Raw genomic sequence first — 57671 nt, forward strand, 5'->3', positions numbered from 1 at the left:
TTTATATCTACTGAAGGATTCGATTATCACTATGGAAAACATCATCAAACGTATGTAAACAACCTTAACCATTTAATAACAAACACGAAATGGGAAGATGAATGTTTAGAGAACATTATCACAGGTACACAAGCAGAAGGAGAAGTAGCCATATTTAACAATGCTGCACAACATTTTAATCACTCTTTTTTTTGGAAATCTATTACTCCTAATCAAGGTGGTCAGCCTAGTGAAGAGCTACTAGATATGATAGGTAAGTACTTCGGATCTCTAGAAGAGCTAAAAACTCAATTCATTGACAAAGCGACTAAATTATTTGGAAGTGGATGGGTATGGTTAGTACTAACTCCAGAAAACAAACTGGAACTAATGAGTCTAAAAGATGCTGACACACCAATAGTTTATGGAAACAAGCCATTACTTACTATAGATGTATGGGAACATGCGTATTATATAGACCATAGAAATGCAAGGCCTAGCTTTATCCAATTATTTTGGAATGCAATCAACTGGGAATTTGTCAATAAAAATTTAGTAAAATGAGTATAGAATGTATTATGCACATAGAGAAAAGCTGTCAACTAAAGCAAGAACTTGCTAATGAGCAGCTCCAAAAAGGAAATAATGGTTTAGCTATTAACTACTATATCGAAGCCATAAGTCGATTAGAAGTATTATGTGCTTCTTATAAAGCATATCTAAAAACAGGTCCTAAACTCTATCTACAATACATAGATATATCTATGAGGTTAGTCACCTTATATAGGAAAGAACAGGAGACTGACAAGTATAAAAAACTAGTCTCTAAGCTTAACAATTATATTGACAATGTCAAAGAGCTTATAAGCAAAGATCATGAAATGTCAATTACACTAGCTAACTTCAAACTGAAGCTTAATAATATTTAAAACTAAAAGAGATTATTCCATTAATTAGTAAAGCCATAATTCTAAATTGACAAGAATAAAAAACTCTTTTTAAACAAAAAAGGTCTACATTAAATGTAGACCTTTTTCTTTTGGTTGATGTTAAATCAACTATTCTATTGGATTTATGCTTCTCCTTTAGTGCCAAACTTTATAGCTGATAATTCACCAGTAGCTTCAACATCAACTATACTTCCATTACTACCTTCATAGCGCTGGATATTTTCTTGTAAAGCAGTCATTAATCTCTTCGCGTGTTGAGGCGTCAAAATAATTCTAGACTTTACTTTACCCTTTGGCATTCCAGGCATTATGGTAACAAAATCAACCACAAATTCAGTATTAGAATGATTGATAATCGCTAAATTAGAATACACTCCTTCTGCTGTTGCCTCGTCTAATTCAAGGCTAAATTGATCTTGTTCTTTTTCCATAATACTAGAAGTTTAAATCTGTTTCTTTATTTGCAAATCCTTCATCATCTGAAGTACTAACAAGGATACTTTCGTACTCTCTCATACCTGTACCTGCAGGGATTCTGTGACCTACAATAACGTTTTCTTTTAATCCGTTTAATCCATCTACTTTACCTGCTACAGCAGCTTCGTTTAACACTTTCGTTGTTTCCTGGAACGACGCAGCAGAAATAAATGATTTCGTTTGTAAAGACGCACGAGTAATACCTTGTAACATTGGAGTACCAGTAGCAGGCATAACATCACGACTAACTACTAAGTTCTTATCCTCACGTTTCAATAATGAGTTCTCGTCACGTAATTCACGCATAGTAATAATCTGTCCTTCTTTCAAATTATCAGACTCACCTGCATCAACTACAACCTTCATTCCATATAATCTATCATTCTCAGCGATGAAGTCAGCAGCATGTGCTAATTGATCTTCTAAGAATAAAGTATCTCCTGGATCTTCGATTTTAACTTTACGCATCATTTGACGGATAACTACCTCAAAGTGTTTATCACTAATCTTAACCCCTTGTAGACGATAAACCTCTTGAATCTCGTTTACTAAGTACTGTTGAACAGCAGAAGGTCCTTGGATTCTTAAGATATCGTCTGGAGTGATAGCTCCATCAGAAAGTGGCATACCAGCTTTCACGTAATCATTCTCTTGAACTAAAATTTGATTAGATAACTTAACTAAGTATTTTCTAACATCTCCAGTTTTAGACTCAACAACGATCTCTCTGTTACCTCTCTTAACTTTACCGAACGATACAACACCATCAATTTCTGAAACTACTGCAGGGTTTGAAGGATTACGAGCTTCTAACAACTCAGTAATTCTTGGAAGACCTCCAGTAATATCCCCAGCTTTAGATGTATGACGAGGAATCTTAACTAAAACTTTACCAGCTTTAATCTTATCGCCATCATTTACCATTAGGTGAGAACCTACAGGTAAGTTGTATGAACGAATTAACTCACCATCTTTACCATAGATTAATAAAGTAGGAATTAATTTTTTATTTCTTGATTCAGTAATAACTTTTTCTTGGAATCCTGTTTGCTCATCGATCTCAACCATGAACGTTTGTCCTTGTTCGATATCCTCATAAGCAACTTTACCAGTAAACTCAGAAACAATTACACCATTATAAGGGTCCCATTTAAATAACGTAGCACCTTCTTCAACAACATCTCCATCATTCACATAGATTGTAGAACCATAAGGAATGTTATTTGTTGTTAATAAGATACCTGTATTAGTATCAAATAACTTAGCCTCAGTAGAACGCGAAATAACGATATCAATAGCATTTCCTTCATTATCCTCACCTTTTACTGTTTTAAGATCTTCTATTTCTAAACGACCTTTAAATTTAGCAGTAATACTAGATGTCTCAGAGATATTACCAGCAGTACCTCCCACGTGGAATGTTCTCAATGTTAACTGTGTACCAGGCTCCCCAATAGATTGAGCAGCAATAACACCTACAGCTTCACCTTTTTGAACCATTCTAGCAGTAGCTAAGTTACGTCCGTAACATTTAGCACAGATACCAACTTTAGCCTCACAAGTCAATGGCGAACGTACCTCAATTGATTCAATTGGTGCAGCATTGATTGATTTAGCAATAGCTTCAGTAATTTCTTCACCAGCTTCAACTAATACATCAGAATTAAGTGGGTTAATCACTGCATTAAGAGCAACACGTCCTAAAACTCTCTCTCCTAATGATTCGATAACTTCCTCATTCTTCTTAAGTGGTTTAACTTCAATACCTCTTAATGTACCACAGTCAACAGAGTTAACGATAACATCTTGAGCTACGTCATGTAGACGACGAGTTAAGTATCCAGCATCCGCTGTTTTTAACGCCGTATCCGCAAGTCCTTTACGAGCACCGTGAGTAGAGATGAAATACTCTAAAATCGAAAGACCTTCTTTAAAGTTAGAAAGAATTGGGTTTTCGATAATCTCTCCACCACCAGCTGTAGATTTCTTAGGCTTAGCCATCAAACCACGCATACCAGTTAACTGACGAATCTGCTCTTTAGAACCACGGGCTCCAGAGTCAAGCATCATATATACTGAGTTAAATCCTTGTTTGTCTTCACGAATGTTTTTCATTGCTAACTCAGTTAACATAGCATTTGTAGAAGTCCAAACATCAATAACTTGGTTGTAACGCTCATTATTTGTGATAAGTCCCATGTTATAGTTCATAGTAATATGATCTACTTGTTGGTTCGCATCATCAATTAATTCTTGTTTACGCTCAGGAATCATAATATCACCTAAACTGAAAGATAATCCTCCACGGAATGCGTAACCGTATCCCATGTTCTTGATATCATCTAAGAATGCAGCAGTAGTAGGTACATCAGTAATACTTAAAATACGACCGATAATATCTCTTAATGATTTCTTAGTTAATACCTCATTGATGTATCCTGCAACTTCAGGTACTACTTCATTAAATAAAATTCTACCTGCAGAAGTCTCAATAATTTGATATACTAATTTTCCTTCAGCGTTATAATCTTTAGCTCTAACTTTAACGTTAGCATTAAGATCAAGTTTACCTTCATTTAATGCAATATGTACTTCCTCTACAGAGTAGAAAGTCAATCCTTCACCTTTGATAATATGTTCTGGAGTTGATTTACGTGACTTAGTCATGTAGTATAACCCCAATACCATGTCCTGAGATGGTACTGTAATAGGAGCACCATTTGCAGGGTTTAAGATGTTGTGAGAAGCTAACATTAATAATTGTGCTTCTAAGATTGCCTCTGGTCCTAGAGGTAAGTGAACTGCCATCTGGTCACCATCGAAATCGGCGTTGAATGCCGTACACACTAATGGGTGTAATTGAATCGCTTTACCCTCGATTAACTTAGGTTGGAACGCTTGAATACCCAATCTGTGTAACGTAGGAGCACGGTTAAGTAAAACTGGGTGTCCTTTAATTACGTTTTCTAAGATATCCCAAACAACTGGTTCTTTTTTATCTATAATCTTCTTAGCAGATTTTACTGTCTTAACAATACCTCTTTCGATTAACTTACGAATAACGAATGGTTTGTAAAGCTCAGCTGCCATATCTTTTGGCAATCCACACTCGAATAATTTTAATTCTGGTCCAACAACAATTACTGAACGAGCTGAATAGTCAACACGTTTACCAAGTAAGTTTTGACGGAAACGTCCTTGTTTACCTTTTAATGAATCAGAAAGAGATTTTAATGGGCGGTTAGATTCTGTTTTAACAGCAGAAGATTTTCTAGTGTTATCGAACAATGAATCAACAGCTTCTTGAAGCATACGTTTCTCATTACGTAAAATTACTTCAGGAGCTTTGATCTCCATTAAACGTTTCAGACGATTATTTCTGATAATTACACGACGGTATAAGTCATTTAAATCAGATGTAGCAAAACGACCTCCATCAAGTGGAACTAATGGACGTAATTCTGGTGGAATAACTGGAATAACTTTCAAAATCATCCACTCTGGTCTGTTCTCACGATTCAAATTAGAATCACGGAAAGACTCAACTACTTGAAGACGTTTTAACGCTTCAGTTTTTCTTTGTTTAGATGTTTCGTTATTAGCTGCGTGACGTAGAGTATATGATAACTGATCTAAGTCTGTAGTAGCTAATAAATCCATAATACATTCAGCACCCATTTTAGCGATGAATTTATTTGGATCTGTATCATCTAAATATTGATTTTCCATCGGAAGAGTATCACAAATGTTTAAGTACTCTTCTTCAGTTAAGAAATCTAATCTATTGATAGGTTCACCATCAACGTTTTTAGCAATACCAGCTTGGATTACCACATAACGCTCATAGTAAATGATCATATCTAATTTCTTAGAAGGAAGACCTAAGATATAACCAATTTTGTTTGGTAATGAACGGAAGTACCAAATATGAGCAATTGGCACAACCAAATTGATGTGACCAACTCTATCTCTACGTACTTTCTTCTCAGTAACTTCAACACCACAACGGTCGCACACGATTCCTTTATAACGGATTCTCTTATACTTACCACACGCACATTCGTAATCCTTTACAGGTCCGAAAATACGCTCACAGAAAAGACCATCACGTTCTGGTTTATGAGTACGATAGTTGATTGTTTCAGGTTTTAAAACCTCACCTCTCGATTCTGCAAGAATAGACTCTGGCGATGCTAAACCTATTGAGATTTTATTAAACCTTTTTACGGTATTTTTCTCTTTATTTTTATTCATGGTAAACTTACTTGTTAAAGTGTATGATAAAGAGTAAGCAGTGCAACACTGCTTACCCTATAATCTTAGTTTATTCTTCTAATCTGATGTCTAGTCCAAGACCTTTTAATTCATGCATTAATACATTGAATGATTCTGGTAATCCTGGTTCTGGCATAGTCTCTCCTTTAACGATTGCTTCGTAAGTTTTAGCTCTACCAATAACGTCATCCGATTTTACCGTCAAGATTTCACGTAATGTACTAGATGCTCCATAAGCCTCTAATGCCCAAACCTCCATCTCTCCGAAACGTTGACCACCAAACTGAGCTTTACCTCCTAATGGTTGTTGCGTAATCAATGAGTAAGGACCAATAGAACGCGCGTGCATCTTATCATCTACCATGTGACCAAGTTTCAGCATATAGATAACCCCAACAGTTGCACGTTGGTGAAATCTTTCTCCTGTTCCTCCATCATATAAGTAAGTGTGTCCAAAACGTGGTATACCTGCCTCATCTGTAAGAGCATTGATTTGATCTAATTCGGCACCATCAAAGATTGGAGTCGCATACTTTTTACCAAGTTTTTGACCAGCCCATCCTAGTACTGTTTCATAAATCTGTCCAATGTTCATACGAGAAGGTACCCCTAATGGGTTCAATACGATATCTACTGGTGTTCCATCTTCTAAGAAAGGCATATCCTCATCTCTAACGATACGAGCTACAATACCTTTGTTACCGTGACGTCCAGCCATCTTATCTCCTACACGTAATTTACGTTTTTTAGCAATATATACTTTCGCCAATTTCAAAATTCCAGATGGTAACTCGTCCCCTACAGTAATCATGAATTTCTCTCTTCTTAGAACTCCTTGAAGATCGTTTAATTTGATTTTGTAGTTGTGGATTAAATCAGTAATCATACCGTTTGTATCCTCATCAGTTGTCCATTGTCCTTTAGTTAAGTGAGCGAAATCATCTACTGCAAATAACATTTTTTGAGTAAATTTCTTACCTTTTGGTAAAATCTCTTCTCCTAAATCATTCAATACACCTTGAGATGTTTTACCATTCACGATGAAGAATAATTTCTCAACTAAACGCTCTTTTAACTCGTTGAATTTAACTTCAAATCTAGTTTCTAATAAAGCCAATTCGTCTTTATCCTTAGAACGTTTACGTTTATCTTTTACTGCTCTTGCGAACAATTTTTTATCTAAAACAACCCCTCTTAATGATGGAGAAGCTTTTAATGAAGCATCTTTAACGTCTCCTGCTTTGTCACCAAAGATAGCACGTAATAATTTCTCTTCTGGAGTAGGATCAGACTCTCCTTTTGGAGTGATCTTACCGATAAGAATATCACCAGGCTTAACTTCAGCACCAATGCGGATCATACCGTTTTCATCTAAGTCTTTTGTTGCCTCTTCAGAAACGTTAGGGATATCATTAGTTAACTCTTCGTTACCTAACTTAGTATCTCTAACTTCTAAAGTATAGTCATCAATATGGATAGATGTAAAGATATCTTCACGTACTACTCTTTCACTAATAACGATAGCATCCTCGAAGTTGTAACCTTTCCATGGCATGAACGCCACTTTCATATTACGACCTAGAGCAAGCTCTCCTTGTTGAGTAGCATATCCTTCACAAAGTACTTGTCCTTTAGTAACTCTATCACCTCTTCTTACGATTGGCTTTAAGTTGATACTTGTACTTTGATTCGTTTTTCTAAACTTAATTAAGTTGTATGTTTTCTCATCTGGATCAAAGCTAATTAAACGCTCCTCATCAGTACGATCATACTTAATGATGATCTTCTGAGCATCAACATACTCAACAGTACCTTCACCTTCAGCATTAATTAAAACACGAGAATCTGAAGCTACTTGTCTTTCTAATCCAGTACCAACAATTGGAGATTCTGGACGTAATAAAGGAACTGCTTGACGCATCATGTTCGATCCCATCAACGCACGGTTGGCATCATCGTGCTCTAAGAAAGGAATCAATGAAGCAGAAATAGAAGCAATCTGATTTGGTGCAACGTCAGTATAGTGAACATCTTTTGGCTCAACTACAGGGAAGTCACCCTCTTCTTTTACTACTACTTTTTGCTCAGTGATAAATCCCTTTTCATCAACAGGAATGTTCGCTTGAGCGATTAACATACCTTCTTCCTCTTCTGCACTTAAATAAATAGGATCATTAACGATATCTACTTGCCCTTCAGTAACTGGACGGTAAGGAGTTTCGATGAATCCCATATTATTTACTTTAGCATAAACTGCTAAAGATGAAATCAAACCAATGTTTGGTCCCTCTGGTGTCTCAATAGGACATAAACGTCCGTAGTGAGTATAGTGAACGTCACGCACCTCGAAACCTGCTCTTTCTCTAGATAAACCTCCAGGTCCTAAAGCTGATAAACGACGTTTGTGTGTAATCTCAGCTAATGGATTCGTTTGGTCCATGAATTGAGATAACTGGTTCGTTCCGAAGAATGAATTAATAACTGACGATAAAGTCTTAGCGTTAATTAAGTCGATTGGAGTAAACACCTCGTTATCACGTACGTTCATACGCTCACGAATAGTTCTAGCCATACGAGCTAAACCAACACCAAACTGAGCAGATAATTGTTCTCCTACTGTTCTAACACGACGGTTAGATAAGTGATCGATATCATCAATCTCAGCTTTTGAGTTAATTAATTCAATCAAGTATTTAACAATAGTGATAATATCCTCTTTTGTTAAAACTTGTTTGTCAATTGGAGTATCAAGATTAAGTTTCTTGTTCATTCTATAACGACCAACTTCACCTAGATTGTAACGTTGATCTGAGAAGAACAATTTATCAATAATACCACGTGCAGTTTCCTCATCTGGCGGTTCTGCATTACGCAACTGACGGTAGATGTGCTCTACTGCCTCTTTTTCAGAGTTAGTAGGATCCTTCTGTAATGTATTATGTATGATGGCATAATCTGCCTGATTATTATCTTCTTTATGTAAAAGGATCGTCTTAACGTTAGCCTCAATGATTTCTTCGATATTATCTTTATCTAGGACTGTATCACGGTCTAAGATAATCTCATTTCTCTCAATTGAAACAACTTCTCCTGTATCCTCATCTACGAAATCCTCATGCCAAGTGTTTAACACACGTGCTGCAAGACGTCTTCCGCTATATTTTTTTAGTCCTGTTTTTGATACTTTAACCTCCTCTGCTAGGTCGAAAATCTCTAGGATATCCTTGTCTCTTTCGAATCCAATAGCACGGAATAATGTTGTAACAGGTAACTTTTTCTTTCTATCGATATAAGCGTACATTACACTATTAATATCGGTAGCAAACTCAATCCATGATCCCTTAAAAGGAATTACTCTCGCCGAATATAACTTAGTTCCATTTGCATGGAATGACTGTCCAAAGAAAACACCAGGTGAACGGTGTAATTGTGAAACTACAACACGCTCTGCTCCATTGATTACGAAAGTACCACTTGGCGCCATATACGGAATTGTTCCTAAATAAACATCTTGAACTATTGTTTCAAAATCTTCGTGTTCAGGATCAGTACAGTACAATTTTAAACGCGCTTTTAGCGGAACACTGTAAGTTAATCCTCTATCAATACACTCTTCGATTGAATAACGAGGAGGATCAACAAAGTAATCAAGGAACTCCAATACGAACTGGTTTCTTGTATCAGTGATCGGGAAGTTCTCCATGAAGGTATTGTATAAACCTTCCTTACCTCTCTCTTCAGATTTCGTTTCTAATTGAAAGAAATCTTTAAAAGACTTAACTTGAATATCCAAGAAATCTGGATATGCAGGTATATTCTTTGTAGAGGCAAAATTTAATCTTTCAGTCTGATTTGTGATCATCAATGGACAAAAAATTTTGATTAGAATTTGAATTGTTTTTACGCAAAATCTCTTTATACGCAAAATGGTTTAGGCCTGTGGGAAGCTTCCCAAGACCTAAACCTAAAATATTTTTTAGAAAAAAACTATTTAAGCTCTACTACAGCTCCAGCTTCTTCTAATGCTTTTTTAAGACCTTCAGCCTCATCTTTAGAAACTCCTTCTTTGATGTTAGCTGGTGTAGAGTCTACGATATCTTTAGCTTCTTTTAATCCTAAACCTGTTAATTCTTTAACAGCTTTAACTACAGCTAATTTAGAAGCTCCAGCTTCTTTTAATACTACAGTGAATTCAGTTTGCTCTTCAGCAGCTTCACCTGCAGCACCTCCTGCAACTACTACAGCAGCAGCAGCTGGTTCGATTCCGTACTCATCTTTTAATATAGTTGCTAATTCGTTAACTTCTTTTACAGTTAAGTTAACTAATTGTTCTGCGAATTGTTTCAAATCTGCCATTTTTCTATCTTTTAATGATTTGTAAAAATATAATTTATTAATGTGCGTTCTGATGAACTTTAAAAACTAGATCTAGTCGTCGACTATTCTTCGTCTTTAAATTGGTTTTTAAGAGCTGAAATAACTCTTTGAGCTGGTGATTGAAGTAATCCAATGATTTCTCCAATAACTTCTTCTTTAGATTTAATAGCAACTAATGCATCTAAATTGTTATCTCCGATATAGATTTCCTCGTTGATATAAGCTCCTTTTAAAGCTGGAATATCAGATTTTTTTCTAAAGTCTTTGATAATTTTAGCAGGTCCATTTGCAACATCTGCAAATAAAACAGCACTGTTCCCTTTTAAAGTAGAAGGTAGCTCTTCATAATTTCTATCTGAAGCTTCCATTGCTTTAGCAAGCAATGTATTCTTAACTACTTCAATTTTAATTCCAGCTTTGTTACAAGCTCTTCTTAAGTTTGAAGTAACTTCAGCATTCAATCCTGATATATCAGCGATATAGAAGATATTAGCGTCAGCTAACTTAGCCTTTAATTCTTCTATCGCTACTGCTTTCTGTTCTCTAGTCATACGAATAATTTTTTATTTACCAATTATACTGCTTTAGGATCTAAAGCAATAGCAGGGCTCATAGTACTAGATATATTAATAGACTTGATATAAGTACCTTTAGCTGCAGTTGGTTTCAATTTGATTAATGTTTGGATTAATTCAGCTGCATTCTCAGTAATTTTATCAGCTTCGAAAGAAACTTTACCGATAGATGCGTGAACAATACCAGTTTTATCAACTTTAAAATCGATTTTACCAGCTTTCACTTCTTGAACAGCTTTCGCTACGTCCATAGTAACAGTTCCTGTTTTAGGGTTTGGCATTAAACCTCTTGGCCCTAAAATACGACCTAAAGGACCTAATTTACCCATAACAGCAGGCATAGTGATGATTACATCAACATCTGTCCAACCGTCTTTGATCTTTTGTAAGTACTCATCTAGTCCAACATAGTCAGCCCCAGCAGCTGTAGCTTCAGCTTCTTTATCAGGAGTAACCAATGCTAACACTCTTACATCTTTACCTGTTCCGTGAGGTAACGTAACCACACCACGAACCATTTGATTTGCTTTACGTGGATCAACTCCTAAACGTACAGCGATATCTACAGACTCGTCAAATTTTGCAGAAGCAACTTCTTTAATCAATGCAGATGCATCTTTCAAAGAATATAATCTATTCTTTTCAATTTTAGCAGCAGCCTCTTTTTGCTTTTTCGTTAATTTTGCCATTTCTTCTTTCTTTTACAATTAAAAAGGAGCTGTTCCTGTTACTGATATTCCCATAGATCTTGCAGTACCAGCTATCATACTCATAGCTGCCTCAACAGTAAATGCATTTAAATCAGGCATTTTGTCTTCCGCAATAGCACGAACTTGTTCCCAAGTTACGCTAGCTACTTTTTTTCTATTAGGCTCACCAGATCCAGATTTCACTTTCGCAGCCTCTAATAATTGAACAGCAGCAGGTGGCGTTTTAACAACAAAGTCAAATGATTTGTCTTTGTAAACAGTAATTTGTACTGGTAAAACTTTGCCTGGTTTATCTTGTGTTCTAGCATTAAATTGCTTACAGAACTCCATGATGTTAACTCCAGCAGCCCCCAAAGCAGGTCCAACCGGTGGCGATGGGTTCGCAGCACCTCCCTTAACTTGTAGTTTAACTACTTTACTAATTTCTTTTGCCATTTCTTAAAAAAATTTGGCACATCTCATTTGGAAGCCAAGATGTGACTATTGTAACATTATAATTTTTCTACTTGTGTAAAACTTAATTCTAATGGTGTTTTTCTTCCGAAAATCTTAACCATTACTTCTAGTTTACGTTTCTCTTCATTAATGTTTTCGATTGTTCCATCGAATCCATTGAATGGTCCGTCGATAACTTTCACTGACTCTCCTACTTCATAAGGAATAGATCCTGACTCAACTTTTACAGCTAGTTCATCAACTCTACCTAACATTCTGTTTACTTCTGACTCACGTAAAGGAAGTGGATCTCCACCTCTTTCACCTCCTAAGAAACCAATAACACCTGTTATCGATTTAATAGCGTGAGGAACTTCTCCTGTTAAGTTAGCTTCAATCATAACATAACCTGGAAAGTAAACACGTTCCGTAGTCTTCTTTTTACCATCTTTTACAGTTACTACTTTTTCAGTAGGAACTAATACCTGTGATAAGTAATCTGATAAACCTAAACGAGTAATTTCAGTTTCGATATAATTCTTAACCTTATTCTCCTGTCCACTTACCGCACGAACCACATACCATTTTTTGACACTTGTATCAGCCATAATCTTTCTTTAATTTTCTCTATGCAGTAGCCCAATTATAAAATACTCCTAAAACTCTTCCGAACGCAGTGTCTACACCCCACGTTGCTAAAGAAAACAAAATTGCAAAAATAGCAACTATTATAGTGTATCGTTGAACTTCTGACCACGGAGACCAAGTAACATTACTTTTCAACTCTGTGAAAGCATCAGATATGTAATTAAAAACCTTTGCCATGTTAATATTGTTTTTGCACGGGTGGAGGGATTCGAACCCCCATCAACGGTTTTGGAGACCGCTATTCTACCCTTGAACTACACCCGTTTGTTAATAAAAGTCAGTGGCCGTAACCACTGACTTTTGGAACTTATTTATACTAAATAATTAGTCAATAATTTCAGTTACCTGACCAGCACCTACTGTTCTACCACCTTCACGGATAGCGAAACGTAAACCTACTGATAAAGCGATTGGGCTTAATAACTCAACAGTGATAGTTAAGTTATCTCCAGGCATAACCATCTCTACTCCTTCTGGTAATTGGATAGTTCCAGTTACGTCAGTTGTACGTACGTAGAACTGTGGACGGTAGTTGTTATGGAATGGAGTGTGACGTCCACCTTCTTCTTTTTTCAAGATATAAACCTCAGCTTTGAATTTAGCGTGTGGTTTTACTGAACCTGGTTTACAAATAACCATACCACGACGGATATCAGTTTTGTCAATACCTCTCAATAATAAACCTACGTTATCTCCAGCTTCTCCACGGTCTAAGATTTTACGGAACATCTCAACTCCTGTAATAGTAGAAGTTAATTTGTCAGCTCCCATACCGATGATTTCAACAGCATCTCCTGTATTAGCAACTCCAGTTTCGATACGTCCTGTAGCAACAGTTCCACGTCCTGTAATTGTAAATACGTCTTCTACTGGCATTAAGAATGGTTTCTCGTTGTCACGTACTGGCTCTTCGATCCAAGCATCAACTTCTTCCATTAAGTGTAATAATGCGTCAACCCATTTTTGCTCTCCGTTTAATGCTCCTAAAGCAGAACCTTGAACTACTGGTCCATTATCACCATCGTATTGGTAGAAAGATAATAAATCTCTTACTTCCATCTCAACAAGCTCTAATAACTCAGCATCATCAACTAAGTCAACTTTGTTTAAGAATACAACGATTCTTGGAATACCTACCTGACGTCCTAAAAGGATGTGCTCACGAGTTTGTGGCATTGGTCCATCAGTAGCAGCAACTACTAAGATAGCACCATCCATCTGAGCAGCACCAGTAACCATGTTTTTCACGTAATCCGCGTGACCTGGACAGTCAACGTGTGCATAGTGACGGTTTTTTGTTTGGTACTCTACGTGAGAAGTATTAATTGTAATACCACGCTCTTTTTCTTCTGGAGCATTATCAATTGAATCAAATGAACGAGCTTCTGAGAATCCTGCGTCAGCTAATACTTTAGTAATAGCAGCAGTAGTAGTAGTTTTACCGTGGTCAACGTGTCCGATAGTACCGATGTTTAAGTGCGGTTTCGAACGATCAAAAGTTTCCTTTGCCATGATTTAATAATTTAATCTTAGTTATATAATTAGTGTTCAAATATAATAAAAAAACCTGAGCCAATGACGGGATTTGAACCCGTGACCTCTTCCTTACCAAGGAAGCACTCTACCCCTGAGCTACACCGGCTTGATGCTTCTTATTCTCTGTGGGGAGAGCAGGATTCGAACCTGCGAAGGTTTCCCAACGGATTTACAGTCCGTCCTCGTTGGCCGCTTGAGTATCTCCCCTCAAACTGTGTTTGATATTACTTTTCTTTGAGCCGATGGAGGGACTCGAACCCACGACCTGCTGATTACAAATCAGCTGCTCTAGCCAGCTGAGCTACACCGGCAAATGACTCAATAGAAAAAGTCCGCTATTTCTAACGGACTGCAAATGTATATATTTTATTGATTAAAAAAAACAATTTACTTATTTTTTTAAATTAATGAGCTTTGATTTTCTCTTTGTGTTTTACCACTAATCGCTCTAGTGCATCTGCTCCAGCATCTACACCTTCTTCGAAAGTCTTACACGTTTTTTTAACAATCATCTCGTCACCCGGAACCAGTACTTTTATTTCTGTAATCTTATTTTCTTTTTCATTTGTGTTCTCTAATTTAAAAAAAACATCTACTGAAACTATCTTATCATAATACTTTTCGATTTTTGACAAACGCTCGTTTGCAAAATCTACCAACTTACGATCCACATTGAAATTAATAGCTTGAATGTTTACTTTCATAATTAACGGTTTTAAAAGGTTATTTTTCTTTATTCTTCCCTCTTGGATGCGAACTTTGATACACTTTCTTCAACTCACTTAGATTAATCTGCGCATATCCTTGTGTTGTTGATAAGCTTTCATGCCCCATTAATTCTTTAATTGAATTAATATCTGCTCCTCCTTCTAAAAGGTGCGTAGCAAAAGAGTGACGCAACATATGAGGGCTTTTCTTCTCCTTCGTTGTTGCATTACTAAAGTATGAATTTATTACTCGATAAACAAACATTTCATCAACTTTCTTACCAGATTCTGTTACCAAAAGTCCCTTAATACCCACCACAGAACTCAAGACTAAACTTCTTGATTCAAGATATTTTTTCAATAACACTTCTACACTACCTAATAATGGTACGATGCGCTGTTTTGACCCCTTTCCTAAAATACGCACTTGATGCAAATAAAAATCTATATCATCCACATCTAAAGCAACCAACTCTGCTCTACGAAGCCCAAGACAATACAACATCTCCACAATCAGCAAATCTCTCAGAGAATTAAAATCCTCCTTACCTTCAAACATCGTACGTACTGTATCAATCTCCTTTATAGAAAAAGGCAATTGCAACTTTTTTTCCACTTTTAAAGATCGATGTAAGTAAAGCGGATTAGTCTCTACCTCCCCTATCTTCAACAAGAATTTATAAAAAGAACTCAGCGCACTAGTCTTTCTATTTATAGACCGATTAGTCAGTCCCTCTTCAGATAACTTTACTATCCAGAGACGCACACCATCATATCCCGCCTTTAGATAATCTAATGACAGCAGCTCTAAGAAAGACACATAATCTCCAATATCGTTCTGATAAGCTAAAACCGTCTTGTCAGAATACTTTCTTTCTTTCTGTATATACTCAATAAACTTTTCTAAATTTTCAAACATAAAAAAAACCGTTGCAACAAAGTTAATACTTTATTACAACGGTTATTTTTTAATATTCAATACTTATTAGATTTCTACTGAATCTTTCAAGTGTTGAACGTATGCAGCTTTTTGCATTTTGTCTCTTTTAAGTACAGACGGTTTTAAGAATGCCTGACGAGATCTTAACTGACGTAAAGTTCCTGTTCTGTCAAATTTTCTTTTATAGCGCTTAAGTGCTCTATCGATATTTTCTCCGTCTTTAATTGGAATGATTAACATGTTTTCATACACCTCCTCTCATTAGTGGTGCAAAAGTAAAACTTTTTTTATTCATCACAATAAAAAAACAACTTTTTTTTTAAAAACATATACTTAAAGACAAATACTTATCGTTTATCTAAGAAATAAAGATAGAAAACTAACAGCCATAGAAACGAGTGTGAACATTCTTAGAACCTCTTACCTAATTATTACCCACTCTTTGAGGTTTCCCTCCCAAAAACAACAATTTCAAAAATTCTATACGAATACTTAAGATCACATTGTTTCCTATACTATCTACTAAGGTATTAGTACATAAAACAGCTGACCAAACAGCTAACTTCTATACACTTACCATCCTACTAAAAGCAAACCTATTCCTAAAGCTAAAAATGCTAAACACAGTGTGAAGAACAGATATTTAAAATAACCTTTAATCCCTTCTATTGCATACTCTAGCCCTTCTCTATCATGATTTCTAATGGCTGACTTTAAGCCTATACTATAGTTTAACATTCCTATTACAGAAACTAATTGAAGAAAAAACAAAATAGCTAAAGTGAAAACGACTATCATCTTATCTGAATATGCTATCCCAAACATAATCACTAATAAGACACTTAACATCAAATTACACACAGCTATAAACGCTCCCCATCTACCAATACTTCTCAAATATGACTGTATCTTTTGAGTAAACACAAATTCTTTTGTCATCATTCAAACAAATTAAGGTAAATCAATTATCACTAATGAATAAGCAATCCAGCCGATAAAAGAGGATACTAACAGCATAATAAATATCCCCATAATCCTCATACTCCAGCTCACGCTCATTAATCCACTCTCTAATAACTCCACATTATTCACATCCACAGCTTTTCTCAATTTCTTACTACTATTCATCAGGTGTACATTAATCAAAAAGAAAATCACACAACCCCCTGCTAATATTAAACAGGTATCTTCTGTCATTAGTCGATCATCTAACGCTGGGTTATCAAACATTGGGGGTTTTACCTTATACTTCATATAGTATAATGTATACCCTACTCCTCCTAAAGAAAGTAACATCGTCACATAACTTACCCGATTCATATAAGTTCCTAATAGTCCTAAACCACTATGCATAGAAGTAAGTACTTTTATATTACTCTCTGTGATTTGTTCGTAACCTTCATTCATTAATAATAGGTATTATTTATCCTCACCAAATTACTAAATAAATCTAGGACTACTATTATCCTTTTTACTTCTTACTAATTCTCCGCTAACCAGCTCTTAAATTCACTCACTCTTTCTCTACTCACAATCACCTCATCTGTATAATTCCTCATCGTTAGTTTTAATCGAGCAGTAGACAGTTGTACGATCTGTTCTATATAATCGATACACACTACTTGAGACCTATTCACTCGAAAGAACTTCTCTGGGTTGACCATTTTAATAGCTGCTTCTATAGAGCCTTCTTCTAGCAGATGAGTCTTTCCTTCTACTGTAGAGACATACACTCCTCTATCCTCTCTATAAAAACACACCACCTCATCTACCAACACCATCTTTATCTGCATCCCCACTTTTATCATCAGCCGTTTTGCATAACTATTCCCACCTATACTTTGCCTAAGGTTTTCTACGGTCTGTGTTGTACTGCGTTGTTGTGACTTGTATTTATTAATAGCACCTAATAGTTCTGTTGGCTCTATTGGCTTTAGTAGATAATCAATGCTGTTTAGTTTAAATGCCTTAATCGCATAGTGATCAAAACTTGTGACAAAGATGATAGCACTCTTAATCTCTACTTGTTCGAATATCTCTAATGACAGCCCATCCGCTAACTGTATATCAGCAAATATCAAGTCTGGGTGCTCATGTTGCACAAACCAAGGGATAGCCTCACTTACAGAATACAGCGTATGCTGTACTTCTAACCCAAGTTTTTCTAATTCTCTACTTAACAGCCTTGCTGCAGGCTTCTCGTCTTCTATAATTACTATTTTCATCAGCTGTCTTTTCTAACTAAAGGTATTCTAACGCTAAAACTATCTTCTAAATCTTTTATCACAATATCTTGTTTAAACAACAACAGACTTCGCTTAGACAAATTCTGAAGTCCTAATCCTGTTGAATCTACTTGTTTAGGCTTCGCACATCTTTCATTCCACAGCACTAAACCATTATCTTCTACAGTAAGTATCACACTAATTTTTCCATCAGAAGGAATTATATTGTGCTTTACTACATTCTCTATCAAAATCTGTAGACATAACGTAGGTACTTGTATATCGCTATAGTGCATCACCTCATCACTAACTCTGAAATCAATAGCATTATCATAACGCACATTGAGTAGATATACATAGTCTTTTATAAAAGCTACCTCATCAGATAGAGCACATGATGTATTGTCTAATCTTTCTAATACATACCTATAAATCTTAGAGAATGAGCGAGCGAACTGCTCTGCCTTAACTGGATCTTCTTGTATTGTACTTATTAACACATTCATATTGTTAAACAAGAAGTGTGGTGATAACTGCTCTTTCATACTCTCTATCTGACTCTTCTGTAACTCTATCTCTATTTCCTTATTCTTCAACTCTAACAACCTTAATTGATCGTTGTAAGCAAATATGAATACAACAAGTAAAACAAATACACTAATCAACACAATGGCTAAAAAGTTACCAAAGCGCATATGATCTCCATTGTAAAAGTCTTTAAACGATAAACCATAAAAGATATTGAGCATTATAGCTAAGAACAGATAATAGGCAGTAACAGAAGTAATGATACCATTTATAAAGAACGCTATATTACTAACCTTCTTACTTAACTGTCCTTTTATCTTTTTTTCATGCCTCTCTATCCCCCAACAAACTAAAGTGCTTGTAATAAAATTAGACAGATAGATCAGTACTGATAATACAAATGAAGAGAATGTAGATTTTTGAAAACGAGCATTGCCAAACAACTCAAAAAAACTCATCCCTTTATCTTGAAAAGAATAGTAAGATATCATTAAACTTAAAATCAATCCAAAGCTGGTAGCTAATAGAATATGTCGACGCCAATTAATAACCATAGTTCTCATGTATAAAAATCTAAATTACAACAAAGACAGTAACAATTATTTCCCTTTACACAATTCTTGTGTTTTTAATGCCCAATCTTTCCCCCATGATGGATAGAATGGCACATCACTCTTCTGTTTATCGAATAGTTCTATCGACTTCTCTAGCATCTTACAGTAATACCCCATATCTACCTTCATAAACTTAGCGCTATTAATCTGAAAACTTGCCACAGAGTACACCGCTCTCGGATTAGTAGGATCTAACTCTATCGCCTTATCATACGCTTTATTAATAATCGGAGTCTGTACCATCCCCTTATTCATCGGATCAGTAATTAACTCTAGTGTCTCATTCATTCCTTTTAATACATACCACTCACTTCCTCCCTTGTCTAACCATTGGTCTATTAGTACGCGATTAGCTGCTACGATATCTTCTATATTATCAGCCTTCGGATTACTAAATCCTCCTGTGATACTTATAAACACCTTGTAGTACACTGGTACCCAATTCTCCTTATCAGACATCGCTATGCGGTCTAGTATAGCCACTGCTTCTTTCGATTGCCCACTTTGCCATTGTTGCATCGCTTTTTGCATTCCTACCTCGTATTTAGATTGTCCGAAACTCACTACACTAAATACACCGAATAATAAAATCAATAACTTTTTCATCTTTCTAATTATTTAATTATACAACAAATCTACACTGACTATCAAATCTTTAAAAAAGAAACTGCGCGAACTGTTGTTTCTAATGTTTAAGTTGTTTTACAAATTCTCTAATTGGTTTTTCTTCTTATCAGCACTTATTGTCCACATAAACCCTACATATATAAATCGTTTCGCAGAGGCATTCGTGATATCAGGTTGTCCCCCTCGCTGATTAAACTGATAAGCATATACAGGGTTTCTACCCAACAAATTATCTACTGATAAGTACACTATCTTTTGCCCGCTGAATAGATAAGCCCAACTCATGCTTACATTGTGTATCGGGCTACTCTCATAAGTAGCTTTATTAATTGTATTCATATCGTGGAAGTGACGTGGACTACTGTAGTTATACGTCATACTCACCTGAGACTTCCATTGCTCTATCCAATACTTCGTCACCACAGAAAAATTGTGCTTCACTACATAAGACGGCTGTATCCATTCGTTCCAATACATCTCTTTACGTTGAGAGTCAATGTAAGTATAGGTTACCCAATAGCTAAAATTCTTAATCGTGATATTATCTTTCCAAAACAAGTCAAATCCCTTTGCATAGCCCTCTCCTAACTGAGCATACTCATTTGGCATACCCAGTGGAGTTAATAACAACTTGCTATAGTCTTTATAGAACATCTCTGCTCTCAATAGACGTTTTCTAAACTCATAAGTATAGTTCAGTATATAATGATTAGCCTGCATCCAGTCTTCTTGTTTCACTGCTAATGACTGTTCTAAGTTCATCGCTTGATTAAACACCCCATAAGAGAAAGACATCTGATGCTTAGGTGTCATCTGATACGTCAGCATCGCTCGTGGCTCCACTGTCCAATCTTCTATCTCTGAATACTTACTCGTTCTCAAACCAGCTCTCAATGACAAGTCTGATGTTATCTTCCAATTGTTCTCAAAAAACAATACCCATCTATTCGCATCCGTACCTAAGTCTTCCGCTCTACTTCCTTTACTTCTCGTCAAATCTAACTTAGAAGCCTGTACATCTACCCCAACAAAAGACTGAAACTGCCCATTCCACTGATAAGACAACTTCACCTTCTGATTCACATCCCAACTAATCTTCTTTACACTCAAATCATTGCTATCTCCTGTATAATCCATATACCCTAATCCCGTACCAATATCAAGTCTCATATAAGGAGTAAGCTTCTTAAAGAACACACTATTCATATACACATTACTCGACTTAAAGCCTAGTGTATCTACTCGATTACTTGGTTGTATCTCTTGCTCATACTTAATGGTAGAGAGGTCTACAGCAGTGTATAGTTTATATCCTCCGTCCTTAATCTCGCGCTTATACATCATCTCTACAGAAGCTGTAGAGAAAGGTTTTTTAGTATTATATCGCTGTTTTACCACTGCAGTATAGACTCCTAAGTTTAGATAGTTTAGACTATATGACAGCGAGTTCTTGCCCCATTGATGTGTCTGCGCGAAGCTCCCTCCTACAGTAGAGATAGAGTAATCTCTACGTGACGGATCTATCTCATCTGATGTATCTAACTGTAATACTCCTGATAACGCATCTCCAAACTCTGCGCTATATCCTCCTGCTGAGAAAGACATCCCCTTAAACAGAAATGGATTAAACTTAGAACGCACAGGTACATTCCCCACAGAAGAGGTATAAGGTTGAAACACCCTTACACCATTGACGAATATACCACTCTCCTCTGCTCTACCTCCACGTATCAGTAGTCTCCCATCTTCTCCATTGGTCTGTGCTCCTGGCATCGTACTTAGGACTCCCATAATATTACCAGGGCTACCCGCAGTACTCACTACATCCATCGCATTTAATACTATACTCTCTGCGCGTTCTCTCTTATTCTTACTATTCGTAGTAATAAGTATTTCTCCCATCACCTCATCTTGCCCACTTAACACAAAATATTCATTATAATTCTCCTTTGTATTAATCTCTACATCTAGATTTCCATACTGTGGGTGCATTAACCTCAGTACGCCACTCACTACTGTATCTGTAACTATAAAACTAAAATACCCTTTCACATCAGTCAATGCTCCTTCAAAGCTATCTTCAAGGTACACATTCACATTCTCGATTGGTTTATTCTTATCGTTCACCACTGTACCCGATAATTTAATCTGTTGTGCCTGCACAGCACCTAAACACATGGTTAATAACAAACATAATAGTGTTCTCATCTTTCTTCTTGATTAATTCTATCACAAACGTAATCTGACAACACAACTTCTAAAAAAACGAGTGCGTGAATGGAAGTATTTACTGCGCGAATGGGAGATTGATTAACGGTTTACTGTTATCGGTTCACAGTTTTAGTAATGTGGATAAACTAGAGCTAGGTATCTTGAGATGTTTATTTATTCTTGCTGACTTATAACCATAAAAAAACGGTTAATAGCTTTTAACTATTAACCGTTTTCATATACTAACTCAGATAAAGAATGCTATATTGAATGGAGTAGGTTTAAAACATAACATTTAATAACTATATACTACAAGTCTTATAATATGAGATTCCTCCTTCGTCGGAATGACAAACTAGACAGATAGAGCTTATCCTTTTTAAAAAAGCTTATGAGAAACAATTCATTAGTACCTTACATCAAACAAGAATCAATATTAAGACTGTATTATGTTAGACACAAAGTATTATGTTTCTACCGTGCTATTACATACAACACGCCTATATGACCATCAAAGTAAAAGTCATTCACAAACTTCTCTATCTTACGAACCCTATAATGACTGTCATAACTAAATTAATTACAAAGAATAAACAGATAACAAACAATAACTTTCGAATAGTACTGAAAGTTTCTTCTAAAAATTCTTCAGAATTATGAATAATGGTCTTTCTGATTCGTCTACTTAAAAAGAACAAATGCATACATGAATAACTACTTAATACAAAACTTAACAGATTCATTAAAACAGGCAGATATTCTTGTTTTGATAACCTCACAAATAGTTCAAAAAAACTGACTAAACTAATGACTCCACATACAACAATTAAAGGTATAACCCACTTACTAATACGTTTTAAGTAAAGTAGTGATTGTTCTGTTAGTACTAACTTTTGATTGCTATCTTCACTATGTTGATTTACTTGATTATTCATGACTTAATAACTGAGAAAAAAATTATAAATGCAGTAATAATACCTACTAAAACAGAACTAGTGATAAGTATAGTTATCCTACTAAGATTACCTAAACTATATTCTAATTTATTACTGTTCTTCATCTCTAAAGCTATTTTTAAAGATGTACTAAATCTATATAGAAGATAACATATATACACAAATATTAAGAAGGCTAATAAGAAACTCAATCCTAAACCAAACAATTTACCATCTATAAAACCCGCTATTATGATAAGGAAAAATTGACTCATTAAAGGTTGAAGTGTATCACTTAAAAAAAGATCAAATAGTATTACTAACAATACCTGTGATAAAATCAAGATTAATAACGCTTTTGCTAATACTCTTATCCGTTTTAATTGGCCAATAGACATAGCTGATATCCCTAATTCTTGCTTTGTATATTCTTTTATTTCTTTATCCATTTCAGTTCTATTTTTTTATACTATTTAGACATAAAGTATTGTATCTCTACCGTGTTATTACATACAACACGCCTATATGCCCATCGAAGTCAAAATCGTTCTCATAGACTAGTCCTATCTTCTCTAATACTTTGATTGATGCAATATTCTCTTTCATCGCTCTACCGATAATACGGTGTAGCCCTAAGGCTGTAAATCCATATTCTAAACACGCCTTTGCGCTCTCTGTAGCATACTCCATATTCCAATACTCCTCATAGAAGCGAAAGCCTATATCTGTCCTATCTATATCAGCATTGTACTTTAGTCCACACCATCCTAAGAACACATTATCCTCTTTTCGGATGACTGCCCATCGTCCATATCCGTTTCTCTCATAATCACTATAATTAGCTAAGAAAGTATGCGCATCATCCACACTGTCAAAAGCATCATCCCCTGTATAGCGCATCACATTAGGGTTAAGGTTTAGCTGATAAAAGTGCGCTGCATCTGCAGTAGTTAATTCTCTTAATACTAATCGATCTGTTTCTAAAACGCTCTTCATACCTAGTCATATTTCTACTATGTTAATATTACGAATATTTAATGAAGTAACAATTCATAAACTCCTTATAAACATCCTATTCATTTTACAGTTGACCTACTTTGGAGAAAATGATCTGATTTGGTTAAAATAGATATTTATGAGAAAACGATAATCCTTATCAACTCTTTATTGACAAGGCTTACAAGAAATTGGTTACGCTTTATTAAGCAGTTTGTTCGGAAGTTGTTCGGAAAAACCTCGGTTTTTACTAGGATAAAGCCCCCTTTTCCGAACGACACTAAGTCTGTCTCCGAACCAAACTATATCTACAAAAACATATCATTACTAATATCCTATATCACAACTCCTCACCTCCACTACCATATATATGGTATATTCTGAAAATGACTAATAAAAAACAAGGTTTATAAATATCTTTGCTTTGAATAATTTAGTACTTTAATCAAAAATACAGGTATCAGAATATGAAGAAATTCTTTAGTAATACTATAGTAAAACTTTTACTAGGGGTGATAGTTGGTCTAGTCATAGGACCATATCTTACAGACAGCTTACTACAAATCATTTTATCAACGAGACATATACTAGGTCAGATCATTCTGTTCTTAGTACCGCTGATCATTCTAGGATTCGTAGTGTCTTCTATCGCTAAACTAGACAAGGGACAGACTGGTATAATCGGTTTCTCTATTATTATTGCTTACTTATCTAGTATCGGAGCAGGGTTCTTTAGTAGTACACTAGGGTTTAACATTATCCCTCACTTACAGATAGAGAACAATGTAGAGACTCTTAAGGAGCTTCCTGAAATGTTGTTTAAGTTAGATATACCACCAGTTTTTGGAGTGATGACTTCTCTGACACTTGCCTTAATGATCGGTATCGGTATTCTATGGACAGAGTCTAAACCGCTAGAGCGCGCATTTGATTCTTTTAAAGATATCGTATTGTTATTAGTGAATAGGGTATTAGTACCAGTATTGCCATTCTATATTATGGCAAACTTTGCATTACTTAGTTATGAAGGGTCTATACAGTCACAGCTACCTGTGTTCTTAACTGTGATTCTTATCGTGATAGTGGCACACTTCATTTGGTTAGGTGTGTTATATACGATAGCTGGGATATACTCTGGTAAGAATCCATGGGAAGTTATTAAACATTATCCTTCTGCTTATCTAACAGCTGTAGGGACGATGTCTTCAGCAGCTTCTCTAGGAATGGCTCTTCAATCTGCACACAAAAGTAAAGTGCTAAAACCTGAGATAACGAACTTTACTATTCCGTTCTTCTCTAATATACACTTATGTGGATCAGTATTGACAGAAGTATTCTTCGTGATGACTGTATCTCAAGTGTTATATGGTACATTACCTACACTCGGTACGATGATCTTATTCGTACTACTGCTAGGTATCTTCGCTATCGGAGCACCTGGTGTACCTGGAGGTACTGTAATGGCCTCATTAGGTATCATCGCTTCGGTACTAGGTTTTGACGATGCTGGTATCGCATTAACCTTAACGATATTTGCATTACAAGATAGCTTCGGTACTGCATGTAATATTACAGGAGATGGAGCACTTAGCCTTATGGTAACAAAATACAGTGATAAATAAAGATAATGAGGGAAGGCCTGTGCTTTCCCTTTTTTATACCTTCTACGCTATGCTAAAGAAATTAGTAAACAATACTATCGTTAGATTAATATCAGGAGTAATCATCGGTCTATTAGTAGGACCTTATCTAAATGATATTCTACTTCAAGTCATCTTATCAACGAAACATATTTTAGGACAACTAATCTTATTTTTAGTTCCTTTAATCATCTTAGGATTTATCGTATCGTCTATCGCTAAGCTAGACCAGAAGTCTTCTGTTATTATAGGGTTCTCCCTAGCTATAGCCTATATATCGAGTGTCGGAGCAGGACTATTCAGTGGTTCATTAGGATACACTATATTACCTTGGCTAGATATCCCCTCTACTGCTGCTACGGGAAGAGCATTACCTGAGATGCTTTTTAAACTAGACATTCCACCTATATTCGATGTGATGACTTCCTTAGTACTTGCACTAATGATAGGTTTAGGTATACTATGGACACAGTCTAAACCATTAGAGATAGCTTTCGATCATTTTAAAGAGATTGTGTTATTATTAGTCAATAGAGTACTAGTGCCTTTATTGCCTTTATACATTGCATGTAATTTTGCTTTGCTTAGTTATGTAGGTAGCATACAGTCCCAATTACCTATATTCTTAATCGTGATTATCATCGTGATCTTAGCTCATATCATATGGATCGCCATCTTATACACGATTGCAGGTCTGTACGCTAAAAAGAATCCGTGGGAAGTACTCAGACATTATGGATCAACCTATCTAACTGCGCTAGGAACGATGTCTTCAGCGGCTAGCTTAGGTGTAGCACTACAATCAGCACATAAGAGCAAGGTACTAAAGCCGGAGATTACGAACTTCACTATTCCGTTCTTTTCTAACGTACACTTATGTGGTGCTATGGTTACAGAGACCTTCTTTGTGATGACAGTATCCTTAGTCCTTTATGGGCATTTACCTGATGTTAGCACATTGATTCTCTTTGTGCTTTTACTAGGTGTATTCGCTCTAGGAGCACCTGGTGTACCTGGGGGAGCGCTAATGGCATCCTTAGGATTAATAACCTCTATGCTGGGCTTCGATGATACAGGGATAGCATTAGTATTAACCATATTCGCACTACAAGACAGTTTTGGTACTGCGTGTAATATAGTGGGTGATGGCGCATTAAGTCTTATGGCAACAGCCTTTCATGAACGACAACAAAAAAGGGAAGCTCAGTAGCTTCCCTTTCTTATATATCGCCTAATCTGATTAGTCTTTTAAAATGTTACGAGAGATAACTAATTTCTGAATCTCTGTAGTTCCTTCTCCGATAGTACACAACTTCGAATCACGGAAGAACTTCTCTACTGGGAAGTCCTTAGTATATCCATATCCTCCATGGATTTGGATCGCTTCTGTAGATACTTTCACACATACTTCAGACGCATACATCTTCGCCATCGCTCCGATCTTAGTCATTGGTTTGTTATTGTTCTTTAAGAAAGCTGCTTTGTGTAATAATAACTCAGAACACTCAATCTCTGTAGCCATATCCGCTAATTTAAAACCGATAGCTTGGAATTGGCTAATTGGTTTTCCGAATTGAACTCTTTCTTTTGAGTATTTCAATGCTGCTTCATAAGCTCCTTTAGCAATGCCTAATGATAATGCACCAATAGAGATACGCCCTCCATCTAATACTTTCATCGCTTGAATGAACCCTTCTCCTACTTCTCCTAAACGGTTAGCATCAGGTACACGACAATTATCAAAGATAAGTTCTGCAGTCTCAGATGCACGCATTCCTAATTTATTTTCTTTCTTACCACTAGAGAATCCTGGTGTACCCTTCTCTACTACGAAAGCTGTCATCCCGTGAGAATCACCTTTCTCTCCTGTACGAACGATAACAACTGCAACGTTACCCGAGATAGCATGAGTGATAAAGTTCTTCGCTCCATTTAAGATCCAGTGATCACCATCTTTCACAGCTGTAGTACTCATACCTCCTGCATCAGATCCAGTGTTGTGCTCTGTCAATCCCCATGCACCGATCCACTCTGCTGTCGCTAGCTTAGGTAACCATCTTTTCTTTTGTTCTTCATTCGCAAATGATAAAATATGATTAGTACATAATGAGTTATGTGCTGCTACTGATAAACCAATAGATGAGTCAACTTTAGAAATTTCTTCTACGATAGTGATATATTCGTGGTAACCTAGTCCAGATCCTCCGTACTCTTCAGGAACTAAAACTCCCATATATCCCATCTCTCCTAGTTTTTTAAATAAATCTACAGGAAAGATTTGAGCTTCGTCCCATTCCATAATATGTGGGCGAATATGTTGTTCTGCAAAGTCTCTTATAGATTGAGCAATCATTGCTTGAGTTTCATTGTATTCAAAATTCATGGTTGATAGTTTTAATTCGTAAATCTCAAATATAAACTAATTATATCAATTTTGTCAATAGGGAATTTCTCAATTTGTAGTAATCCTTCTTTATTAACAAAATCTCCATTCATACTCCTGTGCTTAACTACTTCTCTTGCGATATAATAATTCATATAGGGTAATTCTTTCAATTGATTTATAGAGGCTTCATTGATATTTAAAGTTGTAACAGTTGGTGCATTCATCACTTTAAAATGTCTATATAATTCATTTACAACTTCTTCAGAAAGCCCATACACAAACTTTAACTGCTGTATGGACACAAAACCACCGTACTTCTCCCTTTCTTTCATAATCTTATCGGCATAATACGGGCCTATTCCTCTGACTTTCTGTAAGTCTTCTAAAGTTGCACTATTTATACATATTGCTACTATAGGGACATCTACTTTAGGCTTACTATACTCAACATATTCTCGTTTAACCTTAGGGTTATTCACCCAATCTGGGAACTTAAAATAAGTACTATAGGTTTTCAACCATTCGTCTGATACTTGAGTAACTTGTTGAAATTCTTTAGCAGAATTGACATACCTATTCTCCTTTCGGAATAATAATAACCGATCTATCTCCGCTGTAGACATTCCTAAAACAAAGCCTCGATAATCTGTAATAAAGTTGGGGTTAAAAGGATAGATCGTATCTCGCTTAGCTATGGCAATAGTATTAATACTATCTAATAGACTAATCTGCTTCTGATACTCATCGTTAAAAAGAGTGGAATACTGCTCAACTATTTGCAGATCGGATGACCTAGGATAATAGATATAAAGCTGAATGGCAATCACAAGGAGCACTAAAAAGAAAAGGCCTCGCTTCTGTGACTTCGTGTAGTAGTAAAATCTTTTTCTGTAGTTAGATAACATCTCCTCTTTTTACAGGAAAATTACAAGATTACTATCTAACTCACATACAGTATTCAAAGAGATTTATAGGTCGAACACTGATGTTCTCTTTGTATAGATTAAGTCTTTAATACGAGCTAAAAAAGCTAAAGTAAGATATAAAGCAAAAGCTAGTCCTAAGGTAAAGAATGATAAATAGATAAAGAACAGACGCACACTAGTAGCGCGCATCCCTAATCTATCCCCTAGACGGCTAGATACTCTGAATCCTCTTTTCTCGAAATAGTGTCTTAAACTAGTAACCATACCTATATCATATTAACTAGACAAAGATAAACAATATCCATCACAGCGAAGTGAACTATGGTGTATGATTAACTTTTTTTGAGAAATTCTTTCCCTACAGCACACTCTATACATCGATTACTATCACAATACTTCTTCTTTAGATGAACTAGAGCTTGGCTATCTACAGCATTAATCGCTGTTATATTATAACTAGAGAATAAACTGACGATACTGTTCTTCTCCGCTTTTATGCTTTCGGCTAGTGTTATAATATCACTAATATCGTAATCTTCATGCGATATCGACTTCTGATAAATAATCTGCATCGGTAAAATGACATTGATAATTACTAAATCAATAAAGTCTTTAGTCAGCTTCTTAGCCTGTTTCTTACTTACTTTATTAAATACATAATGTGTCTCCCAATATGAACTCACTTTTATATCAAATAATTGATAGAAATAATCTAAATCTGTTGTTGTCAGTATCTTTACAACAGGGATCTGCTGGTGATATAACCAACTACTCAGCTGTGCTAATCTAATAGTAGGAAAATTAGGTGGTCTAAGCTGAAAGAATCGTATAGGAGATGGGGATGATACTGAAATAGTATATTTATGTCTTAAGAAGATCCATTCTCTTTTTATGTCTTTTACGTAGTCATCCTCTAGCTCATACTCTTCTTCTAACAGACCTGTTACTCCAAACAATAGGGCTTCTATTTGTAACAAGGATTGGGATTGTTTATAAATAGACACTATAGGTAGATGTCTTACTGCATCATAGAATGCTTCGCCATTCGCGTTCAAACCAAAGCTCTTAGCTAGAAAACAAAAGAATACATGTTCCCAATGATTATTTGTTTCTAAAAGCAATTGTTCCATTGGTTTGGTTTTTTCTATCAACCGTTCCAGAAACAACTTCTCTTTCCAGAAGGTCCAGATACATGGGTCAACTGCTCCTATGCTATCTTCACAGTTTAAGTGATTCTTGCGCAAAAAGAGTTGAGTACATTTCTCTAATACTTGTTGATCTACATAGTTCTTCAAAACGAAAACAGATATCTCACTGCCATCTAATCTAAAAACTGGAATATCATATTCCCAAACTACGTGTAGTATCACACTATCATAACGTTGATCTCGCTCGTGATGATGTGCATACCAGTCAGAAGCCTTAATATGTATCTCTACATTTCCCGCCCATTCCTGATCAGCAATGCATATTCTTGCATTAAAAAAGTCAGGCCCATCTAGACCTGTAAAAGTCCCTGTAGAAAGTATATTGAGAGATTCATTAGATGTTGTATATAAGTCTTTAGAATTGAACAACTGATTTGCCCAAACATAATGTAGAAAAGCTTCTTTCATAAAAGTATTCTCTTATTGATTATATTCAATTCGTTTTCTCTATTTTTATAAAAAACTATAATCACACTAACTACAATCATGAGAATATTATTCTACCTCACTTGTCTTACTATGACCTTGTCTTCTAGTATTATATACGCACAAAAACCTAACCAAAATATGCTTATAGAATACTATACTTACTCCAACAATAAAATAATCAATGTAGAAGACCCTATAATTCTGATAGCAAATGAGGATAATGCTTTTATCGCTAAGAAAAAGCAACTCGATATAGGGCTAGAAAAATATCCTTATGAACAAACTTATATCGACTATAAAAACAATATTCAATACAGTGTAGCCCATCTAACAAAGAAGAATAAAATAAAGATGGTACTTCCAAACACCAACCAATCCTTCACACATCATAAAGAGACCAAAACAATATTAGGCTATAAATGCAATAAAGCGACTATAACAATTAATTCTAATAAAATCACCTTATGGTACACTAACGATCTAAAAGCGAAAGGAAGTCCTATGTCATTAGGAGCTAATCTAGGGGTAGTGTTAGAGATAGATCGCAATGGTACATACAAAACGATAGCTAATAAAATAAACAAAGATTTAAAACTGAATATACAAGACTATATACAACTAGAAGATAGTCATGAGGTAGATACTAAAACTTATAAAACTGAACTATGGAAAAGCAGATTCACTACAATTAAGCTATTCGAAGATGACTTGATCAATTTCTCTGACTCTATTATTAATAAGCCAAATCTAATGCGCTTCGCTAAAGGGACAGTTATCGTTACTAAAGTAAAAATACCTGCTATAAAACCTACTGATCAAATATTCGTCAACTTAACAGAACAATCTAATGGCGATGCTTATGATAGAACAGGTAGTGTGTTCTTGATACCGCACTATCACGAAATTTCTTTTATGGATGCTTTAGAACAAGGTATAGAGGTACTCCCTATCTATCAGAATCAGGATTCGTCAGAGAAATTCCAAGGTGTTATCGCTACACAAAACTATACTCCTCCGATAGAGTTAATGCGCTTCTTCACTCCATTTGGTGTCAAAGGCTTTAATCATATCGATGTACTAGATTATAAATGGCAAGAGAAGGTGTATTATAGACAAGAGATTTCTGAGTTTCAACCTTTATTAAGCAATAGTGAATGGTATGTAGGGGTATATATAGGCAATTATGATAAAGATGGTCATAAAATAAGTGCTGATATCACTATCCATCCTGACGGACTAAGCAATGCTAATAAAACGACAACGATGATGCCTATCTTTAACACTACTAATCTAATGGAGATGGCAGGTCAGAACTATCCTATTATGTTCGCTTCACCTACAGGTTTAAAAATAACCTTTACGACAACTACTGATATTAAAAATGCTAGATTAAGGTATATCACAACAGGACATGGCGGATGGGAGAATGGAGATGAATTTAATCCTAAACTTAATACAATCACTCTAGATACTGATAAAGTGTTAGACTACTTTCCATGGAGACAAGACTGTGGCTCTTATAGAGAGTATAATCCTGCTTCTGGTAATTTTGAGACAGGGTTATCCTCATCTGATCTTAGCCGTTCTAACTGGTGCCCTGGTGCTATCACGCCACCTATTTGGGTTCCTCTAGGAGATATAAAGAAAGGTACACATACCTTAGAAGTCAAAATACCTCAAGGAAGAAGAGAAGGTAATAGCTTTAGTTATTGGAATGTGTCTGGTGTTCTCTTTGGAGAATAAAAAAAGCGCAGTTTTACTTTTTGTAAAACTGCGCTTTTTTTTATTCTAAATTCTTATGTAAAGAAGTTCCATGTTATCCCAAATCTCAAGGTAAAGTCCTTATATGGATTATTAGGTGCTGAATAATATTTGTATCCTGTCATACTAGAGTTAAAATGCTCCAACATAATATATATTCTAGCTGTTCTAATCTTCATATTAATAAAGAAATCTAATACTGGGTAATTCCCTATTTCAACTTTATCTTGTACAAAAAAGTCTCCTATCAATGGATTGTAATCATTTCCATAGTACTTCGTAAAATAACTCAAGGTGATACCTGTCTGGAACTTTAAAGCCTTATCAAAGAATGCATCTGTAAAATATAAAGTATTACGTGTCACAAACTCTGGTACATTTAAGATATTATCTTTTTGATCTACCTTTTGATACAAGAATGTATTATCTAAACCAAACTTACCAAATCTAAAGTCTTTCTCGGCTTGAATAGATAAGTAGTTAATCGTACCACCATATTGTTTAGGGGTAACTAACACTTGTTGTGGAATACCAAACTTATCAAACTCAGTAGCATCATTTGAAAAATATAGTTTATCTTTTAACACTGAATATGTTCCTGACAGCTTTACCCATGGTGTAGTCACAGAAGCGTCGAATTGATTAATCTTTTCGTTCTTAAACTCATTATACCAATTGTAGTTAACATAATCACTCTGATATAAATAATAGTTTAAATTCCCCATTCTATTTAGGTTTTGATAGCCTAATTGAAATGCAATATCTTCTGAATATTTATAATCTAAATTAGCTTCGAAATTTCTTGTTTCGTCATTCCCTAGAGATGTACTGGCTAAAACATTTGCTTTCCAATTCTCCTTATGATAAATATATCTACCACCTAGCATTGTTATATTCTTCTCTAGTTGATCTGGTATTAGACCACCTCCCACATGAGCAATACTTTTATAATGATATCTATACTTATAAAAATCAACAAACCCTTCAAATCGTCCTGCTACATCTGACTGGTAAGCAGCCCCTACTCTATTAAATACATTGTAATATCTAGTCTTATTATCAATACTACTTTTAAATGCATCTCCAAAGTGTGTCTTATCTGTAAACTGGCTATTAATATCTGCTTGTGTATACTCAAAGAACTTATCTTCATAAGTAAACTCATGAGTTAATAAAATACCATTTTTAAAAGAATTGTTTAACTGATATTGATGATTTAAGTATAAACGCTTTCCTTTCAACATCGTTTCTACATCTCTGTAATAGACATTAAGACGTTCACGTTTATTATATGGTTTAACACTACTTTCGAAAAGATCTAAGTCACGTATCCCCCCATTCTCTTTATTCATGATGTCTTGAGCTGTAAAGTGAGCTCTCATCAAATATTTCTTGTTCTCAGATTGATAACTTGACCCTATTCTAAAATTCCCTGTTGAAGACAGTTGATTAATATACTTTCCTAAAGAACGCAATCCTTTATACCCTACAAAGAAATTTAAGTTCTTACTTGTATTTAAAGTAATGAAGGCATCAAGGTTTTGTCCCTGTTTCATCACTGATCTATAGTATAAATCAGTATAAGGAGTAGGTGCAGAGAAATACTTAATATCTTCTACATTTAGGTATGCAAACTGCTTAGCTTCGAAACCAAAACCTGGTAAAACATGATTCGCTTTATAATTATATTTTAATACGTTATAAGTCTGACCTTCATTAGCAAACTGAACTAACCCAAAAGGATCTTTTCTTAAATAATTAAATTCATAATGCTTCTTTACAGATAGAGCTGTATCAACAGCTATTGTGTCATTCTTAATCGAGATTATCTTATAGTCACTGATAGGTGCCACAGAGTCTTTCTTTACCTTCTGTCTAAGGCTTCCTATTTCTTTCTTCTCTTTTTTATCTTGGTCTCCATCAGGTCTATAACTTCCTTGCATATCTAAAGTTTGAAACTGTGCCTGAATAGTCACACAACAAAAAAACAATAGAAAAACACCTAGGTACTTTCTCATAAAAATATAATTTGGACAAAGGTAAATTTATTTTTGAATTAAATAAAAAAAGCCATCCGAAGATGGCTTTCTATTTTATACTTAGTAAGCTAATTATTTCTTAGCCCAGATAAGTTTTGTATCCATTTTGTCACCACCCATTCGAGCAGCAGCAGCATCTTTGTTATTTTTATTAACAAGATTCATGTCTGTTGGATATTCTAAACGTTCTGGTAAATCATTTAATCCTTTTAATGATTCAAATACATAAGAAGTTACTTCCTTTTCTGGCACTATCAAATCGTGACTCTGCCCAGGTAATAATAAGTTCTTAGGAAACTTCGTTCTACGGTATTCTGCCCATGCTTCATAAGGTTGCATATACAACGCAATATATTTCTGAGTCATTATCTTTTCTAAAGAAGACGATCCTACTTTAGAAAGATAATCATTGATTGCACTAGCATTTACTTTCCATCTTTCCATAGAAGCTTTAATACCGTTTTTATAATTATTCTCAGTATCTATACCTAATTCAGCAAGTATAAAAGCTACTTCAGCATATTCCATTAAAACTTCTTCATAGTCTGCTTTATAAACTTCAGCACTAAACTGTGATGCATAGTCAGCCTGTCCTCCTGCTAATTCATCTTGAATTCCAATAGGCATTCCTTGATAAAACTTTAGACCATTCTCTCCATCTCTATCAATATAATTTCCTAATTCGATACTAGGAACAGAAACACTATTATTTAGAAAATCAACTGCTACTTCTTCCTTAACAATAGTACCATCTTCTTTCTTAACATCTAATAATTGAGTTGTTGGAGCTACCATTCTATATAAACGAGGATCAACAATTCCATCAAAAGGATTCTTATGAGCTACTTTACTCTCTCCTTTTAACATTTCAACAAAAATATTAGTAGGCGAAAAGTCATTACGTTTATCGATAAAACCAGCTCTATAAAATGGCGCAGGATTAACCTTATCATTTTGGAACTTTTGAGCTACATTATCGTTATTAGATTGCATTAAAAAGTCTAAATTAGCTTTTAACTCATCTAAATGAGCATTAGCCTCAGGAATTACACCTTTAACTCTATTAGCAATCTTTAAACGCAAAGAATTAGCAAACTTTTTCAGTTTTAAAGGAGAACCAAATAAGAAATCTCCAGAATTAAACACATTACTTGCATTCATATTAATTTCATCTGCAGCCTCTTTAAGTTGCTTCATCAAATCTTTATAAATCTTTTCTTGTGGCGCAAACTTTGGAGTTGCTATTTCCCCCTCTTGTGTTAAAGTCATTCCTTGAAAATCATCATCCTCAGTACTATAAGAATAATATGGAACATCACCATACATATCTACAGCTTGCAATTGAGCATAAGCAATCATAATACGTGCTGCTGCTTTTTGATTAGCAGGGTCTCCATAAGTAGCTACTCTTGCTGCATTCTTAGGATCATCAACAATATCTATAATTTCTTTATAATTCTTAACAGCTAAATATATGTCTCTATATAAACTATTATTAACACCTACTCGAAACTGGTGTCTATCTTCTGCTGTATAATTACGTTGAGCCGAATACTGTACCCAAGGTAATGCCATACGTCCAGAAGGGAAACCTCCACGAGTTTTAGTCATTAAATCCTTATTAGCGCCATTAAACAACCCATTAGTACGAACTTCTTTAGGTAAATTAGGGTTTTCATTAATTGTCTCTAAATCTTTATCACAACTTACGAAAGCCATAAAACAAGCTAATAAAGACATTTTATATATATACTTTTTCATGAGAGTTTCTAGAATTTAAATTTAACATTCATACCATAAGATCTTGTAGATGGTAATGAAGCTCCTTCAATAGCTTGAATATTACCACTTCCGTAAGATGCCATCTCTGGATCCATTCCTTTCCAATCCAAGTTCCAAGTAAACAAGTTACGTCCATAAGCTGAAATAGTAATTCCTTTAAATGGTCCAATCCATTTAGAAGGTAAATCATAACCTAAAGATACCTCTCGTAATTTAATGTAATCAGAACTAAAGATATTCTGAGCATCAACAGATGTTTGGTGAGCTTTAGCCCACTTAGAAGCGCTTACTACTTGGTCATTCTTACTTCCATCAGCCTTAACTCCTTCAAGAATAATACCTTTTTCACGGATACCATTTTCAGCAGTTTCTTCTAACATACCTGAATACATTCCAAACATATGTGTAGTAGAATAATATTTACCTCCTTTTTGGATATCTAATAGCACACCTAAACTGAAGTTTTTATATTTAAATCCATTTCTAATTCCCATATTGTAATCTGGTAAATAAGAACCTAAAGCCTGAACACCAGTTGCTTTATATAATCCATCATCACCAATTACTTTATTTCCTTTATCATCATAAACATAATCTGTTCCATAAATTTGACCATAAGTCTCACCTACTTTACCTTGTAATGACACATTAAATGGAGCGGTTGTAATTTCTACAGATTGAACTCCTTCTGCTAATCTTGTTAATTTATTTTTATTCTTTGCAAAGTTTACAGAAATATCCCAAGAGAAATCATTTGTACGAATTGGAGCTAAATTTAAAGTAGCTTCTATTCCCTTATTTTCCATATCTCCAGCATTCATCCAACGATAAGCAAATCCCGTTGCTGCATCATACTGAACACGCGTAATCAAATCTTTTGTCTCAATCTGATAATAAGAAACTTCAAATCCTACTCTATTATTTAAGAAAGAAGCTTCTAATCCAATTTCTTTTGTAGTCATCATTTCTGGCTTCAAATCAGGATTATTTGCTGTTGCGCTCAATGCATAAGTAGGGTCTCCTAAGAAAGGTCCATTCAAATTAAAATAATCTTCTGTTCTATAGGCATCTGTATCATTTCCAACTTGCGCCCATCCTACACGAACTTTACCAAATGATAACCAATCAATCTCTGGCATTAACTGAGAGAAGATAAATGTTCCTGTAACAGATGGATATGTAACTGATTTTTTAACAGTCGAAAACCAGTCTGTACGTGTTGTTGCTTCTAAAAACAAATACTCCTTATAGTTTAAACTAACAGATCCAAAAAGTGAATTTGTACGTGAATGAGTTTGATTATTTGAAGCTTTAGCATCAGATACACTATTTCCTAAATTATATAAATTAGGTAAATCTAAACCTCCAACTGTTGTACCATAAACATAATCTCTACGCTTTTCACTTCTATTAACTCCCACAAAAGCGTTAAGTCCAAAATCTCCAAAGTGATCATCATAATGTACACGTCCTTCATAGTTATATTCAGAAACATTACGTTTCATAATACTATATTTAGAAGTAGCTTGTGAACCTACGGCCACTCTTTCTTCAACAGTAAAACTATAACGATCACCATATACAGTTCCTACAGCATATATTTTATCAGTAAAATTATATGTTAACTTCACATTCCCATACGTTCTATTACGAACATCTTGAGATGTGTTCTCATTGATTACCCAATAAGGGTTATCAGAATACGCAGGTGTTCCATTATTCCAAGCTGTTCTGTTCCAAGAACGTTGATCTCCATTCGCTAATTTATAGTCTTGTAATTTTTTAAAATCTAATTGACGTTGTCCCCATTGAAAGAACTTTTGTGCCACAGAGTTATCACCATAACCAACTTCAGGACGGTTAAATCCTTTAGTATATACATAATTAAAGTTAGTTTCTGCTTTTAATTTATCTGTTAATTGTGTAGATGCACTTATAGATAAATTATTACGCTGAAGTTTTGAATTTGGAACCACACCTTCCGTAACATTGTTACTAAAAGACATTCTAACATTACTATCTTTAAAAGATCTACCAATAGCAAAAGATTGATTATGTGTAACTCCTGTATCAAAGAAAGATTTCACATCATTCTTTGATTTCTCCCAAGGAATCTCTTTCATATAATCATTAGCAAATTCAGGATCATATGCATGCCATGGTAAATACATTGTACCATCGAACTTAGGCCCCCAGCTTTCATCTACATTATATTGCGCAATATTATAAACCTTACCTCCTATTTCTTGAGTTCTAAATTTAGTAGTAGAACCTCCCCCATATTGGGTTTGAAGTTTAGGCATAATATTTATACTTTCAAAAGTGATACCAGCATTAAACTCGATGTCAGTACGTCCATTTTTAGCCGACTTAGTAGTATAGATAATAACACCATTACCCCCTCTATTTCCATAAAGAGCAGAAGCAGGACCTCCTTTTAATACTGTTACAGATTCAATATCATCTGGATTAATATCTGCAGAAGTATCACCATAGTCACGACCTCCAGCTCCACGTTGCATATTTGTATCAGAGAAGTTACTGTTATCTAATGGCACACCATCTACTACAATAAGAGGCTGGTTGTTACCTGTTACAGATTTAACACCACGTAATACGATACGTGCAGAACCTCCCATTGAAGAAGGAGCAGTTACTTGAAGACCAGCAACGTTTCCTGAAAGTGCATTAACAGCATTTGTCTGACCTGATCCAGATAAGTTATCTCCTTTAACTTCTTGTGAAGAATAACCTAACTTTTTCTTATCACGCTTAATACCTAAAGCTGTTACTACTACTTCGTCAAGCATTTCTTCATCGCTTGCCATAGTCACATTGTAAACAGCTTCACCACCTACAGTGTGTTTAATGTCTTTCATTCCTACAAAAGAGAAAATAATGACATCTCCCTTTTTAACTTTTAACGAATACTTTCCGTCAAGGTCAGTCTGAGTACCTTCTGAAGTACCAGAAATCGTAACGGAAACACCTGGAAGAGGAAGTCCACCTTCACTTACAATCCCATTAAAAGTCTTTTCCTGAGCAAAACCTACTTGCACTAAAAAAGCAAGAGACCCCACTAAGATCCATTTAAACTTTGATTTCATTTTAATTATTGATTAGTTAGTATGACAAATCTAACAAAATATTTTAAACTCATTAAGTTTATTTTAAGTTTTTTAAAAAATCAAACATTAAACTAACCTTATAAATAAAAACTAAATCAAACATTATTATTAAAAAACAAAACAAAAAAACACATATATAATAAAATTAAAAAACAAAAAACTATTAAATTTATTAATAAACAAACTAAGATCGATACAATTTTGACACAGCGTCTAATTCGATCACGTCATGTTTAAAGGAGGAGTACAAATAAGAAGTATCTTGTATAGGTTGACTAAAACTTCGGATCAGTGACAAAAGTTGGGGACTACGCAAAAAGTTTGGTTAATCTAAAAAGGAAAAACTTCTTATCTCTAACACCTCTATACATCATACGGAAGAATTTAATTTTGGCATTAAATGATTCCGCAGAAGCATTTGTACTTCTATTAATAAAGTAATTGATGATTTCGTTATAGTGTACATTAAAAGTCTTTAAAACAGTACTAAAGTGTTTGAGTGAAGCTTTTTCAATATCATTAAACCAATGAGCTAGCTTAGTCATGGCTATTTCTTTATCTATTTGTAGATTATATATCTGTCTAAGGTTATTAGCTAATAGATAGGCTTGTTTAATCTCTGGGTATAATTCAAATAGTATTTTAGCTCTTTCTTGTTGATCAGATGTCCAATTAATTTGGTTTTTATAAAGTAGAGAACGTGAGCGAACTAAAAGTTGCTTCTTAGTATCTCCATTAGTAAGTATTTCAGGATTATATATAGTGCCTTGTTCCTTAGCCTTTAAAATAGCAGTGTTCTCAGCGTCAAGTTCAGCCCATCGATATTTTATTCTAATATCTTGTACAGCTTCGCTTACAAGCTTTTGTACATGAAAACGATCGATTACCTGTACAGCTTTAGGAAAGCACTTCTTAGCTATCTGTTTCATAGCCCCTGCCATATCTAAAGTAATCTCAGTTACTTTATCTCTAAGCTTTTTAGGTAGTTTAGATAGATGCTTAATTACAGTATCTGATTTTGTTCCTTTAACTATCGCAACAATAGTTTTTTCCTGACCTTTACTGGCTTTAGAAGTCAGTATAGTATATAACTCTCCCATAGATAAACATACTTCGTCTATGGACAACTGATTAGTTATATTTTCTGGGTAGAGTAGCCAGTCTTGTGCATGTTCTTGTTGATCCCATTGTTTGAAACCACTAGTTTTATGTTTGTATTGGCGTTGAAACTTCTCTCCTTTAACCCCAAATAATTCACCAATAACCTTACAGCTAAGTACTTTAGTATCGGCCAATTTTTTTAAGAACTCCGAAAACTCTGTAGTCATTCGTGTTCCTTCTGCGATGATATTCCAATCACGTGATATAATTTCTCCTGTTTGTTTATCTGTCCAACGACGACGTTGAACATGTAGTTTAACTGATTTACCTCGTAATGGGAAGTCTTCAATAGTAATCATACTATAGAAACCTTTAGAAATAAGCTGTCTTTCTGTACATTGATTTGCGTAATCATTCTTCTCTTCAAAGTAGATATGTAGTTTTGTTTCTAATTCTTCTATTTTGGTAATATTGAAGTGTTCTACTAAGTAAGTAGGTAAGATTAGTTTTAGTATTTCTTGGCTATCCATCATAAGGCAAAGATATTATTTTACACTTTCCTCCCCAACCTTTAACGTTGATCCAAAACTTCTGCTTACTTTCCAACTCTTAACACAAATTCTTCTCAAATAGTATAAAAAAAAAGGAGCCTACTGCTTGAGTAAACTCCCTTTCTTTATATTTAGGACTAACAACTAGTCATTATAAACAGTATTGTTTAATAATTCAGCTTGAGGTACTTTAAAAGTCATGCGTTCATCATCATACTGAAATTTCCCATTAGGATTACTCAGATGATTAGATGCATATTTAAACGTTCCTTTATTTCTCTTAATAGCTGCATAAGCTTTACCTTCCCCCCAAAGTTCTATACGAGTCTGTAACAAAATCTCATCTAATAAGGTCTTTCCAGATAAATTATCAATATACGAAGTATCATTAAGACGTATGGATAACATATTTTTCAATATTTCTTTAGCTTTAGCATCATTACCTAGCCTTGAATTAACCTCAGCATTCAACAAATGCATTTCTTCTATACGCATAAACACATAATCAGACTCTATATAACGTTGTCCTTCAAGAATTTTCCCTTTTGCTGAGTAAAATTTATTAGCAGCTACAACAGCTTTTGTTCCATAACTTCTTGTTTTACCATTCGCATCTTTAACTACATCTACCACAAATTGGTCTCTTCTTACATCTCCTTCTGGGATTTGTTGATATAATTCAAAAGCCATTCCTTTTGTATCACCTAATGCAGCATAACTATAGGTAAACACATCTACCTGTCCATACCAAGAAATCAAATTCAACTTATTATCTAAAGTTAAAACAGCCGACCACATCCAATTAGGATTACTTACAGCCTTGTTAAACCCTCCAACTAAACTTGATTTAGTTGCCAAAGGATATCCACCCTCATTAAGAATAGACTCTGTCAAAGTAGCAGCCTCCTGTAAAGCATCTGTGGTACCTTTAGCAGCATAAATATATGCTAAAAAACCTTTTGCAACATAATAATTTATATTCGGCCCTCTGGTATAGTTTATTTCTTCATACAACTTAAGAGATTCCTTTAAATCAGAAATCATTAATTCAAATACTTCTTGCGTTTTCTTAGCTGGTTTATTTGCTAATGACGGGTCTGTATAAACTGGTAATATTTTTTCATTTGCCTCATACCCCTTAGTATACATCGTCATTAAATTATAATACATATAAGCTCTAAGAGCCTTTGATTCAGCTAATACTTTTTTCTCATTGTTAGTTAATTCCGTTTTCCCATTATAACTTACTATTATATTATTAGTCCCACGAATCATATAATAATAAAAACGCCATCCTTTATAATTACTTTCATCAGCATAGTTTAATATCCCACTAAAGTCCGCTATACGACTATACCATCCATAAGTGTTTTTATTTTGATTCATATCACCACTTAATATATCCGTATAGACATCATAACCTTTTTGTCCATAATCATCATGTCCTGTTGTTCCACCTCCACCTGCACGAACATTATAAGCATATAATCCATTTAAGGTAGCTTCTCCTAAATGAGGAGATAATTCAGAAATTTTATCAATATCAGATTTAGAAATCTCTGCAGTACTTGATGTCTCTAAAAAATCCTTAGAACAAGCTCCTAAAAGTAAACTTGCTCCTAAAAATACCATTATTTTTGTCTTCATTTTCTTCATTTTTTTTTTAAAACTTAACCTTAACACCACCTGTAAAAGTTGTTAGTGGAGGATATTGATACATAGACGATGAACCAAACTCTGAAGCTGCTGGATTAAAACCATCACGTTTTGTAAATAAGAATAGATTATCTCCAGAAACAAAGAAACTTAAATCAGATAGCCCAAGTTGTTTAACATACTCTTTTGGTAAAGAATAACCAAGTCTCATATTATTTATTGCTAGATAATCACTTTTTGTTAAGAATCTAGTTGACGTACTGTTCACATTAGTATCAGCGTTGCTAGATAATCTAGGCACATCTGTTATATCGCCTGGTTTTTGCCAACGATTAGCGATATCATTATGCCAGTTATTACCTCCTATTTTGCCATTCCCCATTAAATTTGCATAAGCACTATCATAAGCATAACCGCCTAAACTATAAAGCATTTGAACACTAAAATCCCATCCCTTATATCCTGCACTTAAGTTAATACCTCCTCTAAGTTTAGGTATAGCAGATTTTCCAATATGTTGTAAAGTTCCTCTTGCATACGAAGTAGTAGTTTCTTTCGTTAGTTTTCCTTCCATATCAGGATTATCAGCTAAAAAGTCTGTTAAAGAACTAACATATTGTTTTTGTCCAGCGCCATCAACATAACTATAAGTATACCATTGTGCCTGCCCTGTTTCTGAATTTACACCAGCCCATTCTCTCATATAGAAATCTCCTAAAGAATAACCTTTAGAGCGGCCATAGATTCCGTTTACATCTAATACTTTTTCTCTTCCTGTAGATGGATCAATAGGCATTCTTTTTAATTCATTTTTCAAATACTCACCATTAATTGATAAATCAATATAAGCATCTTTTGTTTTTAATAAATGTCCTGTTACATTAAACTCTAAACCTCTATTCATTAATTTACCATCATTCACTGTCATTGATGCATATCCCGCAGAAGGTCCAATAGCTCTAGTAAAGATCATATCATCAGTATTCTTAATATAATAGTCAATATTAACATCTAAAAACTGTTTTAAACTGAACTCAGCACCAACTTGGAACATTTTAGATTTTTCCCATGTTAAAGAAGTATTACCAATACTAGTCTCATAAATAGCTAAACTACCACCATAAGTATCTACTTGCCATAAATTATTTCCTGGATAGTAACTTCCTACTGCTTGATCACCTGTTGTACCATAACTAGCCTTAAGCTTTAAATAGCTCACTAGATCTTGGTTTAACATAAAATCTTCTTTCGATGCAACCCATGAAGCACCAATAGATGCAAATGTACCCCATTTATCATCCTTAAATCTAGAAGACCCATCACGTCTAATAGATCCTGTTAAGTAATACTTATTTGCATAATCATAATTTACTTGTCCAAAATAACTCTCTAGAGTATAATCACTAATATAACCTGTCGAATTAATTGGAGTACCAGCATTATTCAATTCTGTACTATGAGGATCGGCTAAATCACTTTTATTCATAGTATTGTATCTATATTCCCAAGAATAATTTTCATGAGCTGCTAAAGCTTCAATTCCATGATTACCAAAAGATTTTTTATACCTTAACATCTTGGTCCAGTTATATGAAAAAACCTCACTCTTAACTTTATAAATAGATCCTTTCATAGATGCGGCAGATCCATAATACCTATCACTTCTCTGATTATTTGTACTATTATAATATTGACCTCCAATAGTTGTTTCAAATGTTAATCCATCATATAACTTTACAATAAATGAGGCATTAGCATTCATTTCGTCACGTAAAGTTCGATTCAATCCATAATGAACATCACCAATAGAATTAGTTAAAGCACCAAAACCACGTCCTGTTCCATAATCATACTGATTACCACCATATACATCTTTAACAAAATTACCTTCAGCATCTCTTAAAAACAATGGATAAATTGATGGTATATTATCTGTAAACCAAAATACACTTCCTGAATCACTAGCTTGTCCACTATTGTTACTTTGTGAATGTGTATAGCCAATATTCATTTTAGCATCTAACCACTCTTTTGGTTTATGTTGTAAGTTTAACCTAGCAGTTAATCTTTCATAATCAGATTTCACAGAATACCCCTCATCTTTTAAATATCCTATAGAGCTATAATATGATGTCTTGTCACTTGACCCACCCATATTTAAATTCCCCTCTATACGTCTAGAAGATTGAAATGCATAATCTTCCCATTTCTCAGGATTATATTTTCTTGTAACACCATTACGTACTTTTCCTGTAGTTGGATCGATAAGCTCTCCTCCATTTGCTACATTCCACATATTAAAATTAGCACTTATACCATAATCCCCTTTAAACAAATTTTGATTTGCCCATAACGTAGCATCTGAATCAGAAAAATTACCTTTTATTTTACCATAATTCTTTAAACCTTCATAAGCATACTCAATATACGTTTCAGGAGATTCAATTTTATCGTATTGAGGAAGAGCCCTCCAGTTAACACCAGTTTTTGCTTCAACTTCTATAAAAGATTTAGATCCTTTTCCTGTTTTTGTATTTATTATGATCACTCCATTAGCTCCACGAGAACCGTAAATAGCTGTTGCTGTAGCATCCTTCAGAACAGTCATTGAACCAATATCTGCTGGATTAATAGAACTAATACTACCACTATAAGGCACACCATCTACAATATACAATGGACTACGATTACCATTAACTGAACCAAAACCACGAATACGTACAGTTGGCTCTGCTCCTGGTTGTCCTGTTGGGTTAATAATACGAACACCTGCTGCTTCTCCAGCTAATGCAGCTACAGCATTAGAAACGCTTTTTTTCTCAATTTGAGCAGAACTAATTTGAGATGCTGAACCTGAAAAAGACTCTTTAGTTGCCGTTCCATACCCCACAACTATAACCTCATCTAAGATATTATCATCTGTAGATAGATTAACATTGTGAGTATTTGCATTACCTACCTTATAAGTAGTGTCTTGCATACCAATAAAACTAAAGACTAATACATCTCCAGGTTTTACATTTAAAGAATAATTACCATCCAAATCTGTTTGAGTTCCATGGTTAGTACCTTGGATTGTAACAGAAACCCCTGGAAGAGGCATTCCTCCCTCGCTTACAACTCCCGTAAGCTTCTTGTCTTGTGCATAACCTGCGCTTACTGAAAGTAAAAGCAAACTAGCATAAAACCAATTAAGTCTAGATTTCTTCATTAATAACATTGATTAGTTAGTTTCACAAATCTAACAAAATATCCCACATTAGTTAAGTTAATTTTAAGAAATACAAACATTAATGAAGTGAAAAAATCTATTTATATTTTAAAAAAATAAATAATAAATAATCAATTATCATAAAAACAAGCCAATAAACATAAACAAAAACCATTTAACAAATATTATCATAAAAAAACATTTATTATATTCTTCTAACATTCGAAGTTTTCAAAAATTAAAATGAACTATTTCTCCGATTCACTATGAATAATACAATAAACTTAAACAATAAAACAGCGTCTTTTCCTATTACGCTACGTTAGGAGAATTCCTCTAAACAAAAAAGGCTTTCGCATATGCGAAAGCCTTTTCCTTATTTTTCAGATGACCAAATTAATTAGTAACCTTTATTTTGATCGATTTTACTATCATTGATCTCACTACGAGGGATAGGGAATGCTAACTTAGCATCACCATATTTAACCCCATCCTTAGATTGAGGTGTTACACCTAGATCTTCTTTATTACGCATTTGATCGTCAAAACGGAATCCTTCAAATACTAATTCTTTACGTCTCTCTGCTAATACAACCTCTAATGTTAAAGAAGCAAATTTAGCTTTAGGGTTACCTTCATATCTTTCTTCAGCAACCTTATTAACTAATTCTAAAGCTCTTGTAACATTTGATTTTGAACGAACTGCAGCCTCAGCGTAGTTATAAATTAGCTCCTCATAACGCATAACCTTGATGTTAGAGCTAACAGCTGTATACTTACCAAAGTTACGGTAGTACTCAGCTTTACCTTTCACCATATTTACACCTTGCATCTCTTCAGATGAACGGATATCTGTTTTGTCTGTAAAAAGAGCTTTTAAGTTCTCTTCTATCCCTACAACATCTCCATATCCTAAATAAGAATAGATATATGATAATCCATTAATACCTTGATTATTGATATTATCTTGTGCTAATTCTAGTATAGAGTTACTTTGTGGTTCTTCAGCTCTAAATGAAGCAACATAAGCACTTCTTTGAACAACAGCACCACCTAAACTCAATGCTTTCTCAGCACTTTCCATTGCAATGTTATAATCTGCACTATCAAATGCTCCAAAAAACAATGCTACTCTTGATTTCACACCATTAATTGATTGTGCATTGAAACGTGTTTTCTTAGTTGCATTCTTATCTACTAAAGTCAAAGCCTCATCTAAATCTCTATAAATAAGATCTCTAACTTCTCTAACAGAAAGTCTTTTGTAATTTTTAGCATCTAATTCGCCAAACTGCGTAATATAAGGTACACCTAATCCTGCTAATCCAGCATTGTCAACATTTTGTTGTCCAAATAAACGCAATAGATCAAAATGAGCTAATGCTCTTATTGCTAAAGCTTCAGCTTTTCCTTGATTAATATCAGTTTTATCACCTATTGTAATATTAGAACCTATAGCTAAGTTAGCAGAACTAATTACCTCATAGATCTTCTTCCATGTATCTGATGGAAAAGCATGAGTAGGAGTCAAAGTAAAACTAGATACATTTTGAAAACGGTTAGAAAAACCAGCCGCCGCATATGCATTATCTCCACGTACTTCACTGAAGATAACCATATCACGTCCGTAGTAATTATAATTTACCATTCTATAATATGCACCAGATACTGCCGCTCTTAAGTCAGTAGCAGATACTAGTGGCTTAGATTCGATATCTCGAGCACCTTCTAATGTAGCGTCTAATCTATCATCTGAACAACTAGTCATTCCAGCAGATAAAAGAACTACAGATAATATTGAAAATATAATTTTTTTCATAACTTTTAAAACTTAACATTTACAGAGAATACTACTGATTTTACAGGCGGAGTAGCTACACTAACATAACCTGAAGGATCTACTTCTGGGTCATATTTTAATCCTTTGTCTTTAACCCATGTCCATAAATTCGTTCCAATAACTGAGAAACTTAAACCATCGACTTTTAAAGCTCTTGTAAATTCAGAGTTGAAATTATACCCTAAAGTAACATTACGCAATCTAATATAATCTCCATCGTGTAAGAATCTAGTAGATGGACTTGTGAAACTCTTGTTACCTCCAGTAGCAGTATACTCTACGATTGGCACGTTAGTAATATCACCTGGTTTTTGCCATCTATCTAACATCTCTACAGACGCATTTGAAGAAACTAAAGCACTTGTAGTACCAGCTGTTTTAAATGCATACTGCTCATATACTTTATGTCCTCCAGCGAAAGTAAACATACCATCTAAGAAGAATCCTTTATAATCTACGTGTAAGTTAGCACCTCCAGTATATTTTGGTAAAGCACTCGCTCCTTGGAATCTATGTTCTGCTTTAGAATAATCAGAAGTAGCATTACCGTCTTTATCAAACCACATAGGTTGTCCTGTAGCAGGGTCAACACCAGCCCATGTTGGCATATACCACTCTCCTACTTCATGTCCTGATACATCAGCATTATAAGATTTATAAACCTCTAATTCTTTTCCATCAACAACAGGCATCTCAGTAATTCTATTACGAACTGTACCAAAGTTAAAACCAACAGAAACATTAAAATCATCAGATCTAACAACTTCCCCATTGAACTCTACTTCAATACCACGGTTATTCATAGCTCCCATATTCATCATTTGGCTAGTGAAACCAGACATTTTAGAAAGAGATCTATTGTATAATAAGTCACTTGTTTTACTGTCAAAATAAGCAGCTCCTAATGTAATACGCTCATTAAACAACCCTAAAGTAAAACCAAAGTCCATTTTTTGTTGTTTCTCCCATCCAATAGGTCCTCCAATCTGAGTTGGAATAAGTGCTGCCTCTCCATCATAAGATACGATATCAGCACGACGTACATATTGATTAGGATTAATCTGAGAGTTACCATTCGTACCATACGATCCTCTAAGACGTAATGTCGAAATAGTTTGTTGATTTTGCATCCATTCTTCCATATGCATATTCCATGCACCACCAACTGAATAGAAGTAACCTATTCTATCTGTAAATTTAGAAGAACCTTCACGTCTTCCTGTTACATCTACTAAGAATCTATTTTGATAGTTATAGTTTAAGATACCAACATATCCTAAGTTAGAATCATCTAAGAAATCATATCCAGCATCTCTATTAGCAGCCGCAGCAGCTAAAGAATTGAATCCTTCTAAGATAATCTGTCCTGTTCCTTGTAAGAAACTACGTTTAGATTTTTGATATTCTACTAATACTTTAGCATCGAACTTATGGTTCTCTCCTAAATAGAATCTATAGTCTAATCCGTTTTGAGCTACATAACTAAAGTTTCTTCTAACATATTTAGCAGCAGTACCATCATAAGTTCTACCATCACCATGAATAGGGTTTCTATACTCAGAATAATCTGCTAATGTATAATCAATACCCATAGAAGAAGTAAACTTCAAGTTATCCGTAATAGCATAACTAATAGAATTAGAATTAATTACACGAGTAACATCATTCAAATTTTGATTATGCTTTGTAGTATATACAACATTGTGATATCCTGATGGTGGTAGATAGTAACTACCATCTTCGTTATACAATGGGTTCCATGGATTCATCACTAACTTAATATAGTTAGGATTCGAGAAATATGATCCCCCTTCAGAAATACCATTTTGTTTAGTATTTGTAACTTTAATACTAGTGTTAAATTCGATTTTATCACTTAATTTTTGCATAAAGCTTAAAGAAGCTCCGATACGTCTAAAATCAGATCCGATAACAGTACTCTCCATTTTGTCATGTGACATAGATGCGTAGAAGTTGTTACGCTCACCACCACCTGTAGCAGAGAAGTTGATACTAGTTAAAGGCGCATCTGCATTCTTAACATATTCACCCCAATCATTATCAGGACGACCTGCAGCAATCCAATTACTGTAACCACCAGCATTAGCATGTTTAGGCTGTGTTAATGCCCAAGCTCCAGCTTCTGCACGAGTAAATCCATTTTCAGCACCGAAAGTATTATATAACCCATCTAAATAAAGTTCTTCTTTTTGATTAGATGATAATAATTTAGGCCCTCTAACAGCGTTATTTTGGAATCCTACACGTGCACTTAAATTATATTTAGTAGCTCCTGATTTACCTCTTTTAGTAGTAATCAAGATTACCCCATTTGTACCACGAGCACCATATACTGCTGTCGCACCAGCATCTTTTAATACAGTCATAGACTCAATATCTGCTGGGTTAATCGTTGCTAATAATGATAATGATGTAGAAGGTGAATCTGATCCTTGATTTCCTCCAGAGAAATCACCATCATACATAGGTACACCATCGATAACGTATAACGGCTCATTAGTAGCAGTCATAGAGTTACGTCCACGAATACGAATATTTTGTTTTGCTCCAGGAGAACCAGATGAAGCAGACATTTGTAAACCTGCTACACGTCCTTGTAAAGCTTGGTCTGCAGAAGCCATAGGAGTAGCTGAAACAGCATCACCTTTAATAGCTACAGCATTACCTGTTACTTCATTTTTAGTTTTAACCTGACCGTAAGCTAACACCACAACCTCTTCTAAAACAGAATCTTCTGATTCTAAAGAAACATTATAGTTATTTGCTGTAGACACTTTATATTCTTTATCGTTCATTCCGATAAAAGAATATACTAATACATCTCCAGGTTTTACCTTAAGAGAGTAGTTTCCATCTAGATCTGTTTGAGTACCTTCGTTAGTTCCCTTGATTACCACGCTTACACCTGGTAATGGAAGTCCTCCTTCTGATACTACTCCAGATAGAGTCTTTTCTTGTGCAAAAGAAGTTTGCACAGCTAGCCCTGCTACCAGAGCTAAAGTCCATCTTAACTTAGAAATCATTATTAAATTGAATTAGTTAGTTCACAAATCTAAAAAAGTAATTAGATAACCTAACCTCAATACCAATTATTAACAATACAAGCCACACTTATTCACAATACATTATTTAATATTCAAAATATTAACAAATAAAAAACATTAGAAATCAAATAAAACAACAACCAACGCACATCAAAATAATTGTTTTTTTAACTCATTGCTAAAAAAAACAAAATTGACTTATTTTTTTTAACAATTAAAACCTTCCATACTAGTAAATACACCCTGTAGCCCAAAATAATTCACTAATAAACTAACCGTTTTTTAACAAAACATTGAACTAAGAACTATAAAATTTATCATAAGATTCTCTATAACTATCCGGCTTATATTATTTACATTTGCGATAATTAAAAACGAAACTTCAGATGTTATTAAAAAATTTCTCAGAGTTTAGCTTAGAAGCTGGTACTGACGAAGCTGGTAGAGGATGTATCGCTGGCCCTGTAACGGCTGCAGCTGTTATACTCCCACTAGACTTTGTCAATGAAGAGATAAACGATTCTAAAAAAATCACCTCTAAGATACGATACAAACTCCGAGATATCATAGAAGATCAAGCATTAACTTATAAAGTAACACATCTACACGAAAATGTGATCGAAGAACTAAACATCTTACATGCTTCTATTAAGGCAATGACTCTTTCTGTACTTGACTTAGACCCTAGACCAGAGTTTCTTATCATAGATGGTAATAAGTTTACTCCTATACCAGACTTACCTCATCAGTGTATAGTCAAAGGGGATATGAAATATCTAAGCTTAGCGGCAGCGTCTATATTAGCGAAGACGTATCGAGATGATTATATGGATAAAATCCATGAGGAATTCCCAATGTACAATTGGAAGAAAAACAAAGGATACCCAACTAAAGAACACAGGGAAGCTATTGCTAAATATGGCCCTTGTAAGTACCATAGAATGTCTTTTAAACTTCTACCTGATCAATTAAAACTAGACATATAACAACCTTATACAAATTATAAATACAAGCAGAAACTCAATAAGTTTCTGCTTTTTTTATTGATCTAATTTCCTATGATAGGATAATGATGGCACTTTGATCGCATAATGGTCGCATAAAAAATAGGCAAAAACATGCAACCACTATCCCATAACTATGCGACCACTATGCGATAACTCCCAAAATAGCAGGTAAAAAAATAACCTATTCTATCGAAAGAATAGGTTATTGATCTGTATTTTGAAAGTGCAATAAATCGCTTAAGAGAAGATCTTATTCACTGCATTAATCGTGTAATCTAAATCTTCGTAAGTCAATGCATCTGTAATAAACCATGTTTCATACGATGATGGAGCGATATATACTCCTTCTGCTAATAATCCATGGAAGAATTTCTTGAACGTATCGTTATTACCATACCCTGCCGTTTCGAAATCCACTACTTCTCTTTCGTCAAAGAATACAGAGATCATCGATCCTACACGGTTAATCGTATAAGCTACATTATTATCTGTTAATACCTTGCGCATACCTTTTTCTAAATAAGCTGTCTTTTCTTCAAGACGTTTAAATAGATCAGCATCTTTATTGATCTCTTGTAACATCGTAAGACCAGCAGCCATAGCTAATGGGTTCCCAGATAGTGTTCCTGCTTGGTATACAGGCCCTACTGGTGCAAGGTAATTCATGATTTCATTACGAGAAGCAAAAGCCCCTACAGGCAATCCTCCACCTATCACTTTACCAAAAGTAACGATATCAGCATTCACACCGAATAATTCTTGTGCTCCACCTTTTGCTAGACGGAACCCTGTCATCACCTCATCAAAGATTAATAGTGTACCATGCTTATCACATAGTGTTCTTAATCCCTCTAAAAATCCTTTAGCTGGAGGCACACATCCCATATTACCAGCTACTGGCTCGATGATGATTGCTGCTACTTCTCCTTTATTTGCTTCTAGGATAGACTCTACATTACTTAGATTATTATAATCTGCTAATAAAGTATCTTTTGCTGTACCTGCAGTTACACCAGGACTATTAGGAGAGCCGAAAGTAACAGCTCCACTTCCTGCAGAAATCAAGAACGAATCTGAATGTCCGTGATAACAACCTTTAAACTTGATGATTTTATCTCTATCTGTATACCCTCTAGCTAATCTGATAGCACTCATACAAGCTTCCGTACCAGAATTCACAAAGCGTATCTTATCAATATTTGGCACCATAGATACAGCTAGCTCAGCTATCTGCGTCTCTATCTCTGTAGGCATCCCGAAAGAAGTACCTAATTTTGCTTTTTCGACTACAGCATTAACTACTGGCTCATAAGCATGACCTAAGATCATAGGCCCCCAAGAGTTAATATAATCTATAAGTTTATTACCATCCTCATCGTATAAATATGCTCCTTTAGCCTCTTTAACGAAGATAGGAGTTCCTCCGACAGATTTAAAAGCACGTACTGGAGAGTTTACTCCTCCTGGTATCACTTTCTCAGCTTCTGCAAAAAGCTTACTACTTCTTTGGTATAACATATTATTTTATTTTTAAAGTTTGACCTATTGAAAGGTTTGTTCCTGTTAATTTATTCATTTTCTGTACCTGTGCTACAGTCGTATTATATCTCTTAGAGATAGAGTATAATGTATCACCTTTTTTCACTATATGTACAGTTCCTTTGCTCTTAGTACTAGACTGAATAGACTTCGATGTAGATTTAGTTTCGGTTACTGTACTCGGCTTATCAGTCGTTGTAGCTACTGTTCTAGGTCTTGGCCCTGTCACAGTCTTATTTAGCACCTCAGCATCGTATTTATACAGTTCATATCGTTCGATAAGACTGATCAGTTTATCAGCATATCTAGGATCAGTAGCATACCCTGCACTCTTTAGCCCTACTGCCCATCCTTCATAGTCATCTTTTTCTAATAAGAACAGATCACTATAACGTCCTCTATTGGTTAAGAACAGAGAGTGGTCTGTATAAGATTCGTTAGGATTGCTATATTTTCTAAAGCATTCCTCTGGGGCATCATCTGTATGGCGTACAGACTCACCGTCCCATCCTTGATGACATTTAATACCGAAGTGGTTATTCGCATTTCTACTCAGCGTACCTTGTCCTGATCCAGATTCTAATACCCCTTGTGCTAACTTAATACTAGCAGGGATTCCGTATGCCTTCATATTATCTTGTGCAGCATCTTTATACGTAAGGATATAGTCACGTATCATATCAGTAGTCACACTCAGTCTAGACGTAGCTTCTAAGACCTCACTAGAGCTTCTCTTCTTCTCTTCTTTTTTTCTATCTGCTTCACTCTTCTGAAGCTTATCTCTATACTCTGACTTAGACACGAGTTCTTTTTCTTTTACTTTTTTCCCAGTAGGAGCAGGATATCTCTTCGTAGTTAGAGCCTTACTCTTAGGCATTGGAGTTTTCTTGCTAGCACACCCAACAAGAAAGACCATACAAATAAAAAAAATGATTCTTCTATACATACATTACTATTGCTAAATTTTAATCTTTTCGTTCCAACCTTGTAAGCCACCAGTGTGTATTACAAGTATTTTACTATTATCCTTAAATCTTCCTTTCTTAATCTCTTCTAATACCCCGTATATCATCTTACCATTATAAATAGGGTCAAACAAAACACCTGTTTGTTTATAGAGCTCTCTTAAAAATGATAACAACTCCTCATTATACTTAGCATATCCTCCGAAGTGATAGTCTAAGACTAAGTCCCAATTATTGTTAGTAACAAACTTACGAATATCCTCATATAAAAAGCTTCCTTTAAGGGCAGGAAAGCCTAATATTGTTTGATTCGGATGAGAACTGTTAATAATACCTGCTATCGTCCCCCCAGTTCCTACAGCTGTACAGATATAATCAAAGGTCTCGTCACCTTCTTTTAATATTTCTTCAGTCCCCTTTATCGCCTCTTCATTGGTTCCTCCTTCTGGCACTAAGTAAAAGTCTCCATACCTAGCTTTTAGTCTATCGATAATCTCTACCTCACCTTTATTTCTATAATCCGTACGCGTCAGAAAGCCTAATGTCATTCCATCCTCAACTGCCTTCGTTAGTGTTGAATTACCTGTGTAGTTATTCTCTAGCTCTTCACCCCTAATGATACCTATCGTCTCTACTCCACAGATACGCCCTGCTGCTGCAGTAGCCGCTATATGGTTAGAATATGCGCCACCGAATGTCAAAAGCTTACTATATCCTAACTCTTGTGCTTTTAAAATATTGTACTTTAATTTTCTAAACTTATTACCCGATACTTCCTCATGCAATAAATCCTCTCTTTTGACAAAAATAGTAATCCCTCTAGGCAATTCTACTTTTAATTGTTCATTATATACATTCTCGTTCTCAAACATTGTTTCTATTTCTTAAGAATGAATAAAGTCTTCTCGTTTTTAAATACTCTAGATTGTGTTCATACTGATACGCCTCTCTCTCAAACAAGTTCTTTCTATACGCCTTCTTCATATCCTTAGTCTGAAAATAACGCCATACAAAATCTAAAACATACCAAAGATAAAAGAACACGATCAACAGCTCTACTTGTTGTCTTAGATGGATGCACTCATGGTTTAGCAAATAACGATCTCCTTTAGATTCTGCTGATCTTAAAATAATAAAGGGAAACAATGTTATCCCTTGATATCCTTTAGGAACTAAATATTTACAAACAACTACCACTCGCTTTTTTTAGAACTTTTTAATAATCGAGATATTAATTTTATCCAAGTTTATTACTATCTTCCCATCAGTTTTACTACAGCTAGTGTAATAAAGCGTCAACGTAGCAAAAATAGTTAATGATTTGGCTAATTCACTAGTATTTAAATAAAAATTAATAACAAACAAAAAAATATAAAAATGACTTTTCAAGAACATATTTTACAAGGGATACCGACTGTGTTACCTCCTAAGAAAGAGTATGATTTATCTATCAACCACGCTCCTAAGAGAAAAGAAATCTTATCAGATGATGAGAAAGTACTAGCTCTTAAGAATGCGCTACGCTATTTCCCAAGTGAGAATCACAGCACACTTATCCCTGAGTTCAAAGAAGAACTTGAAAAGTACGGAAGAATCTATATGTACCGTCTACGCCCTGACTACAAGATGTATGCTAGACCGATAGATGAGTATCCTGGACAATGTCTACAAGCGAAGGCAATCATGCTGATGATCCAAAACAACCTTGACTATGCTGTAGCTCAACATCCACATGAGTTAATTACTTACGGAGGTAACGGGGCTGTGTTCTCTAACTGGGCTCAATACTTACTGACGATGAAGTATTTAGGAGAGATGACTGACGAGCAGACATTAGTAATGTATTCTGGTCATCCTATGGGACTATTCCCTTCTCATAAAAATGCGCCTCGTGTAGTGGTGACTAATGGTATGATGATCCCTAACTACTCTAAACCGGATGATTGGGAGAAGTTCAATGCGTTAGGTGTGACACAGTACGGTCAGATGACTGCGGGTAGCTATATGTATATAGGTCCTCAAGGTATCGTACACGGGACAACAATCACTGTGCTAAACGGTGGTAGAAAAATAGCTAAGAACGGAGAAGGATTAGCTGGTAAGTTATTTGTAACATCAGGTCTTGGAGGGATGAGTGGTGCTCAACCAAAAGCAGGTAATATCGCTGGATGTATTACAGTATGTGCAGAGGTAAACCCTAAAGCAGTACATACAAGACATTCTCAAGGATGGGTAGATGAAGTAGTAACTGATATCAATGCTTTAGTCGTTCGCGTTAAGAAAGCACAAGAAAATAAAGAAATCGTATCTATCGCATACCAAGGTAACGTAGTAGATATATGGGAAGAGTTTGACAAACAAGATTTATACATAGACTTAGGTTCTGACCAGACTTCTCTTCACAACCCTTGGGCAGGTGGATACTACCCAGTAGGTGTTGCTTTTGAAGAAGCAAATGACTTAATGGCTAATAACCCAGCTAAGTTTAAAGAACTAGTACAAGAGTCTCTAAGAAGACAAGCAGCTGCTATTAATAAACATACAGCTAAAGGAACGTATTTCTTTGACTATGGAAATGCCTTCTTATTAGAAGCTTCTAGAGCAGGAGCTGATGTTATGGCTGCTAATAATATCGACTTTAGATACCCTAGTTATGTACAGGACATTATGGGACCGATGTGTTTTGACTACGGATTTGGGCCATTTAGATGGGTATGTACATCTGGAAATCCAGAAGATCTAGTGAAAACAGATGAGATCGCTTGTGAGGTATTAGAAGAGATGATTAAAAACTCTCCTGTAGAAATACAACAACAGATGGCTGATAATATCCGTTGGATAAAAGGAGCTCAAGAGAATAAACTAGTAGTAGGGTCACAAGCTCGTATCTTATATGCAGATGCAGAAGGACGTATTAATATAGCAAGAGCATTTAACGATGCTATTAAAGCAGGTAAAATAGGTCCTGTAGTATTAGGAAGAGATCACCATGACGTATCTGGTACAGACTCTCCATACAGAGAAACATCTAATATCTATGATGGCTCTAAATTCACAGCTGATATGGCTATCCACAATGTTATCGGAGATAGCTTTAGAGGAGCTACTTGGGTATCTATCCACAATGGTGGTGGTGTAGGATGGGGAGAAGTAATCAACGGTGGTTTTGGTATGTTACTTGATGGTACTATTGAAGCACAAAAAAGATTAGAGTCAATGCTATTCTGGGACGTTAATAATGGAATCGCTAGAAGAAGCTGGGCTAGAAATGACGAAGCTATTTTTGCAATAAAAAGAGCGATGGAAGTAGAACCACTTCTAAAAGTAACTATTCCGAATATAGTAGATGAAAACTTATTGAAATAACAATTAAAACAATTTCACTCATGAAAGCTATTAAACTATTACCTCTAGCTCTATTGATGTTATTTATAGCATCATGTAGTAGCGTTAAAGTAACAGCTGATTATGACAAAGCTGTGGACTTCGAACAATACAAAACGTATGCTTTCTTTAAAGAAGGCATTGATCAAACAAAGATTAATGACTTAGACAAGAAGAGAATTCTAACTGCTATTGATAACAATCTTACTGCGAAGGGTTTTACAAAAGCTAGTAGCAATCCTGATTTTGTTATTAATATTTTCACTAAAGCGTCAAAACAAGTCAATGTGACAACCCATAACAACTTC

At 34.9% G+C, this 57671-nt stretch carries 46 protein-coding genes, 4 tRNA genes and 1 pseudogene (2 of these 51 running past the window's edge); 8 read left to right on the forward strand and 43 right to left on the reverse strand.

The genetic code is table 11. The features are described 5' to 3' along the window. Both MYRA21_RS03330 and MYRA21_RS03335 read left to right on the forward strand, forming a co-directional pair. Positions 1-543, forward strand: partial view of a superoxide dismutase gene (locus MYRA21_RS03330; RefSeq protein WP_016650376.1) — the 3' portion only. 51 nt of this gene lie to the left of the window's left edge; only the last 543 of its 594 coding nucleotides appear in the window; its start codon lies off the left edge, out of view; it ends in the stop codon at positions 541-543. Then, the gene (locus MYRA21_RS03335) at positions 540-908 is read left to right on the forward strand and encodes a hypothetical protein (RefSeq protein WP_016650375.1); all 369 of its coding nucleotides are present in this window, start codon (positions 540-542) and stop codon (positions 906-908) included. The genes MYRA21_RS03330 and MYRA21_RS03335 overlap by 4 nt, the downstream gene beginning before the upstream one ends. Before the next feature lie 143 nt (positions 909-1051). On the opposite strand, the gene MYRA21_RS03340 is transcribed toward MYRA21_RS03335, so the two are convergent. The 26 genes from MYRA21_RS03340 to MYRA21_RS03465 all read right to left on the reverse strand — a co-directional run bounded on the left by MYRA21_RS03340 (position 1052) and on the right by MYRA21_RS03465 (position 23745). Next, positions 1052-1360, reverse strand: a complete 309-nt coding sequence (locus MYRA21_RS03340) for a DUF3467 domain-containing protein (protein ID WP_006259586.1) — start codon at positions 1358-1360, stop codon at positions 1052-1054. A gap of 4 nt (positions 1361-1364) precedes the next feature. Further along, positions 1365-5660: a DNA-directed RNA polymerase subunit beta' gene (gene rpoC, locus MYRA21_RS03345; protein ID WP_039328548.1), complete on the reverse strand. Its 4296-nt coding sequence runs from the start codon at positions 5658-5660 to the stop codon at positions 1365-1367. Positions 5661-5730: 70 nt separating this feature from the next. Continuing rightward, positions 5731-9543: a DNA-directed RNA polymerase subunit beta gene (gene rpoB, locus MYRA21_RS03350; RefSeq protein WP_006259588.1), complete on the reverse strand. Its 3813-nt coding sequence runs from the start codon at positions 9541-9543 to the stop codon at positions 5731-5733. A gap of 125 nt (positions 9544-9668) precedes the next feature. Continuing rightward, a complete protein-coding gene (rplL, locus tag MYRA21_RS03355; RefSeq protein ID WP_016650374.1) occupies positions 9669-10037 on the reverse strand; it encodes a 50S ribosomal protein L7/L12 in 369 nt (122 codons plus the stop codon). A gap of 83 nt (positions 10038-10120) precedes the next feature. Next, positions 10121-10609 (reverse strand): 50S ribosomal protein L10, encoded by a 489-nt coding sequence (gene rplJ / locus MYRA21_RS03360; RefSeq protein ID WP_006259590.1) that lies wholly within the window; start codon positions 10607-10609, stop codon positions 10121-10123. Positions 10610-10632: 23 nt separating this feature from the next. Next, a complete protein-coding gene (gene rplA / locus MYRA21_RS03365; protein WP_006259591.1) occupies positions 10633-11322 on the reverse strand; it encodes a 50S ribosomal protein L1 in 690 nt (229 codons plus the stop codon). 18 nt (positions 11323-11340) lie between these two features. Then, positions 11341-11778 carry a 50S ribosomal protein L11 gene (rplK, locus tag MYRA21_RS03370; protein ID WP_006259593.1) on the reverse strand — a complete coding sequence of 146 codons (438 nt, stop codon included), beginning with the start codon at positions 11776-11778 and terminating at the stop codon, positions 11341-11343. Positions 11779-11834: 56 nt separating this feature from the next. Then, a complete protein-coding gene (gene nusG, locus MYRA21_RS03375) occupies positions 11835-12386 on the reverse strand; it encodes a transcription termination/antitermination protein NusG (protein ID WP_006259594.1) in 552 nt (183 codons plus the stop codon). A gap of 19 nt (positions 12387-12405) precedes the next feature. Then, positions 12406-12603 (reverse strand): preprotein translocase subunit SecE, encoded by a 198-nt coding sequence (gene secE / locus MYRA21_RS03380; protein ID WP_006259595.1) that lies wholly within the window; start codon positions 12601-12603, stop codon positions 12406-12408. A 16-nt stretch (positions 12604-12619) separates the two neighbouring features. After that, a tRNA-Trp gene (locus MYRA21_RS03385) sits at positions 12620-12690 on the reverse strand. Positions 12691-12750: 60 nt separating this feature from the next. Beyond that, on the reverse strand, positions 12751-13938 hold the full coding sequence (gene tuf / locus MYRA21_RS03390) for an elongation factor Tu (RefSeq protein WP_006259596.1): 1188 nt from the start codon (positions 13936-13938) through the stop codon (positions 12751-12753). A gap of 58 nt (positions 13939-13996) precedes the next feature. Next, positions 13997-14068 (reverse strand) — tRNA-Thr (locus MYRA21_RS03395). Positions 14069-14088: 20 nt separating this feature from the next. Continuing rightward, positions 14089-14169, reverse strand: a tRNA-Tyr gene (locus tag MYRA21_RS03400). A 30-nt stretch (positions 14170-14199) separates the two neighbouring features. Continuing rightward, positions 14200-14273, reverse strand: a tRNA-Thr gene (locus tag MYRA21_RS03405). A gap of 93 nt (positions 14274-14366) precedes the next feature. Beyond that, positions 14367-14666, reverse strand: coding sequence for a ribosome hibernation-promoting factor, HPF/YfiA family (gene hpf, locus MYRA21_RS03410; RefSeq protein WP_006262106.1), 300 nt, complete (start codon positions 14664-14666; stop codon positions 14367-14369). A gap of 19 nt (positions 14667-14685) precedes the next feature. Next, positions 14686-15588 (reverse strand): tyrosine-type recombinase/integrase, encoded by a 903-nt coding sequence (locus MYRA21_RS03415; RefSeq protein WP_039328549.1) that lies wholly within the window; start codon positions 15586-15588, stop codon positions 14686-14688. Positions 15589-15654: 66 nt separating this feature from the next. Then, positions 15655-15849 (reverse strand): 30S ribosomal protein S21, encoded by a 195-nt coding sequence (gene rpsU / locus MYRA21_RS03420; protein ID WP_006259599.1) that lies wholly within the window; start codon positions 15847-15849, stop codon positions 15655-15657. Between the two features lie 333 nt (positions 15850-16182). Further along, entirely contained in the window at positions 16183-16551 is a 369-nt protein-coding gene (locus MYRA21_RS03425; protein WP_230456765.1) for a hypothetical protein, read from the reverse strand. 9 nt (positions 16552-16560) lie between these two features. Then, entirely contained in the window at positions 16561-17016 is a 456-nt protein-coding gene (locus MYRA21_RS03430) for a hypothetical protein (RefSeq protein ID WP_006259601.1), read from the reverse strand. A gap of 74 nt (positions 17017-17090) precedes the next feature. Further along, positions 17091-17834, reverse strand: coding sequence for a LytTR family DNA-binding domain-containing protein (locus MYRA21_RS03435; RefSeq protein ID WP_006259602.1), 744 nt, complete (start codon positions 17832-17834; stop codon positions 17091-17093). Next, the gene (locus MYRA21_RS03440; protein WP_235280035.1) at positions 17834-18916 is read right to left on the reverse strand and encodes a sensor histidine kinase; all 1083 of its coding nucleotides are present in this window, start codon (positions 18914-18916) and stop codon (positions 17834-17836) included. Before MYRA21_RS03440 ends, MYRA21_RS03435 begins: the two co-directional genes overlap by 1 nt. Positions 18917-18961: 45 nt before the next feature. Beyond that, positions 18962-19582: a tetratricopeptide repeat protein gene (locus tag MYRA21_RS03445; protein ID WP_039328552.1), complete on the reverse strand. Its 621-nt coding sequence runs from the start codon at positions 19580-19582 to the stop codon at positions 18962-18964. 96 nt (positions 19583-19678) lie between these two features. Then, entirely contained in the window at positions 19679-21811 is a 2133-nt protein-coding gene (locus MYRA21_RS03450; RefSeq protein ID WP_039328554.1) for a TonB-dependent receptor, read from the reverse strand. A 542-nt stretch (positions 21812-22353) separates the two neighbouring features. Beyond that, positions 22354-22749: a hypothetical protein gene (locus MYRA21_RS03455; protein ID WP_006266909.1), complete on the reverse strand. Its 396-nt coding sequence runs from the start codon at positions 22747-22749 to the stop codon at positions 22354-22356. Further along, a complete protein-coding gene (locus MYRA21_RS03460) occupies positions 22746-23198 on the reverse strand; it encodes a hypothetical protein (protein ID WP_039328556.1) in 453 nt (150 codons plus the stop codon). Before MYRA21_RS03460 ends, MYRA21_RS03455 begins: the two co-directional genes overlap by 4 nt. Positions 23199-23244: 46 nt before the next feature. Beyond that, positions 23245-23745 carry a GNAT family N-acetyltransferase gene (locus MYRA21_RS03465; RefSeq protein ID WP_039328558.1) on the reverse strand — a complete coding sequence of 167 codons (501 nt, stop codon included), beginning with the start codon at positions 23743-23745 and terminating at the stop codon, positions 23245-23247. 467 nt (positions 23746-24212) lie between these two features. On the opposite strand from MYRA21_RS03465, the gene MYRA21_RS03470 reads away from it, so the two are divergent. Together MYRA21_RS03470 and MYRA21_RS03475 are read left to right on the forward strand one after the other, a co-directional pair. Continuing rightward, a complete protein-coding gene (locus tag MYRA21_RS03470; RefSeq protein ID WP_039328560.1) occupies positions 24213-25367 on the forward strand; it encodes a dicarboxylate/amino acid:cation symporter in 1155 nt (384 codons plus the stop codon). A 49-nt stretch (positions 25368-25416) separates the two neighbouring features. After that, positions 25417-26595, forward strand: coding sequence for a cation:dicarboxylate symporter family transporter (locus MYRA21_RS03475; RefSeq protein WP_039330387.1), 1179 nt, complete (start codon positions 25417-25419; stop codon positions 26593-26595). A gap of 30 nt (positions 26596-26625) precedes the next feature. On the opposite strand, the gene MYRA21_RS03480 is transcribed toward MYRA21_RS03475, so the two are convergent. The 4 genes from MYRA21_RS03480 to MYRA21_RS03495 all read right to left on the reverse strand — a co-directional run bounded on the left by MYRA21_RS03480 (position 26626) and on the right by MYRA21_RS03495 (position 30313). Continuing rightward, positions 26626-27768 carry an acyl-CoA dehydrogenase family protein gene (locus MYRA21_RS03480; RefSeq protein ID WP_006259611.1) on the reverse strand — a complete coding sequence of 381 codons (1143 nt, stop codon included), beginning with the start codon at positions 27766-27768 and terminating at the stop codon, positions 26626-26628. 11 nt (positions 27769-27779) lie between these two features. After that, positions 27780-28676 carry a ComEA family DNA-binding protein gene (locus MYRA21_RS03485; protein ID WP_006259612.1) on the reverse strand — a complete coding sequence of 299 codons (897 nt, stop codon included), beginning with the start codon at positions 28674-28676 and terminating at the stop codon, positions 27780-27782. 63 nt (positions 28677-28739) lie between these two features. Next, entirely contained in the window at positions 28740-28961 is a 222-nt protein-coding gene (locus MYRA21_RS03490) for a hypothetical protein (RefSeq protein ID WP_006259613.1), read from the reverse strand. 68 nt (positions 28962-29029) lie between these two features. After that, positions 29030-30313, reverse strand: coding sequence for a DUF2851 family protein (locus MYRA21_RS03495; RefSeq protein ID WP_006259614.1), 1284 nt, complete (start codon positions 30311-30313; stop codon positions 29030-29032). Between the two features lie 78 nt (positions 30314-30391). Here MYRA21_RS03495 and MYRA21_RS03500 point away from each other — a divergent pair, with 78 nt between their 5' ends. Continuing rightward, positions 30392-32077 carry a PNGase F N-terminal domain-containing protein gene (locus MYRA21_RS03500; protein ID WP_039328562.1) on the forward strand — a complete coding sequence of 562 codons (1686 nt, stop codon included), beginning with the start codon at positions 30392-30394 and terminating at the stop codon, positions 32075-32077. Between the two features lie 53 nt (positions 32078-32130). Here the strand turns inward: MYRA21_RS03500 and MYRA21_RS03505 are convergent, their stop codons facing one another. The 9 genes and pseudogenes from MYRA21_RS03505 to MYRA21_RS03540 all read right to left on the reverse strand — a co-directional run bounded on the left by MYRA21_RS03505 (position 32131) and on the right by MYRA21_RS03540 (position 50447). Next, entirely contained in the window at positions 32131-34113 is a 1983-nt protein-coding gene (locus tag MYRA21_RS03505; RefSeq protein WP_039328564.1) for a putative porin, read from the reverse strand. Between the two features lie 93 nt (positions 34114-34206). After that, positions 34207-35895 carry a SusD/RagB family nutrient-binding outer membrane lipoprotein gene (locus MYRA21_RS03510; RefSeq protein WP_039328565.1) on the reverse strand — a complete coding sequence of 563 codons (1689 nt, stop codon included), beginning with the start codon at positions 35893-35895 and terminating at the stop codon, positions 34207-34209. 8 nt (positions 35896-35903) lie between these two features. Next, a complete protein-coding gene (locus MYRA21_RS03515) occupies positions 35904-39023 on the reverse strand; it encodes a SusC/RagA family TonB-linked outer membrane protein (protein WP_039328567.1) in 3120 nt (1039 codons plus the stop codon). Positions 39024-39352: 329 nt separating this feature from the next. Further along, complete coding sequence (locus MYRA21_RS03520) at positions 39353-40339, reverse strand: transposase (RefSeq protein WP_039330388.1); 987 nt, start codon at positions 40337-40339, stop codon at positions 39353-39355. Next, positions 40337-40678, reverse strand: a pseudogene (locus tag MYRA21_RS19135) (transposase); the annotation flags it as partial. The gene MYRA21_RS03520 and the pseudogene MYRA21_RS19135, both read right to left, overlap by 3 nt. A gap of 162 nt (positions 40679-40840) precedes the next feature. Continuing rightward, positions 40841-42343 carry a RagB/SusD family nutrient uptake outer membrane protein gene (locus MYRA21_RS03525; protein ID WP_039330390.1) on the reverse strand — a complete coding sequence of 501 codons (1503 nt, stop codon included), beginning with the start codon at positions 42341-42343 and terminating at the stop codon, positions 40841-40843. Between the two features lie 16 nt (positions 42344-42359). Next, a complete protein-coding gene (locus MYRA21_RS03530) occupies positions 42360-45563 on the reverse strand; it encodes a SusC/RagA family TonB-linked outer membrane protein (RefSeq protein WP_039330392.1) in 3204 nt (1067 codons plus the stop codon). A 400-nt stretch (positions 45564-45963) separates the two neighbouring features. Then, positions 45964-47382 (reverse strand): RagB/SusD family nutrient uptake outer membrane protein, encoded by a 1419-nt coding sequence (locus MYRA21_RS03535; RefSeq protein ID WP_006266897.1) that lies wholly within the window; start codon positions 47380-47382, stop codon positions 45964-45966. 5 nt (positions 47383-47387) lie between these two features. Next, complete coding sequence (locus tag MYRA21_RS03540; protein ID WP_006266896.1) at positions 47388-50447, reverse strand: SusC/RagA family TonB-linked outer membrane protein; 3060 nt, start codon at positions 50445-50447, stop codon at positions 47388-47390. Between the two features lie 407 nt (positions 50448-50854). Between MYRA21_RS03540 and MYRA21_RS03545 the strand changes: the two genes are divergently transcribed. Continuing rightward, complete coding sequence (locus tag MYRA21_RS03545) at positions 50855-51454, forward strand: ribonuclease HII (protein WP_039328570.1); 600 nt, start codon at positions 50855-50857, stop codon at positions 51452-51454. 258 nt (positions 51455-51712) lie between these two features. On the opposite strand, the gene hemL is transcribed toward MYRA21_RS03545, so the two are convergent. From hemL to MYRA21_RS03565, 4 genes are all read right to left on the reverse strand, one after another. After that, a complete protein-coding gene (hemL, locus tag MYRA21_RS03550; protein WP_039328572.1) occupies positions 51713-52993 on the reverse strand; it encodes a glutamate-1-semialdehyde 2,1-aminomutase in 1281 nt (426 codons plus the stop codon). A gap of 1 nt (position 52994) precedes the next feature. Beyond that, positions 52995-53891, reverse strand: coding sequence for a glucosaminidase domain-containing protein (locus tag MYRA21_RS03555; RefSeq protein WP_039330394.1), 897 nt, complete (start codon positions 53889-53891; stop codon positions 52995-52997). Between the two features lie 81 nt (positions 53892-53972). Next, the gene (locus MYRA21_RS03560) at positions 53973-54851 is read right to left on the reverse strand and encodes a 1-aminocyclopropane-1-carboxylate deaminase/D-cysteine desulfhydrase (RefSeq protein ID WP_039328575.1); all 879 of its coding nucleotides are present in this window, start codon (positions 54849-54851) and stop codon (positions 53973-53975) included. Beyond that, a complete protein-coding gene (locus MYRA21_RS03565; protein ID WP_039328577.1) occupies positions 54844-55176 on the reverse strand; it encodes a hypothetical protein in 333 nt (110 codons plus the stop codon). Before MYRA21_RS03565 ends, MYRA21_RS03560 begins: the two co-directional genes overlap by 8 nt. 180 nt (positions 55177-55356) lie before the next feature. Here MYRA21_RS03565 and MYRA21_RS03570 point away from each other — a divergent pair, with 180 nt between their 5' ends. Together MYRA21_RS03570 and MYRA21_RS03575 are read left to right on the forward strand one after the other, a co-directional pair. Then, entirely contained in the window at positions 55357-57345 is a 1989-nt protein-coding gene (locus tag MYRA21_RS03570; protein WP_039328579.1) for a urocanate hydratase, read from the forward strand. Positions 57346-57365: 20 nt separating this feature from the next. After that, positions 57366-57671 carry the 5' portion of a DUF4136 domain-containing protein gene (locus tag MYRA21_RS03575; RefSeq protein ID WP_006262154.1) on the forward strand. It continues 252 nt past the right edge of the window, so only the first 306 of its 558 coding nucleotides appear in the window; the start codon lies at positions 57366-57368; its stop codon lies off the right edge, out of view.

Origin of the sequence: Myroides sp. A21, assembly GCF_000807225.1 — a bacterium.
GTDB lineage: Bacteria > Bacteroidota > Bacteroidia > Flavobacteriales > Flavobacteriaceae > Flavobacterium > Flavobacterium odoratimimum.

Coding starts and splice junctions, on each gene's coding strand:
- MYRA21_RS03425 (WP_230456765.1), bottom strand. CDS start 16,551: ATGATGACAAAAGAATTTGTGTTTACTCAAAAGATACAGTCATATTTG.
- MYRA21_RS03335 (WP_016650375.1), top strand. CDS start 540: ATGAGTATAGAATGTATTATGCACATAGAGAAAAGCTGTCAACTAAAG.
- MYRA21_RS03570 (WP_039328579.1), top strand. CDS start 55,357: ATGACTTTTCAAGAACATATTTTACAAGGGATACCGACTGTGTTACCT.
- rpoC (WP_039328548.1), bottom strand. CDS start 5,660: ATGAATAAAAATAAAGAGAAAAATACCGTAAAAAGGTTTAATAAAATC.
- MYRA21_RS03475 (WP_039330387.1), top strand. CDS start 25,417: ATGCTAAAGAAATTAGTAAACAATACTATCGTTAGATTAATATCAGGA.
- MYRA21_RS03545 (WP_039328570.1), top strand. CDS start 50,855: ATGTTATTAAAAAATTTCTCAGAGTTTAGCTTAGAAGCTGGTACTGAC.
- MYRA21_RS03340 (WP_006259586.1), bottom strand. CDS start 1,360: ATGGAAAAAGAACAAGATCAATTTAGCCTTGAATTAGACGAGGCAACA.
- rplA (WP_006259591.1), bottom strand. CDS start 11,322: ATGGCAAAATTAACGAAAAAGCAAAAAGAGGCTGCTGCTAAAATTGAA.
- rplJ (WP_006259590.1), bottom strand. CDS start 10,609: ATGACTAGAGAACAGAAAGCAGTAGCGATAGAAGAATTAAAGGCTAAG.
- secE (WP_006259595.1), bottom strand. CDS start 12,603: ATGGCAAAGGTTTTTAATTACATATCTGATGCTTTCACAGAGTTGAAA.
- MYRA21_RS03495 (WP_006259614.1), bottom strand. CDS start 30,313: ATGAAAGAAGCTTTTCTACATTATGTTTGGGCAAATCAGTTGTTCAAT.
- MYRA21_RS03540 (WP_006266896.1), bottom strand. CDS start 50,447: ATGATTTCTAAGTTAAGATGGACTTTAGCTCTGGTAGCAGGGCTAGCT.
- MYRA21_RS03500 (WP_039328562.1), top strand. CDS start 30,392: ATGAGAATATTATTCTACCTCACTTGTCTTACTATGACCTTGTCTTCT.
- MYRA21_RS03535 (WP_006266897.1), bottom strand. CDS start 47,382: ATGAAAAAAATTATATTTTCAATATTATCTGTAGTTCTTTTATCTGCT.
- MYRA21_RS03510 (WP_039328565.1), bottom strand. CDS start 35,895: ATGAAAAAGTATATATATAAAATGTCTTTATTAGCTTGTTTTATGGCT.
- MYRA21_RS03415 (WP_039328549.1), bottom strand. CDS start 15,588: ATGTTTGAAAATTTAGAAAAGTTTATTGAGTATATACAGAAAGAAAGA.
- MYRA21_RS03455 (WP_006266909.1), bottom strand. CDS start 22,749: ATGAATAATCAAGTAAATCAACATAGTGAAGATAGCAATCAAAAGTTA.
- MYRA21_RS03555 (WP_039330394.1), bottom strand. CDS start 53,891: ATGCCTAAGAGTAAGGCTCTAACTACGAAGAGATATCCTGCTCCTACT.
- MYRA21_RS03505 (WP_039328564.1), bottom strand. CDS start 34,113: ATGAGAAAGTACCTAGGTGTTTTTCTATTGTTTTTTTGTTGTGTGACT.
- rpoB (WP_006259588.1), bottom strand. CDS start 9,543: ATGATCACAAATCAGACTGAAAGATTAAATTTTGCCTCTACAAAGAAT.
- MYRA21_RS03515 (WP_039328567.1), bottom strand. CDS start 39,023: ATGAAATCAAAGTTTAAATGGATCTTAGTGGGGTCTCTTGCTTTTTTA.
- MYRA21_RS03450 (WP_039328554.1), bottom strand. CDS start 21,811: ATGAGAACACTATTATGTTTGTTATTAACCATGTGTTTAGGTGCTGTG.
- MYRA21_RS03525 (WP_039330390.1), bottom strand. CDS start 42,343: ATGAAGACAAAAATAATGGTATTTTTAGGAGCAAGTTTACTTTTAGGA.
- MYRA21_RS03440 (WP_235280035.1), bottom strand. CDS start 18,916: ATGGTTATTAATTGGCGTCGACATATTCTATTAGCTACCAGCTTTGGA.
- MYRA21_RS03490 (WP_006259613.1), bottom strand. CDS start 28,961: ATGGTTACTAGTTTAAGACACTATTTCGAGAAAAGAGGATTCAGAGTA.
- hpf (WP_006262106.1), bottom strand. CDS start 14,666: ATGAAAGTAAACATTCAAGCTATTAATTTCAATGTGGATCGTAAGTTG.
- rpsU (WP_006259599.1), bottom strand. CDS start 15,849: ATGTTAATCATTCCAATTAAAGACGGAGAAAATATCGATAGAGCACTT.
- MYRA21_RS03435 (WP_006259602.1), bottom strand. CDS start 17,834: ATGAAAATAGTAATTATAGAAGACGAGAAGCCTGCAGCAAGGCTGTTA.
- MYRA21_RS03460 (WP_039328556.1), bottom strand. CDS start 23,198: ATGGATAAAGAAATAAAAGAATATACAAAGCAAGAATTAGGGATATCA.
- MYRA21_RS03465 (WP_039328558.1), bottom strand. CDS start 23,745: ATGAAGAGCGTTTTAGAAACAGATCGATTAGTATTAAGAGAATTAACT.
- hemL (WP_039328572.1), bottom strand. CDS start 52,993: ATGTTATACCAAAGAAGTAGTAAGCTTTTTGCAGAAGCTGAGAAAGTG.
- MYRA21_RS03530 (WP_039330392.1), bottom strand. CDS start 45,563: ATGAAGAAATCTAGACTTAATTGGTTTTATGCTAGTTTGCTTTTACTT.
- MYRA21_RS03430 (WP_006259601.1), bottom strand. CDS start 17,016: ATGAATGAAGGTTACGAACAAATCACAGAGAGTAATATAAAAGTACTT.
- MYRA21_RS03445 (WP_039328552.1), bottom strand. CDS start 19,582: ATGAAAAAGTTATTGATTTTATTATTCGGTGTATTTAGTGTAGTGAGT.
- MYRA21_RS03480 (WP_006259611.1), bottom strand. CDS start 27,768: ATGAATTTTGAATACAATGAAACTCAAGCAATGATTGCTCAATCTATA.
- nusG (WP_006259594.1), bottom strand. CDS start 12,386: ATGGCTGATACAAGTGTCAAAAAATGGTATGTGGTTCGTGCGGTAAGT.
- tuf (WP_006259596.1), bottom strand. CDS start 13,938: ATGGCAAAGGAAACTTTTGATCGTTCGAAACCGCACTTAAACATCGGT.
- MYRA21_RS03485 (WP_006259612.1), bottom strand. CDS start 28,676: ATGTTATCTAACTACAGAAAAAGATTTTACTACTACACGAAGTCACAG.
- MYRA21_RS03470 (WP_039328560.1), top strand. CDS start 24,213: ATGAAGAAATTCTTTAGTAATACTATAGTAAAACTTTTACTAGGGGTG.
- rplK (WP_006259593.1), bottom strand. CDS start 11,778: ATGGCAAAAGAAATTAGTAAAGTAGTTAAACTACAAGTTAAGGGAGGT.
- rplL (WP_016650374.1), bottom strand. CDS start 10,037: ATGGCAGATTTGAAACAATTCGCAGAACAATTAGTTAACTTAACTGTA.
- MYRA21_RS03560 (WP_039328575.1), bottom strand. CDS start 54,851: ATGTTTGAGAACGAGAATGTATATAATGAACAATTAAAAGTAGAATTG.